Raw genomic sequence first — 54,742 nt, 5'->3', positions numbered from 1 at the left:
AGCATCAGCGCGACCCCCGTGGCCAGCACGACGATGAGCACCACGTTGATCGCGGTCCAGGCGAGGGTGCGCAGCAGCACCTGCCAGAACTCCTCGCCCGACAGCAGCTCGGCGTAGTTCTCCAGGCCGGCGAACGCCGCGCCGCCCCTGATCAGCTCCCCCATGCGGAAGTGCTGGAACGAGATGACCGCCGCCTTGAGCAGCGGATAGAGCAGGAGGAAGGCCCCGCCCGCCACCGTGGGCGCGATGAGCAGGTAGGGCCAGGGGGAACGGCCGCGCATCAGGATCCGCTGTTCAGGGTCGAGGTGATCGACTCCGAGACCTTGCGCGCCTCCGCCGCCGGGTCGGCGCCGGTGAGCACGGCCGTCATGTACTGCTTGATGACGGAGGTGGCCTCGACGGCGGCCCAGTTGGGGGTGTTGGGGGTGGCGCGGCCGTTGGCGGCGCCCTTGGCCATGGCGGCGGTGCCCTCCTCGCCCGACAGGACGCCGGCCAGCGAGGTACGGTTCGGCACGAAGCTCATGGTCTTGGCCAGCTCGGTCTGGAACTGCTCCCCCGCCAGGGCCTTGACCAGCTCGTACGCCTCCTCCTGCCGCTTGGAGGCGGCCGGGATGATCAGGTCGGAGCCGCCGGTGAACACGGTGCCCGGCTTGTCGGCCGTCTTGCCCGGGATGGGGAAGAAGCCCATCTTGTCCTTGAGCTTCGCGTCCACCTCCAGGACGCGGGCGGCGATGCCCGGGACGGCGATGATCTGCGCCACCTTGCCCTGGGCGAACACCTCGTGCTGGGGCGGGTTCGCCTCGTCGGCGTCCTTCGGGCCCTTGCCGAGGGCCTGGAGCCGCTTGTAGAAGTCCATGCCGGCCAGGGCCTGCGGGGTGTCGAGGGCGCCCTTCCACTTGCCGCCCTCGTGGACCGCGAGGTCGCCGCCCTCGTCCCAGATGAAGCCGGCCAGGGCGTACCAGGTCTGACCGGTCAGATAGATGCCCTGATTGCCACCTTTATTGAGCTTTTTCGTGATTTCTAGCCATTCGTCGCGGGTCTTCGGGGGCTCCTTGATGCCCGCCTCGGCGAACAGGTCCTTGTTGTAGACGACCACCCGGTTCGCGGCGTACCAGGGGATCCCGTACTGCTTGCCGTCGATGTTGCCCGGCTGGGCCAGGCCCGGCAGCCAGTCCGCGCCCTTCAGCTCGCCCACCTTGGCGGTCAGGTCCGTGACGCCCCCGCTGGCCGAGTACTGGGCGACCTGCGTGTTGCCCACCTCGATCACGTCGGGGGCGTCGGTGCTGGCCAGGGCCGCGGTGACGCGCTCGCCGATGCCGTCCCACGCCTGGATCTGGATGTCGAGGTCGATGCCCTGGTGCGCCGCCTCGTACGCGGTCTCGAACTTCTTCAGCAGCTCCTGCGTGACGCTGCCGTCCATGATCCAGACGGTCAGTTTCGCCGGGCCGCTCGCCTTCGGCTCCTCGGCCGGGGTGCCGCACGCGCTCAGCGCCAGCACGGCCACCAGGGCCAGGATGCGGTGTTTCATGGCGTTCCTCTTCACGGGGGGTGCCGCGCCCGCCGCGAGGGCGGGCGCGGGGGTTCGTCACGGGTTGGGGACGGTGTCCTTGAACGCGGTGCCGGCGGCACGCAGCGCGGCGACGCGGGAGAGCACGGTGGCGGGCGCGACGACCTCGTTCTTGCTGTAATAGAGGTAATCGGCCTGCTGCCGGTACGTACGGGCCCCGGTCACGCCCTGCAGATCGATGAACCACTGGTTGAACATGATCCACATGGGCGTCTCGGGATAGTAGATGTCACCGTGGTCGGCGAACAGGCGGCCGTCCACGTAGTACTTGATCCGGCCGCCCGACACCTGGATGACCAGGTCGTGCCAGCCGGCGAAGCTCGCGCGCTCCTCCGTGTGGGTGTTGACGGCCTGCCACGGGTCGGCCTGGTAGGTCTCCCAGCTCGTCGTGTAGAGGATGTTCGACGGCTCGCCCCAGCCGCCGTTCGGCAGGTACTCGAAGTCGAGCTCGCCGTAGTCGGGGTCCAGGTTGTAGCGCAGCGGGGTGATGGTGAAGAACGTCTGCACCACGTGCTCGCCGTCGGGGCCGCTGGTGGGGGCGTCGCTGAAGCGGACGCGGGCCGCGTACGTGCCCTCGTGGAACTTGCGGCTCGCGGTGGACAGCTCGGTCTGGACGGTGCCGGCGGCGGTGCCGTTCGTCGAGGAGTCGAGCGTCAGCAGGCCGCCGGGGAACGAGACGGCCGACGGCGACCAGGTGGCGCCGGGCACGCCGGGGCCGCCGGAGCTGGAGCGGACCGTCCAGCCGCGCTGGGCCAGGCGCGGGTCGCTCGGCCCGGTGTAGGTGAAGTCGTCGAAGAGCTCGCCGGTGCCGCCGGTGGGCGGGTCGGTCGGGTCGGGGTCGGGCTCCGTTCCGGTGGGCTTGCCCCAGGCGAGCGTGCCGTTCACGTAGACGGCGATCCTGTCCCAGTCGGTGTACGAGGTGTTCGCGCCGTAGGAGTAGTCGTCGCCCTGCGCGAAGGTCTGCCAGTCGGTCCGGTAGAAGCGCAGCTGCATGTCGCTCGTGTTCTGGCCGGGGCCGAGGCTGCCCGAGGTGAAGCCCACCTCCAGGTACTGCTTGCCGCCCTCCTGCGGGGCGAACCGGCCGGTGATCGTGGAGCAGCCCACCACCGCCCAGGAGCAGGCGAAGCGGTACGTCTCCGTGCCCGTGAGGTAGTAGCGGATCTTGACCTGGCCGAGCGGGATCGTGGTGGTGCCGTCGTTGAACAGGCGCAGCCAGGGCTCGGCCTGGGCGGTGGTCGCGCCGGGGGCGCTGGTGCGGTACTGGAGGCGGACGGCCTGGGCGGCGGCGGCCGGGGAGGCCACCAGGGTCACCGCGATGAGGAGGGCGGGGAGGGCTAAGGAGACGAGGACTTTTCCGAAATTTCGGGACATGGGTGGGGTTCTCCTTGCGGGTTGTGCGGCCCCCGAGAGTCGTGCATGCCGAAGAGAGCTGACGGTGCCGTGCTGCGAGGTGTCAGGCGCCGCGGCGGATGCGGCCCGCGTACAGGGCCTCCAGGCGCAGGTTGTGCGCGTCGCCCTCGGGGACGTTCGCCGAGAGGTAGACGGGCGGCACTTCGCCGGCTTCGAGCAGGTTGCGTACCGTCTGCGTGACCACGAGCTGGGCCAGCAGCGCGGAGGTGATGGTGGAGACGGCCCCGGTCGCGCCGCCACCGGGCAGCGGCAGAACGGCGTCGCCGTACGGGGCGTGGTTGTCCAGGACGACGTCGGCCAGGTCGGCGAGCTTGCGGCCCGAGGGGTGCCGGGACGCTCCCCCGCTTCGCGAGGTGATCGCGATCAGGTCGTGACCGCGTTCCTTGACGAGGGTGGCGAGCTCGACGACGACGCCGTTCACGCCGGAGTTGGAGATGATGACGAACAGGTCGTGCGGCTGGACGGGAGCCAGGTCGAGCAGGGTGCGGGCGACGGCCGGGTCACGTTCGAGGTCGTAGCGGTCGAGCTCGGAGCGGGGCGCGTCGCCGTACAGGACGATGTCCCTGAGCGCGAGGCGGTTGGTGGGCACGAGGCCGCCCGCGCGGCCGGCGATCTCCATCGCGATGGCCTCGGAGTGGCCGGAGCCGAATGCCTGGATGACGCCGCCGGCGGTCAGGGCCTTGGTGAACAGGTCGGCGGCGCGGGTGATCTCGGGGTCGTCGGGGATGGTCCGGACGAGGTGGGCGATGTGATCGGCGAAGTCTCTCGGATTTATCGTCATATATCCCCTTCTGGGAGGCGGTGTCCGGCTACTGCGCGGACGGTGACGTCGAAAGCCTGTTTCGTACGCTCGTAGGTCTGTTGCGCGACCGACACGTACACGACGTCGAGCACCAGCAGCTGCGAGTGGATCGCCGCGAACCCCTCCGACCGGAAGCTCGTCGCCCTGCTCGCCGTCGTCAGCACCAACTCGGCCACCTCCGCCAGCGGCGACCTCGGCTGCGAGGTGACCGCCACGGTGATCGCGCCATGGCTGCCCGCCTCCGCCAGCACCTCGATGACCTCGCGCGTCCTGCCGCTGTGCGAGATCCCGATCGCCACGTCGCCCTGACCGAGCAGCGCCGCGTCCGTCAGCGCGCTGTGCGCGTCGGACCTGCTCCACGTCGGCACGCGCATGCGCTGCAGCCGGTACTCCATCTCGCTGGCCACGGCGGCGCTGCTCGACACCCCGAACAGCAGCACCCGCCCCGCCCGCGCCACCGCCTGCGCGACCTTCTCCACCACGGCCAGGTCGAGCTGGTCGCGGGTCTCCTGGATCAGGCGGATGTCGTTGCCGGAGACGACGCCCAGCACCCGTTCGAGGCTGTCGTCGGGCAGGATCTCCTGGCCGATGTCGGTCTCCCACGTCTGCTGCGCGACCCGGCCCGTCTCGGTGGCGATGGCCACGCGCAGCTCCGCGTAGCCGGCGAAGCCGAGGGCGCGGCAGAAGCGGGTGATGGTGGCCGTGGACGTCCCGCTCCGCTCGGCCAGGTCGACGATCGTCAGCCGGGCGGCCTCCGCCGGGGCCTCCAGGATGGCGTCCGCCACCTTGCGCAGGGCCTCGGGCATGTCGTGCTGGTCGGATCTGATGCGGTTGAGGAGTTCCACGCGGTGATAATTATGCTCAGACTATGGTGCCGTCAAGGCGATTCGGCAATAATTTTTGACATGCGACTCGTGCTCGGGGTGGATGCGGGAGGGACGTCGACGCGGGCGGCGCTGTTCACCCTCGAGGGTGAGGTGGTGCGGCGGGGGCGCGCGGGCGGGGCCAACCCGGGGGCGCTCGGGGCGTCCGCGGCCGCCGCCAACCTGACGTCCGCCGTGCGCGCCGCCCTGTCCGGGGCCTCTCCTCCGCAGGTGGAGGCCGTGGTGGTGGGGGTGGCGGGCAGCCCTGCGGCGTGCGCGGAGCTGGCCGCACAGGTCTTTCGTGACGTGCTGCCCGGCGTTCCCGTCACGTCCGTGGGCGATCTCGTCACGGCCTTCGCCGCCGGTACGGCTCTGCCGTCCGGGAGCGTGCTCATCTCCGGGACGGGGGCCATCGCGGCAAAAATTACCGGCCACCGGGCGGTCGCCATCGCCGACGGGTTCGGGTGGCAGCTCGGCGACGAGGGCTCCGCCTTCTGGCTCGGCCGCGCCGCCGCCCGCACCGCCATCCGCACCCTCGCCTCACTGGAGCTGCAGGATGCCTCACCGGAGCTGGGAGACGGTGGTGAGCTGGTGGCCCTCGTCGTCCGCCACCTCCTGCCCGACGGGCCCGGCCAGGACCCGGTGGCCCGGCTCGCGGCGGCGGTGCACGCCCGGCCGCCGCTCGCCCTCGCCGAGCTGGCCCCGCTGGTCAGCCGGGCGGCCGAGGCAGGCGATCCGGTGGCGGCGGGGATCGTCCGCGAGGCCGCGTCCCGGCTGGTGACGACCTTATGCACGGTCCACGACGCGGGGCCGGTGGTGCTCGCCGGCAGCGTCCTCACCAACGCGGGGCCGATGCGCCGGGCCGTCACCGAGCTCCTGGCGACCGGAACCGCCGACGCGGCGGACGCGGTCGGGGCGGGCGCGGCCGGGACGGGCGCCGTCGGGGCCGGGACGGGCGGGGCCGTGGCGGGCAGGGTCGTGGCGGGCAGGGCCGTGGCGGGCAGGGTCGTGGCGGGCAGGGTCGTGGTGGCGGGCGATCCGGCGGGGGCGGCGGCGTGGCTGGCCGCGCGTGAGTGGCTGTCCGCCGCGCAGGCGGAGGCCCTTCATCCGGCCTTCACCGCCACGGCGTGACCCCGTCCGCGCAGCGGCCTTCATCCGACGGGAGGCTCCATGTCCCCGTAGACCGGGTTCTTCGGCAGGCGCTCCTTGGTGACCAGCAGCCGGACCGTGTCGGCCGCCACCGACTCGGCCTCCCAGACGAACCAGTCGTCCCCGACCCCGGCCGAGCCCTGGCCGGGGCGGATGGAGTAGCCCTCGTAGTTCTCCCCGGGCGTGATGATCTGCAGGATGGTCCGCAGGCCGCGCCGGCGGGCCTCCGAGGTCAGCTCCCCCACGGTGCGCCCGCTCACCTTGACGCCCTCCAGCGGCTCACCCTTGGCGTTGGCGCGGCCGGGCTGGTCGTACGCCTCCCCCGGCCTGGCCAGCCGCCCGAACTTGACCCACGCCTCACCGGTGACCCCGACGGGCACCTTGATCACCAGGTCGCAGCCGGGCCGCCCCGGCTCGCAGCCGTCGGGCTCCGTAACGGTCGAGACCCGCATGCCCCGCCCCGACCCGCCGAGCTGGAGCAGTTGCCCGGCCCGGCTCGGCGACGCGGGCACGATCCGCACCTGCACGTTCAGCCCCACCGCCGCGAACCCCCGGGTGTACTTCTCGTTCTCGGCGTAGGGATCCTTGATGCGGGCGACCCATTCGCCGCCTTCCTGCGTGATGTCCAGCTCGGCACTGGCATAGGACACCGTGGCACCTCCTGTTACGTTGACGACGGTCACTCCGGCGGCCAGCACGGTGGCGGCGGCCACGCTCACCAGAAGCCGCCGCGCCCGGCGGCGGCGCGGCCCGGGGGTGGCCGGCCGGGTTTCCGGATCCTCGGCGGTGATCGACTCCAACAGTGCCCGCGCCCCCGCGCCGGACACCCGCCCCGACAGGTCCTCGTCCCGCACCCGGGCGAGGTTGCTCAGCTCGTTCATATGAACTCCACAGCGAAGCCGTCGGCCGCGATCCCGGCGCTGGACAGTGCCTTGGACAGGCGCTTGCGGGCCCGATGGAGGCGGATGCGCGCGGCGTTGCGCGAGCAGCCCAGGACCCGGGCGATCCCCCCATGGTCCAGCCCCTCCCACACCACCAGCGAGATCAGCTCCCGATCCCCGTCGGGCAGCTCGCGGAACGCCCGCGCGATCGCGCCCAGCTCGACGCTGCCCTCGGGCGAGCGGGCGTACAGGTCGGCGAGGTCGGCGTCGAGCTCCACGCTCCGGTGCCGGTGCCTGGCCAGGCCGCGCCGGTGGTTGGCCAGCACGTTGCGCGCGACACCGTACAACCAGAGCCTGGCCTCGCCGCCCGCCGGCAGCGCGTCGAAGCGGCGCCAGGCGATGGCGAACGTCTCGGCGACCACGTCCGCCGCGTCCTCAGGGGAGTCGCAGCGGCGGACGGCGTAGCCCAGTATCTGTTCGTACGTCTGTCTGTAGAGGGCCTCGAACCGGTGCTTCCGGTCATCATCCACGGGCGGTCCCCATGGTCGGCCTCCTCGGTCTCGGGGTCGGAACACCCCGTACATGTCGCGGCGGCCCCCCGCATTTCACGCTTTTTCACCGTACGAGCGGGATTTCACCATGCGAAGGCGGCTCTCATCGTACGAGCAGGGCCGCGCTCCCGTAGCTGCCGCCGAACCCCGTCACCAGCGCCACCTCACCACCCGACCGCAGCTCGCGCACGGCCTGCGCCACGTTGTTCAGCCCGTGCACGTACCCCTCGGACAGCAGCCCGCCGTGCGGGTTCACCCACGCGTGGCGGCGCTCCAGCAGGTACGCCCCCAGCTCCTCGCGCGCCACCAGCCCGAAGTCCTCCAGCTGCCTGGGCACCAGCCACGAGTAGGCGTCGTAGAGCAGCGCCACGTCCACGTCGGAGGGCCGCATCCCGGACGCCTCCCACAGCATGGGCGCCACGTACGCCGAGAAGACCGCCGTCACGTCGGGCGCCCGGTCCATGGCCGAGCAGCCGGGCCCGCCGCCGCGCACCACGGCCCGCACGCGCGGCCCGTCCAGCACGCCGCTGACCAGCAGCGCGCACGCCCCGTCCGTCTCCTGGCAGCAGTCGACCGTGCGCAGCGGGGTGCAGACGTACGGCCTGGACAGGTAGTCGGCGAGTTCGAGCGGCTCGCGGCGCAGGGCGCGCGGGTTGGTCTTGGCGTTCTGCCTGGACTGGGCGACGACGGCGTGCAGGTGCTCGTCCGTGAGCCCGGTGTCGTGCAGGTAGCGGGTGGCGGCCAGGGCGAACAGCGGGATGGGGCCGGCCAGCCCGTACGTGAAGCGTTCCTGCGGGCCGGTGGAGACCGTGTTCATGCGCCTGCCCGAGCGGCCGTTGAGCGCCCGGTAGACGAGGACGTTACGGGCCAGGCCGCAGTGGATGAGCATGGCCGCGTCGCCCAGGATGGAGGCCGCCTGGGTGCCGCCGCCCGCGATGTCGTTGTGCCAGCCGAGCCGCTCGATGCCGAGCGCCCGTGCGACCTGGACGACGGGCGCGGAGTCGTTCAGGTGGTAGCTGAGCACGGCGTCCACCTCGCGCGGCGCGATCCCGGCATCCGCGCACGCCGCCCGGCCCGCCTCGGCGGCCAGCTCCAGCTCACTCAGGCCGGACTCCCTGCTCAGGGTCGTCATCCCGATCCCGGCCACGGCCGCCCGCCCCGCGAAGGGCTGCATCGGCCCTCCTCCCGCCGTCGCGCCACCCCCGGTTCGCCGCCACGCTAACCCGACCCCGATAGGTGAGGCAAGCGCTTGCTCGGCTCACTACGATCATGCGCCCTCACGGCATCACCACCCCAGCCGACCTCACCGCCCCGCCCGGCATCCGCCCGCCAACTGAACGGCGAGGCACGCGAGGCGGCAGGGCAGCAGGACGGCGCTGCGCACGGACGGCAGAACGCGAGACAGCGAGGCAGGCGGGGCGGCGGGCGGCGCCGAGGGCGGCGGGATCGCAACCGGGCGGCGGGGCGGCGCCTAAGACTCGGGCGCGTGGGGCGGTGGAGCGGCGGGGTGCCGCGGCGCCTGAGGCGGGGGTGCGCGGGGCGGTGGAGTCGGTCAGGGGTCCAGGGGGGCCAGGCGTCTGGCCAGGGCGTCGAGTTGGGTGACGATGTCCTTGACCTCGTCGGCCTCCATGCCCATGGCGCGCGCCAGCACCCCGTCCACGGTCGTCTCCCCCGCGAGCCGCTGCCCGCGTTCCGCCACTCCGGGCGCGGGGGCGACCAGGGTGCGGCGGCGGTCGGCGGGGTCGGGCTCGGTGGCCATGATGCCGGCGTCGCGGAGCTTGGCGACGGTGGCCGAGACGAGGCTCTGGGGCAGGCCGGTCCGTTCGGTGATCTCTTTGATGGAGCTGCCGGGGTGGCTGAAGACGTCCACGACCACCGTGCGGGCGCCCCGGGAGAGCTGCCGGAAGTGCGAGGGCGGCAGGGCGTCCTCGCCGAGGCGGATCAGGCGGTGGCCCAGGAGCAGAAGTTCGAGGCCGTTCACGCTCCCCATTGCACCACATTTATGATACATCTAAAACATGATGCATCAGAAAACAGATGTAATTCAGGTCCCTGGCGCTACGTTGCGGTACAACATCCGGGGTGCGGGGCCGCTGCTCCTGCTGGTCGCCGGGGGTGACGGGGACGCGGAGGCGAGCGCCGCGCTCGCCGATCGGCTCGCCGGGCGCTACACCGTTCTGACGTACGACCGCCGCGGCCTTTCCGGCAGCGTGATCGACGCTTCGGCGGGGCCGCCGACGATCGGGACGCACGCCGACGACGTGCACCGGCTGCTGGCCGCGATCACGGACGAGCCCGCGCTGGTCTTCGCCAGCAGCATCGGCGCGATGATCGGCCTGGAGCTCGTCGCCCGCCATCCCGAGCAGGTGCGCCGGCTGGTCGCGCACGAGCCGCCCGCCACCCAGTTCCTGCCCGAGGCCGAGCGCGAGGCGGCGCGGCGCGACCAGCGGGAGGTGGAGGAGGCGTTCCGGGCGGAGGGGGCGTTCGCGGCGCTGCGCAGGTTCCTGGTGGTGGCGGGGATCGATCCGGCCGACCGCGAGGAGGACGTCGTCCTGACCCCGCCCGGCCCCGATCGGCTGGCGAACCTGACGTTCTTCCTCACGCACGACGCCCCGGCCGTCCGTCGCCACCGCCTCGACGAGGCCGCACTCAAGGCCGCCGCGCCGCGGATCGTGCCGGCCGTGGGTGCGAGCTCCGGGCCGATCATGCCGTACCGGTGCGCGCTCCGGCTGGCCGCCCGGCTCGGCCTTTCGCCGGTGGAGTTTCCGGGCGGCCATAATGGCGCTCTTTTCCGCCCGAAGGCCTTTTCCGGACGGCTGCGCGAAATCCTCGGCGGCCCGTCTGACCAGCACGAAAAGGCTATATAGCGGGAATTGTCACTACAGCCGGGTGACTGAACACCTTCACGGAAGCTGCCCCCTCTTGTAATACGGAGGTGCGATCTACCGATTGCCCATCATCATCATCCGAGGTGAGCGATGGATCTACGCTATGTCCGATATGCGATGGCAATCGCGCGAGCCGGCAGCCTGCGCCGGGCCGCCGCCGCGCTGCACATCGCACAGCCCACGCTGTCGGAGCAGCTCAGGGCGCTGGAGAAGGAGATCGGCGTCGAGCTGTTCAGCCGCTCGTCGAGCGGGGTGACGCTCACCGAGGCCGGCGAGGCGTTCCTGGCCCAGGCGACGGTCGCCGTCGACGCGTTCGAGCGCGCCGTGGCCGCCGCCAGGTGCACGGGCGGGACCGCCCGCCTGGGCGTGGCCGACGGCCTGGCGGACGTGGCCGCGCGACTGCTGTCCCAGCTGCACACCGGCCGCCTGCGCATGGCTCCCATGGGGACGGCGGAGCAGGTCGTCTCGATCGCGGACGGCGCCTTGCAGGCGGGGCTCGGCTACGCGCCCGGCTCGCTGCCCCGGGGGGTGGGCCGCATGCTCATCCACCGCTTCCCGGTGCGCGCGCTGCTGCACCGGGAGCACCACCTGGCGCAGCACGAGGCGCTGTCGCTGTCGGACCTGGCGGGCGAGCCGCTGATCATGCCGGAGTCCGACGCCGTGGCGGGGGCGCGCCGCTTCCTGGAGGCGTTCGTCCGGCAACGCCTGCACCCCCGCCTGGGCCCGTCGGCGGCCGGCCACGACCTGGTCGTGAGCATGGTCAAGGAGGGCGCCGGATACGCTCTGTGCGTGCGCGAGGGCACGACGGTGCCGGGCACGCTGGTGTTCGTCCCGATCAAGGAGGACGTGCCGCCGCTCGACGTGGTCTTCCTGTGGAACCGGCAGGCGGACGTGCAGGAGCTGGTGAGCGCGGCCCGGCACCTCGCCCGCTCTGGATAGCACTATTATCTAACGATGCGGATCTCCGAACTCAGCGCCAAGTCCGGGGTGGCCATCCCCACGATCAAGTACTACCTGCGCGAAGGCATGCTGCACCAGGGTGAGCAGACGGCCGCGACCAGGGCCGAGTACGACGAGACGCACCTGCGCCGGCTCCGCCTGATCCGGGCCCTGCTCGACGTGGGCCGCCTCTCGGTGGCTTCGATCAAGAAGATCGTGGCCGCCGTCGAGGACGAGTCGATGCCCGTGCACCAGATGCTGGGCACCGCCCACTGGGCGCTCAGCCCGGCCGTCGAGCCCGAGCCGGGCGAGGAGTGGCAGGCCGCCCGCGCCGAGGTGGACGCGTTCGTCAAGGACCTGGGCTGGGACGTCCACCCCGACGCCCCCACCCGTGACGAGCTGGCCCAGACGCTGATCAGGATGCGCCAGCTCGGCGTGCCGGTGGACCTGGCGCCGTACGTGGAGGTGGTGCGGAAGCTGGTGTCGGAGGTGGAGATGAGGGCCATCCCGTTCGACGGGCCGCGCGACGCCGCGGTGGAGGCGCTGGTGCTCGGCACGGTCCTGTACGGCAGGGCGCTCGACACGCTGCGCCGCATGGCCCAGGAGTCGGAGTCGGCCCGGCGCATGAGCTCCCCACCCGGCCAGACGAGTGACGCCTAGAGTCAGGCCAGGCCGTTCGCGCGCAGGATCCGGACCGCGCTGACCGTGGCGGCGCCGCGCCACTCCAGCGACCCGGCCGGCGAGATCCGCGCGTAGTCCACGGTCCACCCGCCGTCGTCCTGTTGCTCCCCCGCCAGCCGCACGAGGTCGGCCGCGATCACGGAGGGCTCGAACAGGTCGCGCACCGGCCGTCCGGGGAACGGCGCGAAGTCGAGCGGCCGCAGCGTCTCGTTCTCGGTGCCGCCCTCGACGGGCACCCGGCCGTCGCCGGGGATGCGGGCGCCGAGCCGCTTGAGCAGGTCGGCCGCGCGGGGGTGGTCGTCGTACAGGGCGTCGAGGAAGCGGACGGCGAACAGCAGCACGTACGCGTGCGGCGGCTCCTCCATCGCCTGGATGGCGTCGAGGCAGTAGCGGGTGGCCCGCTCCAGCCACGGGTGGGCGGCCACGGCGGGGTCGTGGGCGCCCACGCGGTGGGCGGCGGCCGCGGTGATGGCGGTGATCTGCAGGGACGAGCTGGCGTGGTCGCTGCCCGCCCACCAGGGGGCGGTGGCGGTGGGCACGGCCAGCGGCAGGGAGAACGGCAGCCCGCCGTCGGGCAGCGTCACCGTCTCCAGCCAGTCGCACAGCGCCGCGGCGTGCGGCGAGGTGACCGCGCCGGCCTCCTCGAACACCTCGAAGGCGTGCAGCGCGGCGCCGGGCTGGCTCTCGGGCGAGCGCAGGTCGGGCTCCAGCCCCCAGCCGTAGCCGCCGTCGGCGTTGCGGTAGCCCTCCAGGGCCGCCAGCGCGCCGGCGGCGTCGCCCGCGCCGGTGAGCAGGTCGTAGCGGCGGCGGTCGAGGAGCCGCCCGTGTCCGGCGAGGAAGCCGGGGATGAGGTCGAGGTTCACGTTCATGACGTCATCGTGCCCAGATGGCCGCGAGCCGGTCTTGCACGTTCCGGACATGTCAGGGGCGCAGGGCCTCCATGAGGGGCAGCGGGTTGATGTAGTCGCGGTAGCTCACGACCTGTCCGTCGCGGACGCGCAGGACGGCGACGGGGCGCTGCTCGAACGGCCGGCCGGTGGCCTTGACGGTGCCGCGGGCGACGTATTCGACGATGACGACCTCGGGGTCCAGGGTCTGGTGCAGCTCGACGTCGGCGTACTCGTGGAACTCGATGATCCCGCCGCTGCCGGCCAGGAACGCGGCGAAGGACCGCTTGCCGCGCAGCTCGCCGGGCACCCCCTCGGGACGGTACGGCCACTCGACCACGACGTCGGGCCCCATGAGCGCGAGGAGGCGCTCGGTGTCGCCGGCCAGGCTCGCCGCCATGACCTCTTCCACCACTTTCGTTGTACGCGTGTTCATTGAATGAGCGTACAACGAAAGGGAGGATTGTTGAACACCCGTACAATGAGAAGGTGACAGAGCCGCCCCGCCGCACCCGCGCCGAGCAGCGCCGCGACACCGAAGCCCGCATCCTGTCCGCCGCCCGCGAGACGTTCGCCGAGCTCGGCTACGAGCGCACCACGATCCGCGCGGTCGCCGCCGCCGCGGGGGTCAGGCCGGGGCTGGTGATGCACTACTTCGGCTCGAAGGAGGACCTGTTCGCCAGCGCCGCCCACTTGCCCGCCGACGAGCTGCCGCCGGGCGATCCGGCGCAGGCGCTGCTGTCCGCGCTGCGCAGGCGGCTGGAGGGCGCGCCGGTGGCCTCGCTGGCGGTGCTGCGCTCGATGTTCACCCACGACGAGGCGGCCGAGGGCTTCCGCGAGGCGGGCCGCGAGTGGCTGGGCTCGATCGAGCGGGCGATCCCCGCGGGGCAGCCGGAGCTGCGGGCCGCGCTGATCGCCGCCATCATGACGGGGGTCGTGGTCGACCGTTACCTGCTCAAGCACAGCGCGCTGGCCGACGCGCCCGCCGACGACGTCCTGGAGCTGCTGCGGCCCTGCATAGAGAGCCTGGCGGGAGCGCGGTGAAGGGAGCACGGTGACCGGGAGTACGGTGACGAGGTTCGCCGCGCAGCCCGTGGCGCGGCTGGCCAGGATCGCCGCCGACGGCACGCCGCGCGTCGTGCCCATCACGTTCGCCCTGTTGAACGGGAAGATCGTGACGGCCGTCGATCACAAGCCCAAGACGACCACCGCCCTCGCGCGCCTGCGCGACCTCAGGGCGAACCCGGCCGTCAGCGTGCTGGCCGACCACTACGACGACGACTGGACGCGCCTGTGGTGGGTGCGCGCCGACGGCCTGGCCACCGTCCTGGCGGACGGCGACGAGCGGGAGCGGGCGCTCGACGCGCTCGTGGCGAAGTACGCGCAGTACCGCGAGCGCCGGCCCGCCGGGCCCGTCATCGTCGTCGAGGTGACCAGATGGAGCGAGTGGTCGGCTACTCCGTGATGGTGACCGGCCGCTTCAGCAGCCACAGCGCCGCCCGCTGCAACACCGTCCGGTGGACCTCGTTGTCGTAGGAGCGCGTGTCGTGCCCGAGCGCGTCGTAGAAGACCCGGCCGCGCCGCACCGGCCGCGCCCACATGAGCGGCTGGCCGTTGGCGGAGGCCAGCGGCTCGACGTCGGGCAGCACGTCGAGGTCGCTGTAGACCTCGTCCACCACGTCGAAGTCGCGCAGCCCGTCGACCACGGGATGCTTGCCGTGCACCCGCACCCCCGTCCAGCCCAGCGGCGGGTGGTGGGACTTGGGCCAGGTCCAGCAGCCGCCGAGGACGCGCGGCCAGCCCTGCCAGTCGTCGAAGCAGATCGACGCCGCGTGCATGCACAGCAGCCCGCCGCCCCGGTCGAGGTGGTCGAGGAGGGTGGTGCGGGCCTGCGAGGGGAGGGTGAAGCGCCACTCGTCGCGCAGGTCGGCGAAGCGGTCCTGGCCCATCTGCCAGCGCAGCGCGTTGACCGTGATGAGCTGCACCTCCGGCGGCTCGCTCAGCGCGCCCGCGATGTCCTCCGTGATCTCCGACTCGACCCCGACCTCGGCGAGCACCCCCGCGAGGGCGGCCGAGGTGGCGGCGAAGTCATGGAACAGTCCTCCTGACAGGATCAAGTTTCTCGCCACTCGCCCAGCTCATCACGGACGTCGCCGCTTTTCCACCCGTTCGCCGGCACATCTGGTGCCCCGGTACGCGGGCCCGCACGGGGACGCGGCATGATGCCGGACGTGGACGACTTCGAGGAGCACCGGCCGATGCTGCTCGGCCTGGCCTATCGCCTGCTCGGCAGCATGTGGGACGCCGAGGACGTGGTGCAGGAGGCCTGGCTGCGCTGGCAGGCCACGGACCACGACGAGATCAGGGAGCCGCGGGCGTTCCTGGTGACCGTGGTCTCGCGGCTGGCGCTCGACCAGCTCCGCTCGGCGCGGGTCAAGCGGGAGGCGTACACGGGGCCGTGGCTGCCGGAGCCGGTCGACACGGCGGAGGCGGGGCCGCTGGACACCGCGGAGCTGCGCGACACCGTCTCCTACGCGACCCTGCACATGATGGAGCGGCTCTCGCCGCCGGAGCGGGCGGTGTTCGTGCTGCGGGAGGCGTTCGAGCTGCCGTACGACGAGATCGCCGGGATCGTCGGCGCGTCGGTGGCCAACGCGCGGCAGCTGCACCACCGGGCCTCGGTCCGGCTGGCGGAGGGGCGCGACCGGTTCAGGCCGTCCAGCGAGGAGCACGCGGAGCTGCTGGCGAAGTTCATGCGGGCGGCCGGAGGCGGTGACCTGGCGGCGCTCACCGAGCTGCTGCACGAGGACGTCGTGTCCTACAACGACGGCGGCGGCAAGGTGCGGGCGGCGCTGCGGCCGGTCATCGGGCGGGACAAGGTCGTCGCGTTCCTGCGCGGCCTGGTGGCCCGCTACGACTTCCGCGGCGTGCGGATGCTGGAGGTCAACGGCCTGCCCGCGGCGATGACCGAGGTGGGCGGGCACCGGCAGCTCGTCATGCTCGACATCAGGGACGGCCGCATCAGCGCGATCTACGGCGTGCTGAACCCCGACAAGCTCGCACACGTGCACGTGGGCTGAGCATCGATAGAGTCGCCCTCATGGATCTCGGCATCTCGGGGAAGGTCGCACTCGTCACCGGAGGCAGCGCGGGCATCGGGCTCGCCGCCGCCAAGAGCCTGGCGCGGGAGGGCTGCGACGTGTGCGTCAGCGCCCGCGACCCGGAGAAGCTCGCGGACGCGGTGGTGGAGTTGCAGGAGTTCGGCAAGGTCGTGCACGCGGTGCTGGCCGATGTGGAGGATCCGGCCGCCGCGCGGCGGCTGGCCGAGGAGACGCGCGACGTGCTCGGGCCGGTCGACATCCTCGTCGCGAACGCGGGCGGGCCGCCGGCCGGCCGCTTCGACGCTGTGGGGCTGGAGGAGTGGGAGGTGGCGGTGGAGCGCAACCTGCTCGGCACCGTGCGCCTGATCCACGCGGTGCTGCCGGAGATGCGCTCGCGCGGCTGGGGCCGGATCGTCACGGTGAGCAGCAGGTCGGCGCGGGAGTCGCTGGACAACCTGGCGCTGTCGAACGCCATGCGGCCCGCCGTGGCCGGCGTGGTGCGCACGCTGGCCCGCGAGGTGGGGCGCGACGGCGTGCGCATCAACAACGTCCTGCCGGGGCCCATCGAGACCGATCGGCTGCGCGAGCTGTCGGGCGGCGAGGAGGCGCTGCGCCGGCGCGGCGAGAGCGTGCCGGTGGGCCGCATCGGCCGGCCCGAGGAGGTGGGCGACGTGGTGGCGTTCCTGGCCAGCGAGCGGGCCTCGTTCGTGAACGGCGTCTCGCTGCTGGTCGACGGCGGCGAGAGCCGCGTCATCGCCTGAACAGGGTCTGCACGATCGAGGCCGCCCAGGTGGCGTCGTCGTCGGGCAGGTCCACGAAGTGCGTCAGGGTCGCCCGGTGGAAGCAGGCGCCCATCAGCAGGGAGGCGGCGGCGCCCGGGTCGATGCCGGGCGCGATCCGGCCGCCCTGCTGCTCGGCCCGCAGGATCTCGGCCAGCGCCTGGATCGGCAGGTGGGGGCCGAGGTCGTGCTTGGCGAGCATGCTTCTGAACCCGGCCATGAGCGGCGGGTCCCCCAGCACGCCCCCGGCGACGGCGGCGGCCCTGGTGTAGAACTCCAGGGCCTTGCCGGTGAACTCCACCAGGTTGGCGGCCAGGTCGCCCTGCCCGACGCCGAGCCGGAGCCTGGTCAGGGCGGGGGCGAGCGCGGGCATGCGCTCCAGCAGCACGGCGAGGAAGAGCTCCTCCTTGCCGGCGAAGTGCTTGTAGAGCAGCGCCTCGGAGCAGGCGGCCTGCTTCGCGATGCGTTTGGTGGTGGCGCCCGCGATGCCGTACTCGTGAATCGCCTGCTCAGCGGCGTCGATGATGCGGTCGCGTGTGCCCATCCGCCCATGATAAGAGCGCGTGCCTGTCCACACCGGCGTACATGACATCCTCTGAGTAGGAAGAGCGTGAAGAAGGGCGTGGGGCATGGACAAGCCGGTCATCGTGACGGTGGATGATGATCCAGGCGTCTCGCGGGCGGTCGCCCGTGACCTGAGACGCCGTTACGGGCAGGAATACCGCATCGTGCGCGCGGAGACCGCCAGAGACGGCATCGACGCGGTGCGGGAGATGCGGCTGCGGGGCGACGACGTGGCGGCCATCCTGGCCGACTACCGCATGCCGCAGATGAACGGCGTGCAGTTCCTTGAGGCCGCGATGGACATGTATCCGTACGCGCGCCGGGTGTTGCTGACCGCCTATGCCGACACCGACGCGGCGATCCAGGCGATCAACGTGGTCGATCTCGACCATTACCTGCTCAAGCCGTGGGATCCGCCGGAGGAGAAGTTCTACCCGGTGATCGACGGGCAGCTCGACGCCTGGCTGCGCACGGATCGGGTGGAGCGGGCCGAGCTGCGGGTGGTGGGCGACCGGTGGTCGGCGCCGTCGTACCGGGTGCGTGACTTCCTGGCCCGCAACCACGTGCCGTACCAGTGGATGCTGGCCGACGATCCGGAGGGCGCACAGCTGGTGAAGGCGGCGGGCGAGGGGTGTCACCTGCCGCTGGTGGTGACGGCCGACGGCACCACGCTGGAGTCGCCCGACCAGGCGACGCTGGCGACGGCGGTGGGGCTGTCCACGACGCCGGCCACCGACTTCTACGACCTGATCGTGGTGGGCGGCGGCCCGGCGGGGCTGGGCGCGGCGGTGTACGGCGCCTCCGAGGGGCTGAACACCGTGCTGGTCGAGGCGTACTCGTCGGGCGGGCAGGCGGGCCAGAGCTCCCGGATCGAGAACTACCTGGGCTTCCCCGACGGCGTGTCCGGCCAGCAGCTCGCCGACCGGGCGCGCAGGCAGGCGCTGAAGTTCGGGGCGGAGCTGCTGACCGCGCGCAAGGTGACCAGCCTGGAGCCGCGCGGGCAGGCGCGGGTGGTCGGGTTCAAGGACGGCGGGGAGATCGCGGCGCACGCCGTGATCCTGGCGACCGGCGTCACCTACCGGCGGCTCGAAGCGCCGGGGCTCGACGAGTTCGTGGGGCGGGGCGTCTTCTACGGCGCCGCCCTGACCGAGGCGCCGGCGTGCCGGAACACCGAGGTCTACATCGTCGGCGCGGCCAACTCGGCCGGGCAGGCGGCCGTCTACCTGTCGGGATTCGCGAGCAAGGTCCACTTGTTGGTGAGGAGTGATGGTTTGGAGAGGTCCATGTCTCACTACCTCATCGAGCAGATCGCCGCGATCCCCAACATCGAGGTGCACGTGCAGACGCAGGTCGTCGGCGGCAGCGGCGACGGGCACCTGGAGCGGCTGACGCTGTCCACGAAGGGCGAGGAGCGCACGGTCGACGCGCAGTGGTTGTTCGTGTTCATCGGCGCGCAGCCGTACACCGAGTGGCTGGGCGAGACGATCGAGCGCGACGCGCGCGGGTTCGTGCTGACCGGGCCCGACCTGGTGCAGGGCGGGCGGCGGCCGCGCAACTGGCCGCTGCGGCGCGAGCCGTACTTCCTGGAGACGAACGTGCCGGGGGTGCTGGCGGCGGGCGACGTGCGCGCCGAATCGATCAAGAGGGTGGCCTCCGCCGTCGGAGAGGGCGCGATGGCCGTCGCGCTCGTGCATCGGTACCTGGAGAAGCAATGATCGACATTGACGAGCTGCGCAAACTCTTCCTCTTCGAGCGGCTGTCCGACGAGCAGCTCACCAAGCTGGCGAGCACCGGCCGGGTGCAGAGCTACGCCCAGGACGAGGACATCCTGCGGCAGGGCGAGCCGGCCGAGTGCTTCGCGGTGCTGCTCGAGGGCGAGATGCAGATGATCACCGAGACGGTCAGCGCCGGCACCGTCGCGATGCCCCGCACCTCCCAGCCCGGCGTCTACGGCGGCGCCACCTCGGCCTACCTGGGCGAGCGGGCGCCGCAGACCTACCAGCACACGTTGCGGGCCACCGCCCCGTCGCGGGTGTTCATGCTGCCGGCCAAGAAGTTCGCCTACATCGTGGCCGAGTGGTTCCCGATGGCGATGCACCTGCTCGACGGCATGCTGTCCGGCGGGCGCATGCAGCGCGAGATCATCGACCGGCGGCAGCGGCTGAGCGCGCTCGGCACGATCACGGCCGGGCTTACGCACGAGCTGAACAACCCGGCCGCGGCGGCCGTGCGGGCGGTCAGCGAGCTGCGCTCGCTCATCAAGGCCTCGCGCTTCCAGCTCGCCCAGCTCGCCGAGGACGGCATAGCGCCCGACAAGCTGCGCGCGCTCATCGAGGCGCAGGAGGCGTGCACCAGCAACCTGGGCAAGCTCGACAAGCGCTCGCCGTTGGAGATCTCCGACGCCGAGGACGAGCTGGGCGAGGCGCTGGAGGCCGTGGGCGTCGACGACGCGTGGGACCTGGCGCCGGCGCTGGTGGGCGCCGGCTTCACCAGCGAGTACCTGCAGAAGATCCGTGCCAAGGTCGGCGACGAGCACACGCCGAAGGCGCTGCACTGGCTGGCCGAGGCGATCGAGATCTCGCAGATGCTCAACGAGGTGACCGAGGCGACCGAGCGCATCACCACGCTCATCCGCTCGGCCAAGCAGTACTCCCAGATGGACCGCGCGCCGTTCCAGCAGGTGGACGTGCACGAGCTGCTCGACAGCACGGTGGCGATCTTCCGCGGCAAGATCCCGCCGGGCATCACCGTGGTCACCGACTACGACCGCACGCTGCCCGAGATCCCCTGCTACGCGGGCGAGCTCAACCAGGTCTGGACGAACCTCATCCACAACGCCCTCGACGCGATGGACGGCGAGGGCACGCTGACCATCCGCACGGCCCACGACGAGGACGAGGCGATCGTCGAGATCGGCGACACCGGCCACGGCGTCCCCGAGGCGATCAAGGACCGGATCTTCGAGCCGTTCTTCACCACCAAGAGCGTGGGCGAGGGCACGGGTCTCGGCCTCGACATCTCCTACCGGATCGTGGCCGGCCGGCACGGCGGCGAGATCAAGGTGCGCTCGGTGCCGGGCGACACCTGGTTCGAGGTGCGGCTGCCGCTGAGGGAGCCCGCCGCGACGAGTTGATCGCGCATCGTTACGGACGACGACTTGTCAGGACGTCCCCTGACCGCATGTAATGGTTGACCGAAATGCGGGAAGGAGACGTCCCCCCATGAGCACGCCCGAGACGGTGCCGGGTTCGCGTTCGCTGAACGTGCTGCTCAGGGTGCTCGGCGGCATCGAACGCCTGGGCAACAGGCTGCCGCACCCGTTCTGGCTCTTCGTCCTGCTGAGCGCGGTGCTGGCCCTGCTGAGCTGGGGGCTGGCGGCGGCCGGGGTGTCGGCGGTCAACCCGGCCACCGGCAAGACCGTCACCGTCAAGAGCCTCGTGTCCGGCGACGGCGTGCGGATGATGGTCGGCGACGCCATCGAGAACTACACCTCGTTCCCGCCGCTCGGCACGATCCTCGTCGTCATGCTCGGCGTCGCGGTGGCCGAGCGCTCGGGGCTGCTGGCCGCGATGCTGCGCTCCGGGGTGGCGAAGGTGTCGCCGCGGTGGGTGACGTTCGCGCTGGCGTTCACCGGGATGGTGGCGCACGTGGCCTCCGACGCCGCGTACGTCGTGCTCATCCCGCTCGGCGCGCTCGCGTTCCGCGCGGTGGGGCGCAGCCCGATCCTCGGAATTGTGGTGGCGTTCGTGTCGATCTCGGCGGGCTACGACGCCAGCCCGCTGGTCACGCCGACGGACGCCATCCTGTCCGGGCTGACCACGGCCGCCGCGCACACCATCGATCCGGCGTACCTGGTCACGCCGCTGGCCAACTACTTCTTCTCGCTGGCCTCGTCCCTGGTGCTGGCGGGCACGATCACGCTGGTCACCGAGCGGGTGCTGGCCCGGCGGGTCGAGTCGATGCCCGTCGATCCCGACGCGGAGGAGGACGACCTCGGCTCGCTGACGCTCAGCGCCGAGGAGCGGCGCGGGCTGCGTGCCGCGCTGATCACGCTCCTCGTGTTCGTGGCCGCGCTGACGGCCGCCGTGCTGCCCGCCGGCTCCCCGCTGCGCGGCGAGGGCGGCGGCATCGTGCAGTCGCCGCTGCTCACCTCGATCGCGATCTTCCTCGGGCTCGCCTTCCTCGCCGTCGGCTGGGCGTACGGCAGGGCCGCCGGCACCGTCACCGGCAGCGGGGACATCCCGGCCTTCATGGCGCACGGCCTGCGCGAGATGGCGCCGATCCTGGTGCTGTTCTTCGCGATCTCGCAGTTCCTGGCCTATTTCAAGTGGACCGGCATCGGCGAGATCGTCGCCATCGACGGCGCCGGCCTGCTGAAGTCGGCCGGCGTGAGCGGGCCCGTCGTGTTCCTCGGCATCCTGCTCGTGGTCACCGTCATCAACCTGGTGGTGACCAGCGGCTCGGCCCAGTGGGCGCTGGTCGGGCCGGTGTTCGTGCCGATGCTCATGCTGCTGCACATCCCGCCCGAGCACACCCAGGCGCTCTACCGCATCGCCGACTCGTGCACGAACGCGATCACGCCGATGAGCCCGTACTTCGTGATGGCGCTCGGCTTCCTGCAGCGTTACCGGCGCTCGGCCGGCATCGGCACGCTGGCCTCCATGACGATCCCGCTCGCGCTCGCCCTGCTCGTCGTCTGGACGCTGCTGTTCTTCGCGTTCTGGGGGCTCGGCATCCCGCTCGGCCCCGGAGCGCCCGTCCCCTGACTCCCGTGAAAGGAATCTCGTGTTGATCACCGACTGGGCCCGGCAGGCCCTGCCGGCCATGGTCGACGACCTGAAGGCCGTGGTGGAGCTGGAGACCCACAGCTACGACAAGGCCATGCTGGTCAGGGGGCTGCGCGAGATCCGCGCCCGCACCGTCGGGCACCTGGGCACGCCCGACGACGAGATCCTGCACGAGGGCGGCGGGCACGGCGACATCCTGGAGCTCTACTACCGGGGCACCGCGCCCGGCGTCGTGCTCCTGCTCTGCCACTACGACACCGTCTGGCCGACCGGCACGCTGGCGGGCTGGCCGTTCGCGGTGCTGGACGGCAAGGCGACGGGGCCGGGCGTGTTCGACATGAAGACCGGGCTCGTGCAGGCCGTCTGGGCGCTGCGCGGGCTGCGGGAGCTGGGGCTGCCGCATCCGGGCGTGCGGTTCCTGTTCAACGGCGACGAGGAGATCGGCAGCCCGGCCTCGCGCGAGTACATCGAGTCGGCCAGCGAGGGCGCGCTGGCGACGCTGGTCTTCGAGGCGTCCATGGACGGGGCGCTGAAGACCGCGCGCAAGGGGGTCGGGCTGTTCAACGTGACCGTGACGGGGGTGGAGGCGCACGCGGGGCTGGATCCGTACGCGGGGGCCAGCGCCGTCCACGCGCTGGCCGAGCTCGTCACCACGCTCGCCGGGGCGGGCTCGCGCGAGCGCGGCACCACCGTGAACGTCGGCCTGATCAGCGGCGGCACCGGCCGCAACGTCACGGCGGGCCGGGCCACGTGCGGCGTGGACGTGCGCGTCACCGACCCGGCGGAGATGGGCCGGATCGACGACGTCTTCGCCGCCCTGCGGGTCGCGGACCCGCGCGTCAAGATCTCCGTCACCGGCGAGTGGAACCGGCCCCCGATGGTCCCGAACCCCGCCTCCCAGCGGCTGTTCAAGGAGGTCCAGGAGGTGGCGGCCGGGTTCGGCTGGCTGGTGGACGAGGCGGCGGTCGGGGGCGCCAGCGACGGCAACTTCGTCTCGGCCCTGGGCCGGCCGGTGCTGGACGGCATGGGCGCGGTGGGCGACGGGGCGCACGCCCGGCACGAGCACGTAGTGATCGAGCACATCCCGGAGCGCACGGCCCTGACGATGGGTCTCATCACCGCCCTGGCCTGAGGGGCTGAGAGCCCTCTCGACCCCTGAGGGCCGAGCGCGCTCTCAGCCTCGTAGGGGTTGAGAGCGCTCTCAGCCTCAGCCGAAGACGCGGTCGCGGGCCTGGTCGAGGGCCGTCAGCACGGCGCCCTGGAGCACCGCGTTGCCCGCCACCGTGCTGGCGCGCACCTCGGTCGGGGCCGGCGCCAGCTCGCGCAGGCGGGCGGCCACCTCGGCGGCCAGCTCGTCGCCGCCCGCCTGCCCGGCCTCCCCGCCCAGCACGACGAGGCCGGGGTCCAGCAGCGTCACGAACGCGAAGGCGCCCTTGGCGATGCGGGCGGCGAACTCGGCGCGGCCGAGCCGGCGCACCACGCTCTCGGTGACCAGGTTGCAGAACGCGGTGCCGTCCACCTCGAGGAACCCGACCTCGCCGGCGCCGCCGGACACCCCGCGCCGCAACCGGCCGCCGAGCACGACGGCCGCCCCGACGCCGTCGCCCACCCACATGAGCACGAAGTCCTCGGCGCCCTGGGCGGCGCCGGTGCGCAGCTCGGCGATGGCGGCCAGGTTCACCTCGTTCTCCAGGGTGAGCGGCACGCCCAGCCGCTCGCCCCAGGCCGCGACCAGGCCGGGCCGCCAGCCGGGCACGTCGTTGGCCGTGACCAGCTCGCCGTCGCGCGGCGCGACCAGCCCGGGCGCGCCGACCACGATCGTGTCGATGGCCCGCTCCCCCGCGGCCTCGGTGACGACCTCGGCGACGAGGTCCACGAGATCGCCGCCGACCGGCCGCGTCCGGCGGGCGACCACCTGCCCGGTGATGTCGGCGATCGCCACGGAGATCGTCTCGCGGCGCAGGTCCACCCCCGCCACGTGGGCGCGGCCGGCCACCAGCCCGTAGACGCGCGCGTTCGGCCCCCGCCTGGCCGCGCCGGACTCGCCGGTGACCTCGATCAGCCCGCTCTGCGTGAGCCGCTCGATCAGGTCGGACACGGTCGGCCGGGACAGCCCCGTGAGCTCGCGCAGCTGGGGCGCGGTCAGCGGGCCGCGATCGAGCAGCAGGTCGAGGGCCAGGCGGTCGTTGATCGCGCGGGCCATGGCGGGGGTGGCGGTCTTCATGGCTCCCATAATAATCAGGGTCCCTGCCTAAAACCTATTTTCATCAGGAAGCCTGCCTGATAGTTTTGCGGTATGAGCCATCATCGTGCGATCGCCCTCGTCTTCGCCGTGCACGGCGCCGTGGCCGGCACCGTGTCCACCCGCATGCCCTGGGTCCAGGAGCACCTCGCCCTCGACCCCGGCACGCTCGGCATGGCGCTGCTGTGCCCGCCGATCGGCGCGTTCATCGGCATGCCCATGGCCGCCCGCGTGGCCCACCGCTTCGGCAGCCGCGCCGCCACCCGCGTACTCATCGGGTTGTGGTGCGCGATCCTGGTGCTGCCGCCGCTCGCGCCCTCACCGGTCTGGTTCGGGGCCGCGTTGTTACTGTTCGGCTTCGGTGCCGGGATGTCCGACATCACCATGAACGCCCACGCCGTCGTCCTCGAACGGCGGCTCGGCCGCTCGATCATGTCCGGCCTGCACGGCATGTGGGCGGTGGGCAGCCTGGCCGGAGGCGGCGTCGGCACCCTGGCGGCGCAGGCCGGGATCGACGCCAGGATCCACATCGGGCTGGTCGCCGCCGTCCTGCTCACCGTGAGCGTGGCGGCCGGGCGCGGCCTGCTCCACGACGACCGCTCGGACACGCCGGCCGACGCGCCCGCGCCGCGCCGCTTCGCGCTGCCCTCGCGGGCGATCCTGCCGCTCGGCCTGGTCGGCTTCTGCGCCGTCTTCGCCGAAGGCGCCAGCGCGAACTGGGCCGCCGTCTACCTCACGCACGTCACCGACGCCGGGCCCGGCCTGGCCGCGGCCGGTTACACCGTCCTCATGCTGTGCATGGCCGGGATGCGCCTGGCGGGCGACCGGTTCATCCGGCTGCTCGGGCCCGTGACGGCCGTACGGGCGGGCGGGCTCGTGGCGGTGCTCGGCGGCGTGCTCGTCGTCACGGCCCGCACGCCCGCGCTCGGCATCGCCGGCTTCGCCCTGCTCGGGCTGGGCCTGGCGGTGGTGATGCCGCTGGTGCTGACGGCGGCGGGCAACGCGGGCAGGACCGCGAGCGAGGGCGTGACGGGGGTGGCCACGATCACGTACCTGTCGGGGATGGTCGCGCCGCCCGTCACGGGGTGGCTGGCGGACGGGCTGTCCTACCCGGCCGCGTTCACCGCGATCACCGGCATCGTGGTCGTGATGCTGCTGCTCTCCCGCGTCGTACGCCCCTCGGCCGCCTCGTCCCCGCAGCCCGTCGCCGAGGGCAGCCTCGTGACCGGGCCCTAGCGGACGTGAGCGGCGACGGCCCGCGCGCACTCCAGGGGATCCTTGCCCGTGGTGTCCACCTCGACGTCGTAGCGCACGCCCAGGTGGACCACCTCGGCCTGCAGCTCGGCCATCCCCTGGGGGCGGTCCTGGCGGGCCACCTCGCGCCGGGCGGCCTCCGCGGTGTCGCACCTGACGCCGACCCACAGGACCTCCAGCCCGAACAGCGCCTTCTGCCAGCCCTGCTGGGACGACGGCCCGCCGAGGAAGACGTCGTCGACGACGACCGGCGCGCCGGCGCGGGCCATCGCGGCGATCCCCTCCCGCCAGGCGTCCTGCAGCCTCATGAAGTCCCGGCCCACGTTCACCTCGCCGCCGTCGGTGATCTCGATGCCGCCGTCCTGGCTCTGCAGGGCGGCGGGCATGGCGGCCACGAGGTCGTCGATGGAGAAGGCGAGCCAGGGGCTCGGCAGCACGGCTTGCAGGCTTCTGGCCAACGTCGACTTGCCCGAGCTGGAGCCGCCGTTCAGCACGATCACTTGAGTCGTCACGGCGCCACGTTAGGGGCCGCGCGGGGTGGTGCGAAACCGCATGACGGCTGATACGCTCCCAAGCGAGCGCTTGGTTTAGCTGCTGAGGGGCCGCCATATGAGGTTCTCGACCTTCCACCTCTTCCACCGCTTCGACGGGCAGAGCTTCAAGGACGTCTACGACTACCACCTGGAGCTCATCGAGCTGGCCGAGGAGCTGGGGTTCGACGGGGTGCGGCTGGCCGAGCACCACTTCAGGGACTACGGCGTCGTGCCCAACCTGTTCACCATGCTCGCCCACGCCGCCGCCCGGACCACCAGGCTCCGGCTCGGCACCGGCATCGTCGTGCTGCCCCTGCACAACCCCGTGCACGTCGCCGAGGAGGCCGCGCAGGTGGACGTGCTCTCGGGCGGGCGGCTCGACCTGGGGATCGGGCGGGGGTACCAGAGCTTCGAGTTCGAGGGGTTCGGGATCGACCTGGCGGAGGCGCGCGACCGCTTCAACGAGGCGCTGGAGGTGATCGTCGGGCTCTGGACGCAGGAGTCGTACCAGCACGAAGGCAAGTTCTACAAGACCGGCGCCGAGGTGTCGCTCGTGCCCAGGCCGCTGCAACGGCCCCATCCGCCGCTGCACGTGGCGGCCGTCTCCCCCGAGACGGTGACCATGTACGCCGAGCGCGGCCTGCCCATCCTCGCCGACCCCGCGGCGCCGTTCAGGAAGGTCGTCAAGGCGGCCGAGACGTGGCGGGAGACGGCCGCGCAGGCTGGGCACCCGGCCAGCGCGGACCTCGTGGTGGCCCGCAGCGTGTACGTCGCCCCCACCCTGGAGCAGGCACGCGAGGACCAGGCCCGGTTCGAGGCGTCGTTCGACCGCTCGCGCATCTTCAACGAGCGCAGCGCCCCCATCGACCCGAAGACCGGCAAGGCCGCCCAGGGCTTCGAGTACTACCAGGACCGCTACCTCAAGGGCGGCGCGCTCTCCGCCGACTTCCGCTGGGAGCAGCTCGAGGTGATCGGCGACCCCGCGCGGGTCATCGAGCAGATCACGCTGCTCAGGGACGCCGGGTTCACCGACCTCCTGTGCGACTTCGGCAGCACCCGCCCGATGCCGCTGGAGGACATGAAGCGGGTCATGCGCTTCTTCGCGACCGAAGTCATGCCGGCCTTTGGAGGCTAGATGATGCACAGCCTGACCCTGTCGGACGTGCTCGCCGACCACGCCCGCAGCCGCCCCCAGGTGACGGCGGTCGTGGACGGGGAGCTGCGGCTCACCTACCCCGAGCTGGACGGGCGGGTGACCCGGCTGGCCTCGGCGCTGGACGGGATGGGGGTCTCCCGGGGCGACCGGGTGCTGTGGCTGGGGCAGAACGCATACGCGGTGCTGGAGCTGCTGCTCGCCTGCTCCAGGCTCGGAGCGATCTTCTGCCCGGCCAACTGGCGGCAGTCGCAGGACGAGCTGCGCTTCGTCCTGGCCGACCTCACCCCCGCGGCGGTCTTCTGGGAGCACTCCGAGACCGTCGCGCCGCTGCGCGACGACCGGTGGATCCAGGCGGGCGAGGCTTACGAGCGGCTGCTCGCCGACGCTCCGGTACGGAAGTTCGACCAGGTCGCCGACACCGAGCCCACCCTCGCCCTCTACACCGCCGCCTTCGACGGGCGCCCCAGCGCCGCCCTGCTCAGCAGCGCCGCGCTCGTCGCGCACGCCACGTCCCTGCTCGTCGTGCGGCAGATGGAGCCGGGTTTCACCTTCCTCAACAACGGGCCGCTCTTCCACGTCGGCACCATGATGTTCTGCCTGGCCACGCTGCAGATCGGCGGCACGAACGTGTTCACGCCCGCCTTCGACCCCGAAGAGGTGTGCCGGCTGGTCGACGCCGAGCGGGTGACACAGGCGTTCCTGTTCGGCGGCATGATCGACGCGGTGGCCAAGGCGAACGCGGGCGGCAAGTACGACCTGTCGTCGCTGCGGTTCGTCGCCCACTCCGCCGAGTGGGACGACATGATCACCGTGGACGACTCGCCGTGGTGCCGGTCCGGGATGGGCGGGTACGGGCAGACCGAGGTGGGCGGGATGCTCACGTTCCTGGGGCTGGCGGAGGGCGGGGCCGGGCTCGCGGGGCGGCCGTCTCCGCTCGCGCAGGTGCGGATTCTGGGGCCGGACGGGGTGGAGGTGCCGGTGGGTGAGACGGGGGAGATCTGCGCTCGCGGCAAAACCCTCTTTTCCGGATATTTCGCCCGGCCCGACTTAAATGCTCAAAAATCCGCCTTCGGCTGGCACCATACCGGCGACCTCGGCCGCCGCGAACCCGACGGCACCATCACCTTCATCGGTCCCAAACTCCGCATGATCAAGTCCGGCGCCGAGAACGTGTACCCGGCGGAGGTGGAGCGGGCGCTCAAGACCCACCCGGCCGTCGCCGACGCGGCCGTCATCGGCGTGCCCGATCCGCAGTGGCACCAGGCGGTCAAGGCCGTCGTGGCACTGAAACCCTCGGCCCAGGCGACCGAGGACGAGCTGATCGCGCACGTCCGGGGGTTGCTGGCGTCGTACAAGAAGCCGCGGCACGTGACGTTCGTGGACACGATCCCGAAACGCGGCTTCACCCCCGACTACGACGCCCTGGACGCCGCCCACGGCGGCGGCAACTACCCGGGCACCTGACCCCGCCACGGCGCAGGCGCCGCGCACGGTGAGCGCCGCGCATGTGGCGGCGCGCATGTGGGCGGCGCGCATGTGGGCGGCGCGCATGTGGGCGGCGCGCATGTGGGCGGCGCGCATGTGAGCGGCACGTGCGGACGTGGAGCCGAGGGCAGGCACGCGGGCGAGCGCGGGTGCGGGCGGTCGCCGGACGGGCGCGCAGGCGCGGGCGCCGGTGGGTCAGGGGCGGGGGAGGGGGAGGCCGGCTTCCAGGTGGGCGAGGGCGGCGTCGAGGTGGGCCGGGGCGTCCAGGTCGCGGTTCTTCACCCAGTCGGTCCAGACCCCCACCATGACGCCCATGATCGCGCCCGTGACGTTGCGGATGCCCGGGTCGTCGGCCGGGCGGCCCTCGCGGGCGGCGAGGCGTTCGCGGAGGGTGGTGGCGACGCCGGTGACATTGTCGATGCTGGCCGCCCACAGCTCGGGCACCGTGAGCATGAGCACTTCCCGGTCGAGGCTGTCGGCGCGTTCCTGCGGTGTCTGGGCCTCGATCATGGCGCGCATGGCCATGCGGACGGCCCGCACGGGCGGCACCTCGGGCGGCACCTGGTCGAGGGCTGCCACGAAAGGCGGGAACTGGTCGACGATCACCAGGTCCTCCTTGGTGGCGAAGTAGCGGAAGACGGTGCTGGGCGCCACCTCCGCCGCCTCGGCGATCTGCTCGACCGTGGTGGCCGCGTAGCCCTGCTCGCGGAACAGCCGCAGCGCCTCCTTCTGGATCAGCGCTCTCGTCTTGGCCTTCTTCCGCTCGCGCAGGCCCGGTCGGTCACTCATGTCTCCGCATTCTCGGGGGTTCGGCGGCTCGCGTCCACTTGAGAGGAGGACGCTTGTAAAAGCTATACAACTCTTATTTGAGAGTCTACTCTCAGAAACATGCGACTTCCTACGTCACGCGACCCGCGTTGCCCCTTCGACCCGCCCCCCGAGCTGCGCGGCCTGCCGCCGATGAGCCGGCTGGAGTTCGCCGACGGGCACCTGGGCTGGCTGGCCACCACCGCAGAGGCGGCCAGGACGGTGCTCGGCGATCCGAGGTTCAGCGCGCGACGGGAGCTCAAGCACGCCCCCGTGCGGTTCACCACGCCCGGCGAGACGGGCCGGCCCGCGCCCCCGGGGTTCTTCGGCGCCATGGACCCGCCCGAGCACACGCGCTACCGCCGCCTGCTCACCGGCCAGTTCACGGTGCGCCGGATGCGCCTGCTGGAGCCGCGGATCGAGCGCATCGCCGCCGACCACCTCGACGCCATGGCCGCGGCGGGCCCGCCGGTGGACCTGGTGAGCGCCTACGCGCTGCCGATCCCGTCGATGATCATCTGCGAGCTGCTGGGCGTCCCGTACGAGGATCACGAGTTCTTCCAGGACCGCAGCCTGCGGCTCGTCGCGGCGGGCGGCGACGTGGCCAGGGCGACCGCGGACCTGGCGGCGTACCTGGGGAAGCTCGTGGGGCGCAAGCGGGCCGAGCCGGGCGACGACCTGATCAGCGGGCTGACCGCCGACCTCACGGACGAGGAGCTGGTCAACGTGGCCATGATCCTGCTCGTCGCCGGCCACGAGACCACCGCGAACATGCTGGCACTCGGCGTCTTCGCGCTGCTGGAGACCGGGACGCCGTACGAGGAGGGCGCGGTCGAGGAGCTGCTGCGCTGGCTGTCGATCGTGCAGCTCGGCGCCCCGAGCCGGGCCGCGACGCAGGACGTGGAGGTGGCGGGCACGCTGGTGCGCGCGGGCGAGACGGTCGCGCTGTCGCTGCCCGTCGTCAACCGGGATCCGGCGCTGTTCGAGCGTCCGGACGTGCTCGATCCCGCCCGTACGGAGGCCCGCAGGCACCTGTCGTTCGGGCACGGCGTGCACCAGTGCCTCGGCCAGCAGCTCGCCAGGATCGAGCTGCGCATCGGCTACGGCGCGCTGTTCGAGCGCTTCCCCGGGCTGCGGCTGGCCGTCCCGCCGGATCAGGTGCCGCTCAAGCAGGACGGCGCCGTGTACGGGGTCGCCTGCCTGCCCGTGACCTGGGGCTGATCACAGGATGGCGAGCGGGGTGAGCGGGCTGCCGGTGCCGCCTTCGATTCAGAGGATGGCGAGCGGGGTGAGCGGGCTGCCGGTGCCGCCCTCGATGCGCAACGGCGCCGCCACGAACACGAACTCCGTCCGCCCCGCCGCCGCCAGGGCCGCCGCCAGCTCCTCCAGCAGCAGCATCTCGATCAGGTGGATGCCGTGCCGGTGCAGCAGCAGGAGGTGCAGGTCGTCCTCGATCGGCTCGTCGGCCAGGCCGCGCTCGTTGAGCCCGCCGATGGCGGCGTTGTCCGAGGCGACGGCCGCCACGTCGTGGGCCGCGAGCCACCGCCCCGCCTCCGCCGACAGCCCGGGCTGGCCGGACCAGTACTCCTCGCGCGAGCGCTCCCACACCACCGGCCAGCCCGTACGGACGACCGCCACGTCCCCGGCCCGCGGCACCGCGATCTCCGCCAGCAGCCCGGCGGGGATCCGGTGGCCGGCGGGCAGGTGGTCGAGGCCGAGCCGGCGCGGCACGTCGTACAGCACTCCCCTGGCCACCACCCCGCCCACGTGCTCGATGCCGCATCGCGTCGCCCCGTACGAGCGCACCCTGGCGGCCGGATGGCCGTTGAACAGCTCGTCGCCCGACCACATGTGGCACAGCGCGTCCATGTGCGTGGTGGTGCCGTGGCCGGTGACGACCAGGGCGTCGTCCGCGACGCGCAGGCCGGCGCCGATCGGCCGGGCGCCGGCCGCGTAGTCGCCGCCGTCCACGGACATGAAGTGCTGCGGCAGCGGCCGGCCCGGCAGGTGCGGCACCGTGCCGGGGGCAGGCGAGGAGGTGGCGCCCCTGATCGGCATGGCCAGGCTCAGCACCTCGCCGGTGACGGCGCTGCGCAGGGCGGCGAGGACGGTGGCCGGGGTGAGGAGGTTCAGGGTGCCGCGCTGATCGTCTGGGCCGAATCGTCCCCAGTTGTTAGGCTCGGTGACCAAGTAAGCGCTCCCTTTCTCTGCGGAGGTCTGATGCACTGCGATCCGCGCTTCTCCCGCGTACGCGAGGTCTTCGAGCGGCACTTCGCCGACGGCGAGGAGCTGGGCGCGGCCTTCGCCGTCTACCTCGACGGCGAGCTGGTCGTGGACCTGTGGGGCGGCGTCGCCGACCGGCACACCGGGCGGCCCTGGGAACGCGACACCCCCGTCTTCGCCTACTCCTGCACCAAGGCGGTCACGGCGGCCGTGCTGCTGCAGCTCGCCGAGCGGGGGCTGGTGGACGTGACGGCGCCGGTCGCCGAGGTGTGGCCCGAGTTCGCGGCGAACGGCAAGGCAGGCATCACCGTCGAGCACGTGCTGACCCACCAGGCGGGGCTGCCTGCGCTGGAGGAGCCGGTGCCGGTGGAGGAGTTCGAGGACCAGCCGGCCATCGCGGCCCGGCTCGCCCGGCAGGCGCCGCTGTGGGAGCCGGGGACGGCGCACGGGTACCACGCGCTGACGTACGGGTTCCTGGTCGGCGAGGTGGTCAGGCGGGTGACGGGCAAGTCGGTGGGCGAGCTGGTGTCGGCCGAGATCGCGGGGCCGCTGGGACTGGAGCTGTGGGTGGGTGCCCCGGATCCGGTGATCGAGCGTACGGCGCGGCTCACGGCTGGCGAGCGCGGCCGGCTGGTCACCACCGAGACCCCGCCCCCCGGCGCACAGCCGGACGGCGAGGTGGCGGACGGTGAGGTGGCGGATGGTGAGGTGGCGGACGGTGCGGCGGCGGGCGGGCCTGAGCGGACGACGGAGGCCGTCGCCGAGATGACCAGGCTGGCGCTCGACCCCGGCAGCCTGATGAACCGGGCGCTCGGCAACCCCGCCATGAACCTCCTCAAGGGCGGCGCGAACAACCCGGTGATCCTGCGCGCGGGCTGGCCGGCGGCCGGGATGGTCACGACCGCGCGGGGCCTGGCCGGGTTCTACCGCGCGCTGATCGCCGGCGAGATCCTGCGCCCCGAGACCCTTCAGGACGCGCTGCGGCCCCGGGTGAAGGGCCCCGACCGGACGCTCTATCTCGGCACGTCGTTCGGCCTCGGGTTCATGCGGCCGTCGATGACGTTCATGGTGCGCTCGCCGAGCGCGTTCGGCCATTCGGGGGCGGGCGGCTCCATCGGGGTCGGCGACCCGGAGCGCGGGCTGGCCATCGCCTACGTCATGAACAAGATGGCCAGCGCCATCTCCGGCAACCTGCGCGGGCACCGCCTGCTGCAGGCCGTCTACGACTCGTTGTGAGCGCATGGCCGTTCAGTGCATGGTCACGCCGCCGCTCACCGACAGGGTCTGCCCGGTGATGTACGCGGCGCGTTCCGTGCACAGGTAGGCGACGAGCCCGGCGACGTCGGCGGGCGTGCCGAGGCGGCGCAGCGGGATGGCCCGCGCGATCCGCTCCACCAGCCCCGGCTCCGCGTCGGAGATCCGGCGGAGCATGGGGGTGTCGGTGGGGCCGGGGCAGACGACGTTGGAGGTGACGTTCGCCCGGGCGGCCTCGCGGGCGAGCGTCTTGGCCAGCCCGAACAGCCCGGCCTTCGTCGCCGCGTACGCCCCCTCGCCGCCGGACCCGGCCCTGGCCCCGTCGGAGGAGACGAACACGAGCCGCCCCCATCCCCTCTCCACCATGCCGGGCAGGAGCAGCTTGGTCAGCAGCATCGGGCCGCGCAGGTTGACCTGCCACATCAGGTCCCAGCCCGCGGGGTCGCTCTCGGTGAACGGCTCCACGATCGCCACCCCGGCGTTGTGCACCAGGATGTCCGCCGCGCCCACCTCGTCGGCGAACGCCTGCACGGAGGCCGGCGAGGTCAGGTCCACGTGCAGCGCGGGTTGCCGGGCGTTCGTGAGGTCGACGTCGGCGGTCACGACCTCGGCGCCGAGGGCGGCCAGGTCGGTGGCGATGGCCGTGCCGATCGCGCCCGCGCCTCCGGTGACCACCGCGACGCGCCCGTCCAGGCGCAGCCCGTCCATCATCCTTTCCACGCCTCGACCAGGTCGGCGGTGGTGGCGCGGGTGGCGAGCAGGCTGATCGTGTGTTTCAGTACGGCGCGCGCGTACTCCTCGGGGATGCCCGCGACCGCGTCCGTGACCACGGTGACGCGGTAACCGAGGTTCACCGCCTCAAGGGCCAGGCCGGGGATGCCGAGGTTGAGCGAGACGCCGGCCGCGACGACGGACGTGACGCCGAGCGAGCGCAGCGTCATGTCGAGCGAGGTGCCGGTGAACGGCGAGAACCCGTGGTGGCGCCGGCTCTCCAGGTCCGCGTCCTCGCGCAGCTCGGAGAGCACGTCGGTGGCGGGCGTGCCGTCCAGCATGTGGTGCGGGTCCTTGAGCAGGGAGACGATGAACGGGCAGTTGGCGGTGTGGGAGCCGGCCCGGTCGGGGCGGAACGCGGCCGTGCAGTGGATCACCGGGTGGCCGGCCTGGCGGGCCGCCTGGAGCAGGCGGGTGGCGTTGGGGACGACGTCGTGGCGGGCGCACGCCTCCACCAAGTCCGGAAATCTCGTGAGATCGCCGACCACGCCCCGCTGCATCTCCATGACCAGCACCGCCACGCGCTCCACCGGCGACCTCCACGCTTCTTAGCCGAGCGCTTGCTTGGTATCCGGCACAGCATAACACCCGCTGAAATCCCCCGCCCCGTGACAACCGGAACCCCGGATGAGACCGTCGGAACCAGGACGGCTGCCACATGGGGGTACGACTTGGTCCCTGGTTACCGTGAGGTGCGCCAGCTCGGCGCCGGGCGCACCGGTCGGGTGTTCCTCGCCACCTACCAGCCGACCGGCGCGTACGTGGCGATCAAGTACCTGAACGCCACCCTGCGCCGGGACGCCGAGTTCATGGACCGCTTCCGGGCCGACACCCCGCACCTCGTCGAGATCGACGACCCGAACGTGGTCCGCCTGTTCGAGTACGTCGAGACCCCCGCCAGGGCCGCCGTCGTCATGGAGCTGGTGGACGGCGTCCCGCTGCGCACGCTGCTGGCCGAGCACGGCCCGATCACCCCCGAGGCGGCGCTGGCCGTGCTCAAGAGCACCCTGCTGGCCCTGGCCGTCGCCCACGAGCGCGGCGTGCCGCACCGGGACGTCACCCCCGGCAACCTCCTCGTCCAGGCCGACGGCGGCACCAAGCTGGGCGACTTCGGCGTCGTCGTGCACGCCGAGGAGCCGGGCGTGCCCGCGGGCTCCCCGCCGTACATGGCGCCCGAGCTGTGGACGCTGGGGCGGGCCGGGCCGCCGGCGGACCTGTACGCGGCGGCGTGCGTGCTGTTCGAGGCCGTCCGGGGCCGGCCGCCGTACGTAGTGCCACCCAAGGACGGCGGGGACAGCTCACCGCGCCCGCTCGACCGGGACGGCGGGGAGGCAGCGTCCGAGGTGCTCGGGTTGCGGCGCAGGCACCTGGAGGAGCCGGTGCCGCTGGAGGTCGTGCCCGACGCCCTGCGCGACCTGCTCAGACGCGGCCTGGCCAAGGACCCGGCCGGCAGGTACGCCTCCGCCCGGCAGTTCGCCGCCGCGCTGGAGCAGGACGCCGCCGCCGGCTACGGCCCCGAATGGGAGAAACGCGGCCGGCGGCACCTGGCGGAGCAGGCCACGCTGCTCGCTCTCCGCTTCCCCCTGGCCAGGACCGACAGCCGCACCTCACTCACGACCGGCCTGCGCGAGCGGGTGCCCCGCCTGCCGCCCCAGCTCTGGGTGGCGGGCGCGACCGTCGTGGCGGCGCTGCTCGCGATCCTGCTGTCCGGCGGCCACCTCCCGGAAGGCCCCGGCACCATCCTCATGCCACCCCCCAGAGCCCAGACCGAGACGCGGACCGAGGCCGGCACGGAGACCGCATCCTCGCAGCCGCCCACGTCCGCGACCCGAGCGCCGAGCCCGCCCGCCACCACCACCCCTCCGCCCGCCACCGCCGCGCCTCCCCCGCCCACCCCTCAGGGCGGCACCTCCGTGCCGCTCCCCGCCGTCCGCGCCGCCGGCATCTCCGGCTGGAACGGCACCACGGGCTCGATCACCGTCACCGTGGACGGGACGGGGCCCGTGCGGCTGCTGATCGCCTACACCCGGCGGGACGGCGATGGCGGCGCCGCCAGGACGCTCCGCCGGGAGACCCGCACGTTGCGGGGGCGCACCTCGTACACGAGCGCCGTCGCCTACTCGCCGGGCGAGGTGGGGTGCGGCGAGCGGGCGCACCTCGGCCTCCTGGTGATGACGGAGCCGGCGGCGGCGAACGGGCCTCAGGTCAGCGAGGCCACCCTGAACGGCCCCGCCTGCCCGCCTCCGCCCACCACCCGCTCCCCCGTTCCGACCCCTGAACCCTCCGCCTCGCCGACCACCACCCCCGAGCCGCCCTCCTCGAACGCCCCCATCGCACCCCCACCGACCTCGAACGCCCCGGCCGCACGCCCTTCGGCCACGCCGGTCGTACAGCTCTCCGGCGGCCCGTCTCTGACGTCGTCGCGTTCACCGGACCTCCTGCCGCCCGCGACGGGGTGACGCCCGGGGAGCGGGTCAGGAGGGCGGAGGGGGCGCGGCGGCGGCGACCAGGCGGGTGCCGATCGCGCGCACGTGCTCGACGAGCTCGGGCGGCTCGTGCACCGTGAACGGGACGCCGAGCTGCGCCACCCACATGGCCAGATCGTCGAGGGAGTTCGACCCCGTGGTCAGGACGCACGCGCCGGCGCCGGCCGGCTCCACGACCGCGATCGTGGGCGGCATCCGCGCGGCCACGTCGCCCGCCGGCGCCCGCACCGTGAACCGGCCCCGGTAGCGGTACGGGTCGACGGAGATCCGTTCGGTGATGTAGCGGACGAGGTCGTCGCTGGGCGGCTCGCGGGGGGCGAAGCGCGGCCCGTTCGGGGTGCGCAGGCGCAGCCGGTCCGCCCGGAACGTGCGCCAGTCGCCGCGGCCGGTGTCCCACGCGACCAGGTACCAGCGGCGGCCCGAGCTGACCAGCCGGTACGGCTCGGCGGTGCGCCGGTCCTCGGTGCCGTCGTGGGCGCGGTAGTCGAAGCGCAGGCTCTCCCGGTCGCGCACGGCGGCGGCGATGGCGGTGAGCGCGGCCGGGTCGACGGCCGTGGCCTGCGCGGTCAGCGGCACCGTGGCCGAGCGCAGGCTGCCGACGCGGTGCCGGAGCCGGGACGGGAGGACCCGTTCGAGCTTGGCGAGGGCGCGGAGCGCGGTCTCCCCGATGCCCGCCACGCCGGAGACGGCGGCGGTGCCCAGCCCGATCGCGACGGCGACGGCCTCGTCGTCGTCGAGCAGCAGCGGCGGCAGCCCGGAGCCGGCGCCGAGGCGGTAGCCGGGCACGCCGGCGGTGGCCTCCACGGTGTAGCCGAGCTCGCGCAGCCGGTCGATGTCGCGGCGGACGGTGCGGGGCGAGACGCCGAGCCGTTCGGCCAGCTCCGTGCCCGGCCAGTCCTTGGGCGTCTGCAGCAGCGACAGCAGGCGCAGCAACCGTGCCGAGGTCTCCAGCATGGCGATCATCCTAGGACAGAACCTGACCTAACCGGGTTCTACCGTTGCCTACATGCACGACAACGAGAGCATTCACCCGTACCGGATCGACATCCCGCAGGCGCAGCTGGACGACCTGCACCGGCGGCTCGCGGCGACCCGCTGGCCGGACGAGCTGCCCGGCGTGGGCTGGTCCTACGGGATCCCCGTCGGCTACATGAAGAAGCTGGCCGAGTACTGGCGGACCGGGTTCGACTGGCGGGTCGCCGAGGCGCGGCTCAACGCGTTCCCCCAGTTCACCACCCGCATCGACGGGCAGAACATCCACTTCGTGCACGCCCGCTCGCCCGAGCCCGACGCGCTGCCGCTGATCATCACGCACGGCTGGCCCGGCTCGGTCGCCGAGTTCATGAAGGTCATCGGCCCGCTCACCGACCCGGCGGCGCACGGCGGCGACTCCGCCGACGCCTTCCACGTCGTCGCGCCGTCCATCCCCGGCTTCGGTTTTTCCGGCCCCACCACCGAGACCGGCTGGAACCTGGAGCGGGTCAGCCGCGCCTGGGCGGAGCTCATGGACCGGCTCGGCTACCCGCGCTACGGCGCGCAGGGCGGCGACAGCGGCTCCGTCATCTCGCCGCTGCTCGGCCGCATCGCGCCGGACAACGTCGTCGGCGTGCACGTCAACGGCATGCTCGGGTTCCCCGGCGGCGACCCGGCCGAGTTCGAGGGGCTGACCCCCGCCGAGCTCGCCCGGCTCGGCCAGTTCCAGGACCAGGACCGGGCCGGGTACGCGATCATGCAGGCGACGCGGCCCCAGACGCTCGCGTTCGGGCTGCACGACTCGCCGGCGGGGCAGCTCGCGTGGATCGCGGAGAAGTTCAAGGAATGGACGGACCCCGCCTGCGATCTGCCCGAGGACGCTGTGGACCTCGACCAGCTGCTCACCGACGTCAGCATCTACTGGTTCACCGAGACCGCCGCCTCGTCCGCCCGGCTCTACAAGGAGGGGCAGCAGAGCTGGGGGGCGAAGGTCGCGTACTCGGCGGTGCCGCACGGGGTCGCCGTGTTCCCCGGGGATGGCGGGGTGCGGCGGATCGCCGAGCGGGAGCATCACGTCACGCACTGGGCGGAGTTCCCGCGCGGGGGGCACTTCGCCGCGATGGAGGCTCCCGACCTGCTCATCGAGGACGTCCGCACCTTCTTCCGCCCCCTCCGGTGACCGCCGCCGACCAGGGCTGAGGTCCTTGTGGGGTGAAGGGCCGGCGCTCGCGCACGGCGAGGCGGCCGGCCGTGCGGTGGCGGGGGCGCGCCGTGGCGGGCGAGTGCGGGCGGCCGGCCAGGTGCGGGCGGCGGGTGGCCGGGGGCGGCGCGGCGAGTCGGGCGTGAGAGACCGTGCAGTGGCGGGGGCGCGGGGGGGGGGGGGGGGGCGGGGGGCGGGTGCGGGGGGCGGGGTGGCCGGCGCGAGTGGCAGTGCGGCGTGGGGGTTGTCGGGGTACCAAGCGTGCGCTAGCTTGGCAGCGATGAGCGCTGACACCTCCCCCTACTGGGCCGCCTGCCGGCGTGGCGAGCTGGTCATCCAGCGGTGTACGGCCTGCGACCGCCGCATCCACCTCCCCGAGCCGGCCTGCCCCTGGTGCGGGGGCCGGGAGCTGGTCTTCGAGCCGGCCACCGGGGACGGTGAGGTGCACACGTACACGATCGTGCACCGCTCCTTCGCCCCCGCCTACCGCGGGCGCGAGCCGTACGTGATGGCCTGGGTGGACCTGCCGGAGGGCGTGCGGGCGTTCGGGCATGTGGTGGGGTGCGCGCCCGAGCAGGTGCGGATCGGCCTGCCGGTACGGGTGACGTTCCGGGACGAGCTGCCCCATTGGAGGCCGCGTGAAGCTGGGTAACGTGCTGATCCCCGTCGCCGATCTGGATGAGGCGATCGCGTTCTACGGGCTGCCGGTGAAGTTCCGCGACGGTGACCGGTTCGCCGCGCTCGACGGAGGCGGGGTGACGGTGGCATTGGCCGGCCCGGCCGAGCACGTCACCGACGGAGCCGCGCCGTCGTACAAGGTGGAGGACGTGGAGCGGGCGGTGCGGGAGCTGGCGGCACGTGGTGCCGAGATCGTGCGCGCGCCCGAGGCGGGGCCGCACGAGAGGCGGGCCGTGCTGCGCGACCCCTCAGGGAACGTCTTCGTGCTGTATTCGCCCCTCTGACCGGACCGAACCCCAGGCCCCAGCCCCAAGGGAAGGCAGCCCCCATGGCCAGATCACCCTACGGCAACTACGGCCACGCGATCCTGACCGCCGGCGCGCTGCGTACGCCCGGCCGGGTCGCGCTGACGTACTGCGGCGAGCAGAGCTTCACCTACGACGAGCTCAACAGGAACGTCAACCGCCGCGCCCACGCCCTGCTCGCCGCCGGGATCGCGCCGGGCGCGCGGGTGGCGGCGCTACTGAACGAGACGTTGCGGGTGGCCGAGGTCTACCTGGCGCAGGCCAAGATCGGGGCGGTCACGGCGGCGCTGAACCCGTACTGGCCGGCCGAGACGCTGCGGGACGTGGTGGCGGCGGCGCGGTGCACGGCGTTCGTGTACGACGCCACGGTGGAGAAGGTGGTCGAGCAGATCAGGCCGTCGCTGCCGGAGGTGACCGCCTGGATCCACGTACGGGACCTGGAGGGCGGCTCCGACGAGGAGCCGCCGCTGGGCGCCTTCCACGACGACCCGCTGGCGCTGTACTTCACGTCGGGGACGACCGGCCTGCCCAAGGCGGTCGTGCACACGCACGCGTCGTCGCTGGCCACGGCGCAGATCTGGCTGGACGTGCCGCGCGGCCCCGACTCGGTGTTCGGGACGGGCGCGATCATCTGGGGCATCGGCTTCCCGGCCATCGCCGGGCCCGCGCTCTACGCGGGGATGCGGCTGGTGCTGGAGCAGGACTGGGGGCCGGCGAACTTCCTGCGGGTCGTCCCGCGCGAGCGGGTCACGCACGTGTCGCAGATCCCCTCGTTCTACTCGGCGCTGCTGGCCTCGCCCGACCACGAGGGCGTGGACCTGTCGTCCATCGAGGTGATCATGCTGGGCGGCGAGCCGCTGACCGCGACCATGCTGGACCGGATCAAGGCCCGGCTGCCGCAGGCCGGCGTGTACTCCTACTACGGGCAGACCGAGGCTCCTTACACCTGCATGGGACGGGTGGACGACGGCTCGACCCCGCTCGGCTCCTCGGGCCGGGCCCGCACCGGCAACGCGGTGCGCGTCACCGGCCCGGGCGGCGAGCCGGTCGTCGACACGGTCGGCGAGATCAACCTGGCGGGGCCGCACCGGATGGCCGGGTACGACGGGCTGCCCGACAGGACGGCCGAGGTGCTGCGTGGCGAGTGGTACGTGGGCGGCGACCTCGGGACGCTCTCCGCCGACGGCGTGCTGCGCGTGCTCGGCCGGCGCGAGGACGCGATCATCAAGGGCGGCGTCTGGACCCAGCCCTCCGTGATCGAGGAGGCGGCCTCCGCCCTGGACGGCGTCGCCGAGGCGGGCGCGACCGGGGTGCCCGAAGGGGCGGCGGAGCAGGAGGTGCTGCTGGCCGTGGTGCCCAGGGCCGGGCACACCCTCGACGCCTCCAAGCTGGCCCTGGCCCTGGCGGACCTCCTCCCCGCGCACCAGCGTCCCGACCACATCGTGGTCGCCGAGGAGCTGCCGCACTCGCAGGACGCCTCCGGCGGGCCGGGCAAGCTGCTGCGCAGGAAGCTCCGCGAGCTGCTGCCGTGACCGCCGGCCCGTACGAGCACGAGGTCAAGGCGCTGCTCGCGCAGGCCGGGGTGCCGGTGCCGCGCGGGGTCGTGGTGCGCGGGGATGATTTCGGCGCGGCGCGGGAGCTGGCCGGGCCGCTGGTGCTGAAGGCGTTCGGGCCGGGGCTGACGCACAAGTCCGAGGCCGGGGCGGTGGTGCTGGGGCTGGCGTACGAGGAGCTGCCGGACGCGGCGGCCCGGATGCGGGCCCGGCTGGAGCCCGCCGGGTTCCTGGTGGAGGAGCAGGCCGAGGCCGGGGTCGAGCTGATCGTGGGGCTGGTGCGGGATCCGGCGTTCGGCCCCGTGCTGCTCGCCGGCCTGGGCGGGGTGTGGACGGAGGCGCTGCGCGACACGGCGCTGCTGCTCTGCCCGATCACGGAGCGGGACGCGCGGCGGGCGCTGGCGTCCCTGCGCGGGGCGCCGCTGCTGGACGGGTGGCGCGGCGGGCCGGCCGTGGACGTGGACGCGGTCGTCAAGCTGCTCATGGCGGTGGGCGGGGCCGGGGGGTTGTGGGAACGGCTGGAGCTGGGCGAGTTCGAGCTGAACCCGGTCATCGCGGGCCCGTCGGGAGGTATCGCGGTGGACGCCCGATACCTCCCCGCCGACCGCCCGACCGGCTCCCCCACGCGGCCGGCTGAGCGGGCGGGCGACTTTCTGCGGCTCTTCGAGCCGAAGGCGGTGGCCGTCGTCGGGGCGTCCACGTCGCGGCCGAACTTCGGGAACATGTTCCTCGGCTTCTACCGCGCCGCCGGCGTGCCGCTGGTGGCCGTGCATCCGACCGCCACGGAGGTCGCCGGGGTGCCCGCCGTGCCGTCGCTCGCGCACGCGGAGGTGGACTACGCCCTGGTCGCCGTGCCGGCCGAGCGGTGCGCCGAGGTGGTGCGGCAGGCGCGGGCGGTGCCGTTCACGCAGGTGATGAGCGGCGGGTTCGGCGAGGCGGGGCGGCCGGACCTGGAGGCGGAGCTGGCCGCGGCGGCGCGGGCGGCGGGGACGCGGCTGCTCGGCCCCAACTGCATGGGCGTGTACTGCCCGAAGGGGCGCCAGACGTTCGCCGGCGGCGGGCTGGGCCCGGCGGGGACGGTGGCGCTGATCTCGCAGAGCGGCGGCCTGGCCGGCGAGGTGATCAAGGTCGGGGAGCGGCGGGGGCTGGCGTTCAGCCGGGTCGTCACCGTCGGGAACGCCGCCGACGTCACCCCCGCCGAGCTGCTGCGCTGGCTGGCACGCGACGACGAGACGCGGGCGGTCGGGCTGTACCTGGAGGACCCGAGGGACGGCCGGGAGCTGTACGAGGCGCTGCGGGACCTCGGCAAGCCCGTCGTGCTGCTGGCCGGGGGGCGCAGCGGGCAGGGGCAGCGGGCGGCGGCCTCCCACACGGGCGGCATGGTGAGCGACCGGCGCATCTGGGAGGCGGTGGCGGAGCAGACGGGGGCGACGCTGGTGTCCGGGCAGGACGACCTGATCGGGGTGCTGGCCTACTTCCAGGCGCACGGCTCGCGATCCGCCCAGGCGGGGCGGGCATCCGGTGCCCCTGAGCAGGAGCCCGCCTCGCGAGGCCCCGGCGGGGAGCGGGTGCTGGTGGTGGGGCCGAGTGGGGGTGCGAGCGTGCTGGCCGCGGACGCGTTCGACCGGGCCGGGGTGCGGCTCGATCCGCTGCCGGCCGACCGACTGGACGCGTTGCGGGCGCTCGGGGTGGTGGCGGCGGGCAACCCGCTGGAGGTGCCGGTGGGGCCGCTGGGCCGGGCCGGGCTGGTGGCCGACGTGATCGACGTGCTCGCTGGTCCGCACGGGGACGTGGTGGCGGGGTCGGGCAAAGACGTGAGGCCGGGGGCGTACCGGGATGTGGTGGCGCATGTGAACGTGCAGGCGTTCTTCACGTACGGGACCGCCCCCGAGCCCCTGTACGCCTACGCGCGCGCCCTCGCCGGCGCCCAGACCGCGCGCCCGAGCCTGCGGATCACGCTGGTGACCAGGAACGGCGAGTGCGCCCCCGCGGGCGTGGTGGACGAGGTGGGCCGGATCGCGGCGGCGGCGGGCATTCCCGTCTACCGCACCATGGAGGCGGCCGCCGTGGCCGTCGCGGCAGGAGGACGCTATGGGGCTGCTTGACGGCAAGGTGGCGCTGATCACGGGCGGGGCGCGGGGCATGGGGGCGGCGCACGTGCGGCTGTTCCTGGAGGAGGGCGCGCGCGTGGTGTTCGGGGACGTGCTGGACGAGGAGGGCAAGGCGCTGGCGGAGGAGACGGGCGCCACGTACCTGCGGCACGACGTGACGAGCCCCGAGGAGTGGGAGCGGGCCGTGGGGACGGCCGTGGAGCAGCACGGCAAGCTGGACGTTCTGGTCAACAACGCCGGGATCCTGAAATTTCGCCGCATCCAGGAAATGTCGCTGGAGGACTTCGACCGGGTGATCGGCGTGAACCTCAAGGGCACCTGGCTGGGCATCAAGGCGGTCATCGAGCCCATGAAGGCGGCCGGGCGGGGCTCGATCGTGAACATCTCCTCCATCGAGGGCTACGTCGGCGCCGAGGGGCTGTCGGCGTACTCGGCGTCGAAGTTCGGGGTCCGGGGTGTGACGAAGTCGGCGGCGCGGGAGCTGGCCAGGTTCAAGATCAGGGTGAACTCGGTGCACCCGGGCGCGATCAACACCGCCATGGCCCTCGACCCGGACATCGCGCGCGAGGTCGACGCCGAGGCGTTCGTGAAGTCGATGGTGATCAAGCGCTTCGCCAAGCCGGTGGAGGTCTCGCACGTGGTGGCGTTCCTGGCCTCGGACCGGGCGAGCTACTGCACGGGCAGCGAGGTCACGGTGGACGGCGGCCTGTTGACCGGCGCAGGATACTGAGACCTCACCTCAAGGTAGATCTTTTAGGGTTAAACCACGTAGCCTCGGACATTTCTGGCAACATCTCTGACCTGCGGTTTCCAACCCGGAAGAGGCACCCCCTCTCCGGGAGACGGTCTTGAGCTGGGGTTACGGCTTGGTAACCTCACTGAGCACGGAAGACGACAGGCCACCGGTTTTGTCACACCAGTCCCGGGTCCCCTCCTTACCCAGTGCTGCGTGGACAAACCCGGTCTTGCCCGGAAGGTGCCCCCATACTTCCATGACGCCAGAGATCCAGAAGTACATCGAACTGCTCGAGAGCCAGCTCGGGTATGCGGAGAAGTCCGGGTCGTACACCAAGTTCGGCGACTGGTACGGCAAGAACGTCGAGTTCGACGCCGACTACAGCTCCGCACCGTGGTGCGACATGTACCTCTCGTGGGCCGCGCACAAGCTCGGCTACGAGGACTGGATCGGGCAGTTCGCGTGGACGGTGGCGCACGCGAAGTGGTTCAAGGAGCAGGGGGCGTGGGGCAAGACGCCCAAGCCCGGCGCGTTCGTCTTCTACGACTGGAGCGGCTCCAACGACATCGACAACATCGACCACGTCGGCATCGTGACGAAGGTCGAAGGCGACACGATCCACACCATCGAGGGCAACATCGACGGTGGCGTCGCCAAGCGCAAGGAACGTGACACGAGCAAGGTGGTCGGCTACGGCTACCCCGACCGGGTCAAGGAGCGCCTCGACGCGGCCGCCGCGAAGAAGGCCAGGAAGCAGGCCGGCCAGGATGGCACGATCCAGCTCGGCGAGGAGTCGCTCGCCTCGATGATCCCCCGGGGCGACACCGGACGTTCCGCCCAGGTCCCCCTTGATGCGGGCCGGATCCAGTCGCAGGATCCCAGCCGGGCGCAGACGCCGTCCACGGGGCAGGTCGAGGGCCAGACCCCGGCCGAGGCCCAGGGCCGCGCCGGCGACCAGACCTCCACGCAGACCGGCCGCTCCGACTCCGCCCAGACCGGCCGCTCCGACTCCACCCTGACCGGCCGCTCCGGCGCCACCTCGGACGCCGCGCCGCAGCAGCAGGCGGCCACCGCGCCCCGCGCCGGCTCGACCTCGGCCCCGCGCCCGGCCGCCACCCAGCAGAGCCCGCAGACCGGCGCCTCCCCCGCGCCCGGCACGGTCAAGAAGGGCAAGCACGCCAAGCCCGCCACGGCGGACACCGAGGCGGCCACCGCCGAGCCGCTCCCGGCCCACGGCGACGCCTCCGCCACCGGCCCGCTGCCCGCCATCAACTCGCCGACGCTGATCGGCTCGGCCCTGGTCGCCGCGCTCGCGCTGCTCGCCGTGGCCAAGACCCGCCGCCTGCGCCTGAGCACGGCCGGCGCGACCGCCGGCAAGCCGGCGCGCCCGTCCCGCGCCAAGGGCCGCCGCCGCCGTCGCGGGCCCGCCCCGGTGACCGCCACCGCCAAGACGGCCGTGGAGCTCCAGGAGAGCGCCGACCGCCTGGCCACCGCGGCCGCCCTGCGCTCCCTCACCGCCGCGAGCGCCGCCTCCGACGTCCCGACCTCCGCGACCGCCGCTTCAGAAGTCCTGACCTCCGCGACCGCCTCGGACGCCCTGACTTCCGCGACCGCCTCGAACCTCCGTCACGGGGTCCGGGCGGGCGGCGCCCGGCACCGCAAGCTCCCGTTCGAGACCAGGCCGTTCGACCTGTCCACGGACGCGCCCCGCCACCACACCCACGAGCGCCCCACCCACGAGCACCACCCGCACGAGCGCCCGGCCCACGAGCACCACGGATCGGAGCACCACGCGGGCGGCCGCCACACCGGCGGGCACCACGAGCCGCGCCGCCACACCCCCGGCCACCGCCGCCGCCCCGCCTCCGAGAGCGCGTTCACCTCCGAGACCCCGTTCGCCTCCGGGGCCGCGTTCACGCCCGCCTTCGACAGCGAGCCCTACGAGCCGGACCTCGACCTGAGCCGCTTCGCGTTCACGGAGCACACGGGCCCGCTGGAGCGCATCACGTTCACCGACGAGACGGGCCCGGTGGAGGTCGTGCTCGACACGGGCCCGCTGCGGCGCGTCGTGGACACCGGCCCGTTCGAGCGGATCGTCATCCCGGGCGCGAGCAGCGCGTTCGACGCGTTCAGCCCGCCGCGCCGCAGGGGCGGCGGCGACGGCACGACCGCGCCCGACCCCCGCGCCTACCGGGGCAGACGCAGGCGCGCCGCCATCGCCGCCGCCGAGGAGCACGCCGGGTTCTCGCCCGACCTCCCCCTCCGGGGCCGCCGCCATCGCCGCACGCGTACGGACGACGAGCGCCACCTCGTCGGCGGAGGCCGCCACCGCGCCTGACCGGAAGACGGGAAACTCCGCCTGCACGATCACCGTTGACCCCCTGTAGCGGAAGACCGGTACGCGCAGATTGGGGTCACTTGTCGCCAGCGGTCCTCCAGGGGCAGGACAGAGGACCAGCGCTGCGACGACCGGCAGCGCGGCCACTCCTGGTCTCCTACGTGCCCCTGTCCGCGACGGTCCCGCCCCACGCCGAAGCCGACGGCCACCGCCAGGAAGCCGTCCACGAGGGAGACCGCCCGCCCCACCCCCGACGCGGCCGACCACGAAGCCGCGCGAGTGCCGCACGGTCAGGAGCGGCGGCAGGACCTCTACGCGCTGCTCGTGAGGCCGTACTCGGCGGCGAAGGCGGCCAGCCCCGCCACCGCGTCCCTGCCGCGCCGCCACGGCCGCACGATCAGCCGCTCCACGCCGAGGGCCGCCCAGCCGGCCACCTCGCCGGGCGAGGCCAGCTCGTACGCGTGCGCCGTCACCGGCACCCCGTCCCGCAGCCGGGCGAGGGCCGCGAGCCGCGGCTTGATCGATTCGAGGGTGTGCGGCATGCTGATCCACCCGTCGCACAGGGTGGCCGCGCGGCGCAGGGCGGCGGCCGACTCGCCGCCCGCGAGCACGGGCAGCCGCCGCTGCACCGGCTTGGGCTCGAAGGCGACCTCGGGGAAGGCGTAGAACCGCCCGGTGTGGGCGACCAGGGGCTCGCTCCAGAGCCGCCGGACCACCTCGATCGCCTCGTCCAGCCGCGCCCCCCTGGTGGCGAACGGCACGCCCGCCGCCTCCCACTCCCCCCGGTACCAGCCCGCGCCGACGCCGCAGACGGCCCGCCCGGAGGAGACGACGTCGAGGGTGGCGAACGCGCGGGCCGAGACGAACGGGTGGCGCAGCGCGAGGAGCTGCACGGCCGTGCCGAGCCGGACGCGGGTGGTGAAGGCGGCCAGCCAGCACAGGTACGCGGGCGCGTCGAACAGCGGCGTCTGCGGCTTGATGCCGGGGTCGGAGGTGCCCGGGTAGACGGCCAGGGACAGGTCCGCGGCGAAGACGAGGTGCTCGGGCAGCCACACCGACTCGAACCCCAGCTCGTCGGCCGCCACCGCCACGTCCTTCCAGGCGGCGGGGTGCAGGAGGCCGAGGGGGACGCCGAACTTCACGGGCGCCTCCCGATGATCGCGGCCCGGAGGCGTTCGCGGTGGGCGGCGGTGGTGCCGTACGCCATGGACAGCGACCAGGCGCGCGCCAGCCAGAACCGCAGATCCAGCTCCTCGGTGTAGCCGATGGCGCCGTGGACCTGCAGCGCGACCCGGGCGGCGAGCGTGGCCGCCTCGCCGGCGGCGGCCTTGGCGGCGCTCGCGTCCCGCTCGGCGGCGTCGCTCTCCAGGGTCAGGGCCGCCCGGTACACCAGCGGCGCGGCGAACTCGACGGCCACGGCCACGTCGGCGAGCTGGTGCTTGACGGCCTGGAAGGAGCCGATGGGGGCGCCGAACTGGGTGCGCACGCGCGCGTAGGCGACAGCGGTGGACAGCAGCTGCCTGGCCACCCCGACGAGCTGCGCGGCGGTGGCCACCGTGCCCCGCACCAGCGCCGGGCCCACGGGCGCGGGCAAGGGCTCGGAGCGCGCGTGACGCACCTCGAACAGCGGCCGGGCCGGATCCACGCCGCGCCGGGGCTCCAGGCGCAGGTCGGCTCGGTGGACCACGCGGGCCGCGCCGTCCCGTACCACGATGAGCAGGTCGGCCAGGTCGGCGTCGGCCGCGTACGCCTGCCCCGGCGCCAGCACCCCGACGCACACCGCGCCGGAGGCCAGCTTGGGCACGCCGGCCAGCAGGGACGGCGCCACCACGGCGGTCTCCACGACCGGGCCGGGCAGGCAGGCGCGCCCGGTCTCCTCCAGGGCGGGCAGCACGTCCACGAGCGCGAGCCCGAGCCCGTCGGCCTCCTCGGGCAGCAGCAGCCCGAAGAACCCCAGCCCGGCGAGCTGGTCCCAGGCGGGCCTGCGCGCCGTCCGGAGCGCGGCGGGCGGGCAGTGCGTCCGCAGCACGTCCCGGACGGTCGCGGCCAGCGCGAGCTGGTCCTCGTCGAAGCCGAACTTCATCGCGGCAGCCCCAGGACGCGCTCGGCGACGATGGTGCGCTGGATCTCGTTCGTGCCCGCGTAGATGGGCCCGGCCAGCGAGAACAGGAACCCGTCCAGCCAGCCCCCGGCCCGGTCCCCCAGCAGCTCCAGGGCGAGGGCGTGCATGCGCAGGTCCAGCTCCGACCAGAAGATCTTGCCCATGCTGACGGCGGCCCCGATCTCCTCGCCCGCCATGAGCCGGCGCGCCGTCCCGAACGTGTGCAGCCGGTACGCCTCCGCCTCGACCAGGCACCTGGCGGCCCGGTCGGCGAGGGCCGGGTCGGCGTCGCGGGCCAGCTCGGCGAGCCGGGCGGCGGTGGCCAGGAATCGGCCGGGGCTGCGCAGGGTCAGGCCGCGCTCGGAGGAGGTGGTGGCCATCGCGATCCGCCAGCCCTCGCCCGTCTCGCCGAGCACCATCGACTCGGGGGTGAACACGCCGTCGAAGCGCAGCTCGGCGAAGCCGGGCAGCCCGTCGAGCTGCGCGATCGGGCGGACGGCGACGTCGGTCATGGGGAACATGAAGTAGGTCAGCCCCTTGTGCCGCGCCCCGGAGGTGCGGAACAGGCCGAACCCGTGCGTGGCGTAGGCGGCCCGCGAGCTCCACGTCTTGTGCCCGTACAGCCGCCAGCCGCCGGGGCAGGGCTCGGCACGGGAGGTGATGGCGGCCAGGTCGCTGCCCGCCTCGGGCTCCGACCACGCCTGCGCCCACACGTCGTCGCCCCTGGCCATCCTGGGCAGCCAGCGCTCGCGCTGCTCGGGGGTGCCGTGACGCATGAGGGACGGGCCGAGCAGGAAGATGCCGTTCTGGGTGACGCGGGCGGGGCAGCCGGCGGCCCAGTACTCCTCCTCGAAGATCAGCCAGTCGATGAGGGAGGCGCCGCGCCCGCCGTACTCCTCGGGCCAGGAGACGACGGACAGCCGCGCGCCCGCCAGCTTCGCCTCCCAGGCGCGGTGCGCCTCGAAGCCGTCGGGGGTGTCGAGCGAGGGCAGCGGCGGGGGCGCGTGCCTGCTCAGCCAGTCGCGTACCTCGGCTCGGAAGGCGAGCTGCGCCGCGGTGAAGTCGAGATCCACACCGACCAAACTAGCGCACGCTTGGTCGTGTGGCCAGGCTAGTCTGGAGGTCGTGCAGGGACTGCTGCTGCGGCTCTCGACCCTCGACACCGACGCGGAGAGCGCGGTCCGGGTCATCGCCTACTTCGACTCGCTGGTGCGCGACCACGCGAGCGTGCCGGCGCTGCTCAAGGCCACGGCCCGGCTGACGCAGTGCCCGGTCGGCCTGCTCGACGCCGCCACCGGCCGCCGCACCCGCGTCCACGCCGACGGCACGATCGAGACGCGGCCCGTCCCCGCCGGCCGCACCACCGGCACACCGCCCGTCCCCGCGTCCGCGCGCGAGCTGAGCTCCGGGCTCGGGGCCGTCTGGATGGAGCGCGACGGGCCCGCGCACGGGCTCGACGAGATCGTCCTGGAGCGGTACGCGGCGGCGGCCGAGGTCACCCTCGAACGCGCCGCCGTCCTCACCCAGGCGGCCCGCGACCCCGCCCTGGTCGAGCTGGTCCTGTCGGCCGAGACCGGCGACACCGAGCGGGCCCGCGCGCTGCGCCTGCTCGGCTTCGACCCGGCCACCCCGCTGCAGGCCCTGGCCATCGCGCTGCCCGACGCGGAGACGGCCGCGGGGCTGCGGGCGATGGGCCACCACGTCCGCGCCGCCACCATCGGCGACACCGAGGCCGTCCTGGTCGTCACCACCCTGAGGCCCGAGCCGTCCGCGGCGGCACGGGCCAACCTCCCACCCGAGCCACCCGGCGCCGCACGGGCCGGCATCCCGCCCGAGCTGCTCGCCGGGGCGCGGGTCGGCATCGGGCCCGAGCTGCCCGGCGCGCGGGCCGCCGAGTCATGGGCCGGCGCCCGCACCGCGCTGCGCTTCACCGGCCCCCACGACCGGGTGATGCGCTGGTCGGAGCTGGGCGCGCTGGCCCTGTTCGCCGACCTGCCGGAGCAGGCGATCGCGGCCCTGCCCGACGTGCGGGCGATGTCACGGCTGGGCGAGGAGTCGCTGCTCGCGGTGCGCGCCCTGTGCCTGGCCGGCTCGATCCGCGGCGCGGCCCAGGCCGTGCACCTGCACCACAGCTCGCTGGCGGCCCGCATCGCCCGCGCGGAGTCGGTGCTGGGCTTCTCGCTGGGCGACCAGCCGGGCCGGATGCGCGCCCACCTGGCCCTGGCCCTCGTCCGCCTGCTCGCGTGAAGCCTCCGGACCCGCCCGCGTAAAGCCTCTAGATGCCGAACGCTCGCTTGAGCGCCGCCTCGCGGGCCTGCCGCGCCCGCACGCTCAGCGCCGCGTCCGGCACCATGATGTCGAACCCGTGGAAGGCCCCCGGGTACAGGTGGAACTCGGTCGACACCCCGGCCCGCGCCAGCCGCAACGCGTAGTCGAAGCACTCGTCCCTGAACACCTCCAGCTCGCCCACGTCCACGAACGCCGGGGGGAGCCCCGACAGGTCGCCGGCGCGGGCGGGAGCGGCGTACGGGGGCACGTCGGAGGTGCCGGCGCGGTCGCCGAGCAGGGCCGACCAGCCGAAGAGGTTGGCCGCCCGATCCCACACCACGGCCTCGGCGAACTCGTGGCTGGACGGCGTCTCGTTGCGGTCGTCGAGCATCGGGCAGACGAGGAGCTGGAAGGCCACCTCGGGCCCGCCCCGGTCTCTGGCCAGCAGCACCGTGCCGGCGGCCAGCCCGCCGCCGGCGCTGGCCCCGCCCACCGCGACGCGGCTCACGTCGATGCCCAGCTCGGCGGCGTTCTTGACGGTCCAGGCCAGCCCGGCGTAGCAGTCCTCGACGGGGGCGGGGTGCGGGTGCTCGGGGGCGAGCCGGTAGTCCACGGAGACCACGACCAGGCCGAGCCGCTCGACGTACTCGATCATGGAGTGGTCGTCCATCTCCGGCATGCCCATGATCATGCCGCCGCCGTGGATCCAGTAGAGCGCCGGCCGTCCCTCTCCCCGCTCCTCCGGCTGGTAGATGCGCAGGCGCACGTCGGGTGCCCCGTCCGGGCCCGGGACCATGCGGTTCTCGATCGAGATCCGGGTGTCGGGCGGGGGCGCGGCGGCCACCATCGCGTTCATCTGCGCCCGCTGGCCGGGCAGGTCGGCGAAGACGGCCGACAGGTCGCCGGGCGGCATGGGGAACGCCTCGACGCCCGCGCGCAGCTCCGGGTCGAGGTTCGGGTGGACTGCCATGGGGGATTCCCTTCCACGGGGAGGTGGGGCTACTCCTCGATCGTCGATCCCGCTCCCCTGCCGCACAACCGCCATCCGGCGGCGATTACCCGCCTCAGACCCGCCGTTCGGCGAGCAGGGCGACGACCCGCTCGGCCAGGGGGGCGGCGCTGGCCGGGTTCTGGCCGGTGGCCAGGCGGCCGTCCACCACCACCCGCGCCTGCCAGTTGTCGCCGGGCTCGTGCCGCGCGCCCCGCGCGGTCAGCGCGTCGGCCAGCAGGAACGGCACGACGTCCGCCACGCCGCGCAGCTCCTCCTCGGCGTTGGTGAAGGCGGCCACCCGCTTGCCCGCCACCAGGTACGACCCGTCGGACAACGTCAGGTTCACCAGCGCCGACGGGCCATGGCAGACGGCCGCCACGACGCCGCCCCGCTCGTACACCTCGCGCCCGATCCGCCGCACGTCAGGGTCGTCGGGGAAGTCCCACATGGTGCCGTGGCCGCCGGCGTAGAGGACGGCGTCGTAGCGGGAGCCGTCCACGTCGGCCACGCGGGCGGTGTCGCGCTGCTCGGGCGCGGCGACGAACGCGGCCTGCGCGGGGTCGGCCGGGTCGTAGCCGTCCTGGGGCGGCTCGCCGCCCTTCACGCTGGCCACGTCCACGTCGAAGCCGGCCTTGCGGAAGATCTCCCACGGGTGGGCGGCCTCGGGCACGTAGTAGCCGGTCTTCTCCACGCCGCCGAGGTCGTCATGGCTGGTCAGGACTATGAGTACACGCTTCGTCATGCGTTCAGGATGCCTCCGGCGAGCCATCAGCCACAAATAGCGAAGCCGTGCCGAGCCATCAGAATAGTGATATGTCGCCACTCTCGCTCGACCTGCTGCGCACCTTCCTCGCCGTCTACCGGACCGGCTCCATCACCGCCGCCGCCCAGACGCTCGGCCTGTCGCAGCCGGCGGTGACCGCGCAGGTCAAGACGCTGGAGGCGACGCTGGACCGGCCGCTGTTCGACCGGCTGGCGCGCGGGGTCGCGCCCACGCCCGCCGCCGACGAGCTGGCCCGCCGGGTCGCGCCGGGCCTCGACGCGCTGGACGAGGTGGTGGCCGCCGAGCTGCCCTCCGGCGAGGCCGTGCACCTGGGCGGGCCCGCCGAGTTCCTGAGCGAGGTGGTCATGCCGATGCTGGCCCCGCTCGTCCGGGACGGGCTGCGGCTGCGCGTCACCCTGGGCCTGTCGGACGACCTGCTCGCCGGCCTCGCGGCGGGCCGGCTGGACCTCGTGCTGTCCACGATCAGGCCCCGACTGCGCGGCGTGCAGGCCGACCCGGTGTACGACGAGGAGTTCCTGCTGGTCGCCGCCCCCGGCGCAGGGCCGGAGCCGCAGCCGCTGGTCGCCTACGCCGAGGACCTGCCCATCGTGCGCCGCTACTGGCGCAGCGTGTTCGGCCGCCGCCCGTCGATGGCGGCCCAGGTCGTCATGCCCGATCTGCGGGGCGTGCTGAGCGCGGTCCGCGCCGGGATGGGCGTGTCGGTGCTGCCGGCGTACCTGTGCCGCCGGGACCTGGCGGCGGGCACGCTGGTGACGCTGGCCGAGCCGGAGGAGCCGCCGATCAACACCGGTTACCTCGCGGTCCGCTCCGGCGCCCGCACCCGGCCGGCCGTCGCCCGCGTGCGCGACCACCTGACAAGGGAGCTGCGCGCCGTCCAGTCCTTCTAGGCACCCCAGGAGGCCAGCAGCCGCAGCGACTCCTCCGAGGCGCCGTCGGCGGGGTGCAGCAGGCTGAGCCGGTGGCCGCCGCCCGGCAGCTCGAACGTCTCGTAACGCAGCGCCAGCTCCCCCACCACCGGGTGCCGGAAGCGTTTGACGCCGTGGGTGCGCTCCTTGACCACCCGCCCGGCCCAGAGCGTGCGGAAGCGCTCGCTGCGTACGGACAGCTCGCCGATCAGCGACACCAGCCGGGGATCGTCGGGATGGCGGCCGGTGGCCAGGCGGAGCTGCCCCACCGTCGCCCGCAGCACCTCGTCGCGGTCGGCGTACAGCTCGACGTCGTGCAGGAAGTTGTAGCGGGCCAGGTTCGCGCCCGGGTGGCACAGGCCGGGGAAGAGCGCGTCGGCCAGCCGGTTCCAGGCCAGCACGTCGAGCCGGTGCCCGGTGACGAGCGCCGGCACCTCGGCGCCGGAGATCCGCTCCAGCAGCGCGGTCAGCTCCGGCCGCACCTGGCAGGGCGGCTTGGGCCTGGGCCTCGGGGCGGCCAGGTCGAACAGGTGGGAGCGCTCGGCGTCGGTCAGGCCGAGCGCCCTGGACAGCGACTCCAGCACGGACGCCGACGGCTGCTCGGTGCGGCCCTGTTCGAGGCGGGTGAGGTATTCGACGCTGATGCCGGCCAGCCCGGCCAGCTCCTCCCTGCGCAGCCCGCGCACCCGCCTGCGCGGCCCGCCCGCCAGCCCCACGTCCTGCGGCGCGACCTCGCTCCTGCGTGCCCGCAGGAACGCGCCCAGCTCCCTGTTCATGCCTCCAGTCTGACGGGTGCGGGGCCGCGCGAGCCTGTCCCTCCGCGTACCTGGATAGGGGCAGCGCCCCTGGGCATGCTGATGGTCATGTGTCATTCCACCGACAGCCGGCCACCCGCACCGCCCGTCCAGGGCGAGGTGGCCGCACACGAGCAGATCGAGCTGACGGCCGCCGACGGCAACCGCTTCCTCGCCTACCGGGCCGAGCCCGCCGAGCCGAACGGGCGCAGCATGGTGATCCTGCCCGACGTGCGCGGCCTGCACCCGTTCTACCGGGATCTGGCGCAGCGCTTCGCCGAGGCGGGGTTCCGCACGATCGCGATCGACTACTTCGGCCGCACGGCCGGGCTGGGCGAGCGCGGCGACGACTTCGACTTCATGACGCACGTCAAGCAGATCACGCTGGAGAACGCGCGGGCCGACGTGGCGGCGGCGGTGCGGGAGCTCGGCGGCCCGGTGTTCACGACCGGCTTCTGCATGGGCGGCGCCCTGTCGTGGTGGCTGGGCGCCGGCGGCAACGGCCTGGCGGGCGCCATCGGCTTCTACGGCGCGCTGCGCTTCATCGAGGCGCCGGAGTCGGGACCGGGCGCGCCGCTGCTCCTGCTGCGGGCGGGCGCCGACACGGCGTCCTCCCCTGAGGAGTTCGCCGCGTACGAGGCCGCGCTCGACAGCGTGGGCACCGAGCACGAGACGCACATCTACGAGGGCGCCCCGCACTCGTTCTTCGACCGCAGCTACGGCGAGTGGGCCGACGCCTGCCAGGACGCCTGGCGCCGCATCCTGTCGTTCACCGAGCGGCACGCCAAGCCCTGAACCGGGCGGCCAGCCAACCACTGCCGAACCCCTGAATCGGGCGGCACGCTCAGCCCAGATAGGCGGCCCGGACCACCGGGTCCTCCCGGACCTCGGCGGGCGTGCCGGTGGCGATGACCTTGCCGAGGTCCAGCACGACGATGCGGTCGC

Annotated in this window: 55 protein-coding genes (2 of these 55 only partly in view); 28 read left to right on the top strand and 27 right to left on the bottom strand. The window is 73.3% G+C overall.

Features of this window, described 5'->3' with window-relative positions; translation table 11 throughout:
- From HCN51_RS34335 to HCN51_RS62520, 5 genes are all read right to left on the bottom strand, one after another.
- On the bottom strand, nt 1-281 hold the beginning of the coding sequence (locus tag HCN51_RS34335) for a carbohydrate ABC transporter permease (RefSeq protein WP_168015347.1). Its footprint begins 598 nt before the window's first position; the window shows 281 of its 879 coding nt (coding positions 1-281); the start codon lies at nt 279-281; the stop codon falls past the left edge of the window.
- Nucleotides 281-1,528 (bottom strand): extracellular solute-binding protein, encoded by a 1,248-nt coding sequence (locus tag HCN51_RS34330; protein WP_168015345.1) that lies wholly within the window; start codon nt 1,526-1,528, stop codon nt 281-283. The genes HCN51_RS34335 and HCN51_RS34330 overlap by 1 nt, the downstream gene beginning before the upstream one ends.
- A gap of 57 nt (nt 1,529-1,585) precedes the next feature.
- Nucleotides 1,586-2,938, bottom strand: a complete 1,353-nt coding sequence (locus tag HCN51_RS34325; RefSeq protein ID WP_168015343.1) for a cellulose binding domain-containing protein — start codon at nt 2,936-2,938, stop codon at nt 1,586-1,588.
- 82 nt (nt 2,939-3,020) lie between these two features.
- Entirely contained in the window at nt 3,021-3,758 is a 738-nt protein-coding gene (locus HCN51_RS34320; RefSeq protein WP_080042161.1) for a sugar isomerase domain-containing protein, read from the bottom strand.
- Nucleotides 3,755-4,624, bottom strand: coding sequence for a MurR/RpiR family transcriptional regulator (locus HCN51_RS62520; RefSeq protein ID WP_230465518.1), 870 nt, complete (start codon nt 4,622-4,624; stop codon nt 3,755-3,757). Before HCN51_RS62520 ends, HCN51_RS34320 begins: the two co-directional genes overlap by 4 nt.
- A gap of 60 nt (nt 4,625-4,684) precedes the next feature.
- On the opposite strand from HCN51_RS62520, the gene HCN51_RS34310 reads away from it, so the two are divergent.
- A complete protein-coding gene (locus tag HCN51_RS34310; RefSeq protein WP_168015341.1) occupies nt 4,685-5,773 on the top strand; it encodes an N-acetylglucosamine kinase in 1,089 nt (362 codons plus the stop codon).
- Between the two features lie 20 nt (nt 5,774-5,793).
- Here HCN51_RS34310 and HCN51_RS34305 read toward each other — a convergent pair whose 3' ends face one another.
- From HCN51_RS34305 to HCN51_RS34290, 4 genes are all read right to left on the bottom strand, one after another.
- On the bottom strand, nt 5,794-6,672 hold the full coding sequence (locus HCN51_RS34305) for a hypothetical protein (RefSeq protein ID WP_168015339.1): 879 nt from the start codon (nt 6,670-6,672) through the stop codon (nt 5,794-5,796).
- On the bottom strand, nt 6,669-7,202 hold the full coding sequence (locus HCN51_RS34300) for a sigma-70 family RNA polymerase sigma factor (RefSeq protein ID WP_168015337.1): 534 nt from the start codon (nt 7,200-7,202) through the stop codon (nt 6,669-6,671). The genes HCN51_RS34305 and HCN51_RS34300 overlap by 4 nt, the downstream gene beginning before the upstream one ends.
- 124 nt (nt 7,203-7,326) lie before the next feature.
- Entirely contained in the window at nt 7,327-8,397 is a 1,071-nt protein-coding gene (locus HCN51_RS34295; RefSeq protein WP_168015335.1) for a thiolase C-terminal domain-containing protein, read from the bottom strand.
- 378 nt (nt 8,398-8,775) lie between these two features.
- A complete protein-coding gene (locus HCN51_RS34290; protein ID WP_168015333.1) occupies nt 8,776-9,204 on the bottom strand; it encodes a MarR family transcriptional regulator in 429 nt (142 codons plus the stop codon).
- Nucleotides 9,205-9,286: 82 nt separating this feature from the next.
- Between HCN51_RS34290 and HCN51_RS34285 the strand changes: the two genes are divergently transcribed.
- From HCN51_RS34285 to HCN51_RS34275, 3 genes are all read left to right on the top strand, one after another.
- Complete coding sequence (locus HCN51_RS34285; protein ID WP_206068207.1) at nt 9,287-10,090, top strand: alpha/beta fold hydrolase; 804 nt, start codon at nt 9,287-9,289, stop codon at nt 10,088-10,090.
- 111 nt (nt 10,091-10,201) lie between these two features.
- The gene (locus HCN51_RS34280; RefSeq protein ID WP_277350161.1) at nt 10,202-11,050 is read left to right on the top strand and encodes a LysR family transcriptional regulator; all 849 of its coding nucleotides are present in this window, start codon (nt 10,202-10,204) and stop codon (nt 11,048-11,050) included.
- A gap of 15 nt (nt 11,051-11,065) precedes the next feature.
- On the top strand, nt 11,066-11,710 hold the full coding sequence (locus HCN51_RS34275) for a MerR family transcriptional regulator (protein WP_168015329.1): 645 nt from the start codon (nt 11,066-11,068) through the stop codon (nt 11,708-11,710).
- A 2-nt stretch (nt 11,711-11,712) separates the two neighbouring features.
- On the opposite strand, the gene HCN51_RS34270 is transcribed toward HCN51_RS34275, so the two are convergent.
- Together HCN51_RS34270 and HCN51_RS34265 are read right to left on the bottom strand one after the other, a co-directional pair.
- Nucleotides 11,713-12,600, bottom strand: a complete 888-nt coding sequence (locus HCN51_RS34270) for a hypothetical protein (protein ID WP_168015327.1) — start codon at nt 12,598-12,600, stop codon at nt 11,713-11,715.
- A 52-nt stretch (nt 12,601-12,652) separates the two neighbouring features.
- Nucleotides 12,653-13,054 carry a nuclear transport factor 2 family protein gene (locus HCN51_RS34265; protein ID WP_168015325.1) on the bottom strand — a complete coding sequence of 134 codons (402 nt, stop codon included), beginning with the start codon at nt 13,052-13,054 and terminating at the stop codon, nt 12,653-12,655.
- Between the two features lie 53 nt (nt 13,055-13,107).
- On the opposite strand from HCN51_RS34265, the gene HCN51_RS34260 reads away from it, so the two are divergent.
- Nucleotides 13,108-13,662 (top strand): TetR/AcrR family transcriptional regulator, encoded by a 555-nt coding sequence (locus HCN51_RS34260; RefSeq protein ID WP_168015323.1) that lies wholly within the window; start codon nt 13,108-13,110, stop codon nt 13,660-13,662.
- Nucleotides 13,663-13,672: 10 nt separating this feature from the next.
- A complete protein-coding gene (locus HCN51_RS34255; RefSeq protein WP_168015321.1) occupies nt 13,673-14,083 on the top strand; it encodes a TIGR03668 family PPOX class F420-dependent oxidoreductase in 411 nt (136 codons plus the stop codon).
- Here the strand turns inward: HCN51_RS34255 and HCN51_RS34250 are convergent.
- Nucleotides 14,073-14,747: a ThuA domain-containing protein gene (locus HCN51_RS34250; RefSeq protein ID WP_168015319.1), complete on the bottom strand. Its 675-nt coding sequence runs from the start codon at nt 14,745-14,747 to the stop codon at nt 14,073-14,075. The two genes, HCN51_RS34255 and HCN51_RS34250, sit on opposite strands and share 11 nt — an antisense overlap.
- Nucleotides 14,748-14,840: 93 nt before the next feature.
- On the opposite strand from HCN51_RS34250, the gene HCN51_RS34245 reads away from it, so the two are divergent.
- Together HCN51_RS34245 and HCN51_RS34240 are read left to right on the top strand one after the other, a co-directional pair.
- Entirely contained in the window at nt 14,841-15,698 is an 858-nt protein-coding gene (locus HCN51_RS34245) for an RNA polymerase sigma-70 factor (protein WP_240973541.1), read from the top strand.
- A 20-nt stretch (nt 15,699-15,718) separates the two neighbouring features.
- On the top strand, nt 15,719-16,480 hold the full coding sequence (locus tag HCN51_RS34240; protein WP_168015315.1) for an SDR family NAD(P)-dependent oxidoreductase: 762 nt from the start codon (nt 15,719-15,721) through the stop codon (nt 16,478-16,480).
- Here the strand turns inward: HCN51_RS34240 and HCN51_RS34235 are convergent.
- The gene (locus tag HCN51_RS34235; RefSeq protein WP_168015313.1) at nt 16,470-17,042 is read right to left on the bottom strand and encodes a TetR/AcrR family transcriptional regulator; all 573 of its coding nucleotides are present in this window, start codon (nt 17,040-17,042) and stop codon (nt 16,470-16,472) included. The genes HCN51_RS34240 and HCN51_RS34235 overlap by 11 nt on opposite strands.
- A gap of 85 nt (nt 17,043-17,127) precedes the next feature.
- Here HCN51_RS34235 and HCN51_RS34230 point away from each other — a divergent pair, with 85 nt between their 5' ends.
- From HCN51_RS34230 to HCN51_RS34215, 4 genes are all read left to right on the top strand, one after another.
- A complete protein-coding gene (locus HCN51_RS34230; RefSeq protein WP_080042175.1) occupies nt 17,128-18,777 on the top strand; it encodes an NAD(P)/FAD-dependent oxidoreductase in 1,650 nt (549 codons plus the stop codon).
- A complete protein-coding gene (locus HCN51_RS34225; RefSeq protein ID WP_168015311.1) occupies nt 18,774-20,195 on the top strand; it encodes an ATP-binding protein in 1,422 nt (473 codons plus the stop codon). Before HCN51_RS34230 ends, HCN51_RS34225 begins: the two co-directional genes overlap by 4 nt.
- A gap of 88 nt (nt 20,196-20,283) precedes the next feature.
- Nucleotides 20,284-21,828, top strand: coding sequence for an AbgT family transporter (locus HCN51_RS34220; RefSeq protein ID WP_168015309.1), 1,545 nt, complete (start codon nt 20,284-20,286; stop codon nt 21,826-21,828).
- A gap of 19 nt (nt 21,829-21,847) precedes the next feature.
- Nucleotides 21,848-22,981, top strand: coding sequence for a M20 family metallopeptidase (locus tag HCN51_RS34215; RefSeq protein ID WP_346433887.1), 1,134 nt, complete (start codon nt 21,848-21,850; stop codon nt 22,979-22,981).
- A gap of 75 nt (nt 22,982-23,056) precedes the next feature.
- On the opposite strand, the gene HCN51_RS34210 is transcribed toward HCN51_RS34215, so the two are convergent.
- Nucleotides 23,057-24,073: an ROK family transcriptional regulator gene (locus HCN51_RS34210; RefSeq protein ID WP_206068206.1), complete on the bottom strand. Its 1,017-nt coding sequence runs from the start codon at nt 24,071-24,073 to the stop codon at nt 23,057-23,059.
- A 72-nt stretch (nt 24,074-24,145) separates the two neighbouring features.
- On the opposite strand from HCN51_RS34210, the gene HCN51_RS34205 reads away from it, so the two are divergent.
- Nucleotides 24,146-25,327 (top strand): MFS transporter, encoded by a 1,182-nt coding sequence (locus HCN51_RS34205; protein WP_168015305.1) that lies wholly within the window; start codon nt 24,146-24,148, stop codon nt 25,325-25,327.
- Here HCN51_RS34205 and cpt read toward each other — a convergent pair.
- Nucleotides 25,324-25,857, bottom strand: a complete 534-nt coding sequence (cpt, locus tag HCN51_RS34200) for a chloramphenicol phosphotransferase CPT (protein WP_168015303.1) — start codon at nt 25,855-25,857, stop codon at nt 25,324-25,326. The two genes, HCN51_RS34205 and cpt, sit on opposite strands and share 4 nt — an antisense overlap.
- Nucleotides 25,858-25,954: 97 nt before the next feature.
- On the opposite strand from cpt, the gene HCN51_RS34195 reads away from it, so the two are divergent.
- Complete coding sequence (locus HCN51_RS34195; RefSeq protein ID WP_168015301.1) at nt 25,955-27,013, top strand: LLM class flavin-dependent oxidoreductase; 1,059 nt, start codon at nt 25,955-25,957, stop codon at nt 27,011-27,013.
- Complete coding sequence (locus HCN51_RS34190; RefSeq protein ID WP_168015299.1) at nt 27,014-28,498, top strand: AMP-binding protein; 1,485 nt, start codon at nt 27,014-27,016, stop codon at nt 28,496-28,498.
- A gap of 216 nt (nt 28,499-28,714) precedes the next feature.
- Here HCN51_RS34190 and HCN51_RS34185 read toward each other — a convergent pair whose 3' ends face one another.
- Nucleotides 28,715-29,308 (bottom strand): TetR/AcrR family transcriptional regulator, encoded by a 594-nt coding sequence (locus HCN51_RS34185; protein WP_168015297.1) that lies wholly within the window; start codon nt 29,306-29,308, stop codon nt 28,715-28,717.
- A gap of 99 nt (nt 29,309-29,407) precedes the next feature.
- On the opposite strand from HCN51_RS34185, the gene HCN51_RS34180 reads away from it, so the two are divergent.
- A complete protein-coding gene (locus tag HCN51_RS34180) occupies nt 29,408-30,547 on the top strand; it encodes a cytochrome P450 (protein ID WP_168015295.1) in 1,140 nt (379 codons plus the stop codon).
- Nucleotides 30,548-30,595: 48 nt separating this feature from the next.
- On the opposite strand, the gene HCN51_RS34175 is transcribed toward HCN51_RS34180, so the two are convergent.
- Nucleotides 30,596-31,516: a cyclase family protein gene (locus HCN51_RS34175; protein ID WP_168015293.1), complete on the bottom strand. Its 921-nt coding sequence runs from the start codon at nt 31,514-31,516 to the stop codon at nt 30,596-30,598.
- 30 nt (nt 31,517-31,546) lie between these two features.
- Between HCN51_RS34175 and HCN51_RS34170 the strand changes: the two genes are divergently transcribed.
- Nucleotides 31,547-32,785, top strand: a complete 1,239-nt coding sequence (locus tag HCN51_RS34170) for a serine hydrolase domain-containing protein (RefSeq protein WP_168015291.1) — start codon at nt 31,547-31,549, stop codon at nt 32,783-32,785.
- 12 nt (nt 32,786-32,797) lie between these two features.
- On the opposite strand, the gene HCN51_RS34165 is transcribed toward HCN51_RS34170, so the two are convergent.
- Entirely contained in the window at nt 32,798-33,511 is a 714-nt protein-coding gene (locus HCN51_RS34165) for an SDR family NAD(P)-dependent oxidoreductase (RefSeq protein ID WP_168015403.1), read from the bottom strand.
- The gene (locus tag HCN51_RS34160; protein WP_346433886.1) at nt 33,511-34,104 is read right to left on the bottom strand and encodes a cysteine hydrolase family protein; all 594 of its coding nucleotides are present in this window, start codon (nt 34,102-34,104) and stop codon (nt 33,511-33,513) included. Before HCN51_RS34160 ends, HCN51_RS34165 begins: the two co-directional genes overlap by 1 nt.
- A gap of 141 nt (nt 34,105-34,245) precedes the next feature.
- On the opposite strand from HCN51_RS34160, the gene HCN51_RS34155 reads away from it, so the two are divergent.
- Nucleotides 34,246-36,033, top strand: a complete 1,788-nt coding sequence (locus HCN51_RS34155; protein WP_168015289.1) for a serine/threonine-protein kinase — start codon at nt 34,246-34,248, stop codon at nt 36,031-36,033.
- A gap of 15 nt (nt 36,034-36,048) precedes the next feature.
- Here HCN51_RS34155 and HCN51_RS34150 read toward each other — a convergent pair whose 3' ends face one another.
- Nucleotides 36,049-37,014 (bottom strand): helix-turn-helix transcriptional regulator, encoded by a 966-nt coding sequence (locus tag HCN51_RS34150; protein ID WP_168015287.1) that lies wholly within the window; start codon nt 37,012-37,014, stop codon nt 36,049-36,051.
- Nucleotides 37,015-37,066: 52 nt separating this feature from the next.
- Here HCN51_RS34150 and HCN51_RS34145 point away from each other — a divergent pair, with 52 nt between their 5' ends.
- The 7 genes from HCN51_RS34145 to HCN51_RS34115 all read left to right on the top strand — a co-directional run bounded on the left by HCN51_RS34145 (nt 37,067) and on the right by HCN51_RS34115 (nt 45,954).
- Nucleotides 37,067-38,212, top strand: a complete 1,146-nt coding sequence (locus HCN51_RS34145) for an epoxide hydrolase family protein (RefSeq protein ID WP_168015285.1) — start codon at nt 37,067-37,069, stop codon at nt 38,210-38,212.
- A gap of 301 nt (nt 38,213-38,513) precedes the next feature.
- Nucleotides 38,514-38,885: a Zn-ribbon domain-containing OB-fold protein gene (locus HCN51_RS34140; protein WP_168015283.1), complete on the top strand. Its 372-nt coding sequence runs from the start codon at nt 38,514-38,516 to the stop codon at nt 38,883-38,885.
- Nucleotides 38,872-39,195 (top strand): VOC family protein, encoded by a 324-nt coding sequence (locus HCN51_RS34135; RefSeq protein WP_428981561.1) that lies wholly within the window; start codon nt 38,872-38,874, stop codon nt 39,193-39,195. Before HCN51_RS34140 ends, HCN51_RS34135 begins: the two co-directional genes overlap by 14 nt.
- 44 nt (nt 39,196-39,239) lie before the next feature.
- Nucleotides 39,240-40,748 (top strand): class I adenylate-forming enzyme family protein, encoded by a 1,509-nt coding sequence (locus tag HCN51_RS34130; RefSeq protein ID WP_168015281.1) that lies wholly within the window; start codon nt 39,240-39,242, stop codon nt 40,746-40,748.
- Nucleotides 40,745-42,874, top strand: a complete 2,130-nt coding sequence (locus HCN51_RS34125) for an acetate--CoA ligase family protein (protein ID WP_168015279.1) — start codon at nt 40,745-40,747, stop codon at nt 42,872-42,874. The genes HCN51_RS34130 and HCN51_RS34125 overlap by 4 nt, the downstream gene beginning before the upstream one ends.
- Nucleotides 42,861-43,610 carry a glucose 1-dehydrogenase gene (locus tag HCN51_RS34120; RefSeq protein ID WP_168015277.1) on the top strand — a complete coding sequence of 250 codons (750 nt, stop codon included), beginning with the start codon at nt 42,861-42,863 and terminating at the stop codon, nt 43,608-43,610. Before HCN51_RS34125 ends, HCN51_RS34120 begins: the two co-directional genes overlap by 14 nt.
- Nucleotides 43,611-43,872: 262 nt before the next feature.
- A complete protein-coding gene (locus tag HCN51_RS34115; protein WP_168015275.1) occupies nt 43,873-45,954 on the top strand; it encodes a CHAP domain-containing protein in 2,082 nt (693 codons plus the stop codon).
- Nucleotides 45,955-46,265: 311 nt separating this feature from the next.
- Here the strand turns inward: HCN51_RS34115 and HCN51_RS34110 are convergent, their stop codons facing one another.
- The 3 genes from HCN51_RS34110 to HCN51_RS34100 are packed head-to-tail and all read right to left on the bottom strand — an operon-like array spanning nt 46,266 to nt 49,128.
- Nucleotides 46,266-47,096, bottom strand: a complete 831-nt coding sequence (locus HCN51_RS34110; protein WP_168015265.1) for a TIGR03619 family F420-dependent LLM class oxidoreductase — start codon at nt 47,094-47,096, stop codon at nt 46,266-46,268.
- Nucleotides 47,093-48,037: an acyl-CoA dehydrogenase family protein gene (locus HCN51_RS34105; protein WP_168015263.1), complete on the bottom strand. Its 945-nt coding sequence runs from the start codon at nt 48,035-48,037 to the stop codon at nt 47,093-47,095. The genes HCN51_RS34110 and HCN51_RS34105 overlap by 4 nt, the downstream gene beginning before the upstream one ends.
- On the bottom strand, nt 48,034-49,128 hold the full coding sequence (locus tag HCN51_RS34100; RefSeq protein ID WP_168015261.1) for an acyl-CoA dehydrogenase family protein: 1,095 nt from the start codon (nt 49,126-49,128) through the stop codon (nt 48,034-48,036). The genes HCN51_RS34105 and HCN51_RS34100 overlap by 4 nt, the downstream gene beginning before the upstream one ends.
- 52 nt (nt 49,129-49,180) lie before the next feature.
- Between HCN51_RS34100 and HCN51_RS34095 the strand changes: the two genes are divergently transcribed.
- Nucleotides 49,181-50,302, top strand: a complete 1,122-nt coding sequence (locus tag HCN51_RS34095) for a helix-turn-helix domain-containing protein (protein ID WP_168015259.1) — start codon at nt 49,181-49,183, stop codon at nt 50,300-50,302.
- Between the two features lie 28 nt (nt 50,303-50,330).
- Here HCN51_RS34095 and HCN51_RS34090 read toward each other — a convergent pair whose 3' ends face one another.
- On the bottom strand, nt 50,331-51,293 hold the full coding sequence (locus HCN51_RS34090; protein WP_168015257.1) for an alpha/beta hydrolase: 963 nt from the start codon (nt 51,291-51,293) through the stop codon (nt 50,331-50,333).
- A gap of 94 nt (nt 51,294-51,387) precedes the next feature.
- Entirely contained in the window at nt 51,388-52,056 is a 669-nt protein-coding gene (locus HCN51_RS34085) for a type 1 glutamine amidotransferase domain-containing protein (RefSeq protein ID WP_168015255.1), read from the bottom strand.
- A gap of 71 nt (nt 52,057-52,127) precedes the next feature.
- On the opposite strand from HCN51_RS34085, the gene HCN51_RS34080 reads away from it, so the two are divergent.
- Nucleotides 52,128-52,985: a LysR family transcriptional regulator gene (locus HCN51_RS34080; RefSeq protein ID WP_168015253.1), complete on the top strand. Its 858-nt coding sequence runs from the start codon at nt 52,128-52,130 to the stop codon at nt 52,983-52,985.
- On the opposite strand, the gene HCN51_RS34075 is transcribed toward HCN51_RS34080, so the two are convergent.
- The gene (locus HCN51_RS34075; RefSeq protein WP_168015251.1) at nt 52,982-53,779 is read right to left on the bottom strand and encodes a helix-turn-helix transcriptional regulator; all 798 of its coding nucleotides are present in this window, start codon (nt 53,777-53,779) and stop codon (nt 52,982-52,984) included. The two genes, HCN51_RS34080 and HCN51_RS34075, sit on opposite strands and share 4 nt — an antisense overlap.
- Before the next feature lie 87 nt (nt 53,780-53,866).
- Between HCN51_RS34075 and HCN51_RS34070 the strand changes: the two genes are divergently transcribed.
- Nucleotides 53,867-54,592 (top strand): dienelactone hydrolase family protein, encoded by a 726-nt coding sequence (locus HCN51_RS34070; RefSeq protein ID WP_168015249.1) that lies wholly within the window; start codon nt 53,867-53,869, stop codon nt 54,590-54,592.
- A 49-nt stretch (nt 54,593-54,641) separates the two neighbouring features.
- Here the strand turns inward: HCN51_RS34070 and HCN51_RS34065 are convergent, their stop codons facing one another.
- On the bottom strand, nt 54,642-54,742 hold the end of the coding sequence (locus tag HCN51_RS34065) for an ABC transporter ATP-binding protein (RefSeq protein ID WP_168015400.1). The gene runs 640 nt beyond the window's last position; 101 of the gene's 741 nt are visible here — the last part of the coding sequence; its start codon lies beyond the right edge, outside the window — the gene reads right to left on this strand; its stop codon occupies nt 54,642-54,644.

Origin of the sequence: Nonomuraea composti (assembly GCF_012034275.1) — a bacterium.
In the GTDB taxonomy this organism is placed as follows: Bacteria; Actinomycetota; Actinomycetes; order Streptosporangiales; family Streptosporangiaceae; genus Nonomuraea; species Nonomuraea composti.
Note: the sequence above shows the minus strand (reverse complement) of the source record. Positions and strands in the feature narration are given on the sequence as shown.

What these genes read in the sequence shown, in the direction of transcription:
- HCN51_RS34085 (WP_168015255.1), bottom strand. Translation starts at nt 52,056, where the DNA reads ATGACGAAGCGTGTACTCATAGTCCTGACCAGCCATGACGACCTCGGC.
- HCN51_RS34185 (WP_168015297.1), bottom strand. Translation starts at nt 29,308, where the DNA reads ATGAGTGACCGACCGGGCCTGCGCGAGCGGAAGAAGGCCAAGACGAGA.
- HCN51_RS34075 (WP_168015251.1), bottom strand. Translation starts at nt 53,779, where the DNA reads ATGAACAGGGAGCTGGGCGCGTTCCTGCGGGCACGCAGGAGCGAGGTC.
- HCN51_RS34145 (WP_168015285.1), top strand. Translation starts at nt 37,067, where the DNA reads ATGCACGACAACGAGAGCATTCACCCGTACCGGATCGACATCCCGCAG.
- HCN51_RS34305 (WP_168015339.1), bottom strand. Translation starts at nt 6,672, where the DNA reads ATGAACGAGCTGAGCAACCTCGCCCGGGTGCGGGACGAGGACCTGTCG.
- HCN51_RS34230 (WP_080042175.1), top strand. Translation starts at nt 17,128, where the DNA reads ATGGACAAGCCGGTCATCGTGACGGTGGATGATGATCCAGGCGTCTCG.
- HCN51_RS34150 (WP_168015287.1), bottom strand. Translation starts at nt 37,014, where the DNA reads ATGCTGGAGACCTCGGCACGGTTGCTGCGCCTGCTGTCGCTGCTGCAG.
- HCN51_RS34195 (WP_168015301.1), top strand. Translation starts at nt 25,955, where the DNA reads ATGAGGTTCTCGACCTTCCACCTCTTCCACCGCTTCGACGGGCAGAGC.
- HCN51_RS34280 (WP_277350161.1), top strand. Translation starts at nt 10,202, where the DNA reads ATGGATCTACGCTATGTCCGATATGCGATGGCAATCGCGCGAGCCGGC.
- HCN51_RS34105 (WP_168015263.1), bottom strand. Translation starts at nt 48,037, where the DNA reads ATGAAGTTCGGCTTCGACGAGGACCAGCTCGCGCTGGCCGCGACCGTC.
- HCN51_RS34080 (WP_168015253.1), top strand. Translation starts at nt 52,128, where the DNA reads ATGTCGCCACTCTCGCTCGACCTGCTGCGCACCTTCCTCGCCGTCTAC.
- HCN51_RS34170 (WP_168015291.1), top strand. Translation starts at nt 31,547, where the DNA reads ATGCACTGCGATCCGCGCTTCTCCCGCGTACGCGAGGTCTTCGAGCGG.
- HCN51_RS34245 (WP_240973541.1), top strand. Translation starts at nt 14,841, where the DNA reads ATGCCGGACGTGGACGACTTCGAGGAGCACCGGCCGATGCTGCTCGGC.
- HCN51_RS34115 (WP_168015275.1), top strand. Translation starts at nt 43,873, where the DNA reads ATGACGCCAGAGATCCAGAAGTACATCGAACTGCTCGAGAGCCAGCTC.
- HCN51_RS34180 (WP_168015295.1), top strand. Translation starts at nt 29,408, where the DNA reads ATGCGACTTCCTACGTCACGCGACCCGCGTTGCCCCTTCGACCCGCCC.
- HCN51_RS34090 (WP_168015257.1), bottom strand. Translation starts at nt 51,293, where the DNA reads ATGGCAGTCCACCCGAACCTCGACCCGGAGCTGCGCGCGGGCGTCGAG.
- HCN51_RS34120 (WP_168015277.1), top strand. Translation starts at nt 42,861, where the DNA reads ATGGGGCTGCTTGACGGCAAGGTGGCGCTGATCACGGGCGGGGCGCGG.
- HCN51_RS34070 (WP_168015249.1), top strand. Translation starts at nt 53,867, where the DNA reads ATGTGTCATTCCACCGACAGCCGGCCACCCGCACCGCCCGTCCAGGGC.
- HCN51_RS34320 (WP_080042161.1), bottom strand. Translation starts at nt 3,758, where the DNA reads ATGACGATAAATCCGAGAGACTTCGCCGATCACATCGCCCACCTCGTC.
- HCN51_RS34275 (WP_168015329.1), top strand. Translation starts at nt 11,066, where the DNA reads ATGCGGATCTCCGAACTCAGCGCCAAGTCCGGGGTGGCCATCCCCACG.
- HCN51_RS34270 (WP_168015327.1), bottom strand. Translation starts at nt 12,600, where the DNA reads ATGAACGTGAACCTCGACCTCATCCCCGGCTTCCTCGCCGGACACGGG.
- HCN51_RS34210 (WP_206068206.1), bottom strand. Translation starts at nt 24,073, where the DNA reads ATGAAGACCGCCACCCCCGCCATGGCCCGCGCGATCAACGACCGCCTG.
- HCN51_RS34235 (WP_168015313.1), bottom strand. Translation starts at nt 17,042, where the DNA reads ATGGGCACACGCGACCGCATCATCGACGCCGCTGAGCAGGCGATTCAC.
- HCN51_RS34140 (WP_168015283.1), top strand. Translation starts at nt 38,514, where the DNA reads ATGAGCGCTGACACCTCCCCCTACTGGGCCGCCTGCCGGCGTGGCGAG.
- HCN51_RS34240 (WP_168015315.1), top strand. Translation starts at nt 15,719, where the DNA reads ATGGATCTCGGCATCTCGGGGAAGGTCGCACTCGTCACCGGAGGCAGC.
- HCN51_RS34165 (WP_168015403.1), bottom strand. Translation starts at nt 33,511, where the DNA reads ATGGACGGGCTGCGCCTGGACGGGCGCGTCGCGGTGGTCACCGGAGGC.
- HCN51_RS34310 (WP_168015341.1), top strand. Translation starts at nt 4,685, where the DNA reads ATGCGACTCGTGCTCGGGGTGGATGCGGGAGGGACGTCGACGCGGGCG.
- HCN51_RS34330 (WP_168015345.1), bottom strand. Translation starts at nt 1,528, where the DNA reads ATGAAACACCGCATCCTGGCCCTGGTGGCCGTGCTGGCGCTGAGCGCG.
- HCN51_RS34190 (WP_168015299.1), top strand. Translation starts at nt 27,014, where the DNA reads ATGATGCACAGCCTGACCCTGTCGGACGTGCTCGCCGACCACGCCCGC.
- HCN51_RS34205 (WP_168015305.1), top strand. Translation starts at nt 24,146, where the DNA reads ATGAGCCATCATCGTGCGATCGCCCTCGTCTTCGCCGTGCACGGCGCC.
- HCN51_RS34325 (WP_168015343.1), bottom strand. Translation starts at nt 2,938, where the DNA reads ATGTCCCGAAATTTCGGAAAAGTCCTCGTCTCCTTAGCCCTCCCCGCC.
- HCN51_RS34130 (WP_168015281.1), top strand. Translation starts at nt 39,240, where the DNA reads ATGGCCAGATCACCCTACGGCAACTACGGCCACGCGATCCTGACCGCC.
- HCN51_RS34225 (WP_168015311.1), top strand. Translation starts at nt 18,774, where the DNA reads ATGATCGACATTGACGAGCTGCGCAAACTCTTCCTCTTCGAGCGGCTG.
- HCN51_RS34295 (WP_168015335.1), bottom strand. Translation starts at nt 8,397, where the DNA reads ATGCAGCCCTTCGCGGGGCGGGCGGCCGTGGCCGGGATCGGGATGACG.
- HCN51_RS34265 (WP_168015325.1), bottom strand. Translation starts at nt 13,054, where the DNA reads ATGAACACGCGTACAACGAAAGTGGTGGAAGAGGTCATGGCGGCGAGC.
- HCN51_RS34220 (WP_168015309.1), top strand. Translation starts at nt 20,284, where the DNA reads ATGAGCACGCCCGAGACGGTGCCGGGTTCGCGTTCGCTGAACGTGCTG.